At 54.1% G+C, this 57,671-nt stretch carries 41 protein-coding genes and 1 tRNA gene (2 of these 42 cut by a window edge); 23 read left to right on the top strand and 19 right to left on the bottom strand.

Annotated elements, in window-relative coordinates:
* A protein-coding gene (locus tag VKV29_RS11605; protein ID WP_324201472.1) for a DUF2961 domain-containing protein crosses the window boundary here: on the bottom strand, positions 1 to 850 show its beginning. The gene continues 1,556 nt to the left of window position 1, outside the view; only the first 850 of its 2,406 coding nucleotides appear in the window; its start codon is at positions 848 to 850; the stop codon falls past the left edge of the window.
* A 127-nt stretch (positions 851 to 977) separates the two neighbouring features.
* Between VKV29_RS11605 and VKV29_RS11600 the strand changes: the two genes are divergently transcribed.
* From VKV29_RS11600 to VKV29_RS15390, 17 genes are all read left to right on the top strand, one after another.
* Positions 978 to 1,829, top strand: coding sequence for a lysophospholipid acyltransferase family protein (locus VKV29_RS11600; RefSeq protein WP_324201471.1), 852 nt, complete (start codon positions 978 to 980; stop codon positions 1,827 to 1,829).
* A gap of 64 nt (positions 1,830 to 1,893) precedes the next feature.
* Entirely contained in the window at positions 1,894 to 3,132 is a 1,239-nt protein-coding gene (locus VKV29_RS11595) for a DegT/DnrJ/EryC1/StrS family aminotransferase (RefSeq protein ID WP_324201470.1), read from the top strand.
* A gap of 18 nt (positions 3,133 to 3,150) precedes the next feature.
* Entirely contained in the window at positions 3,151 to 4,338 is a 1,188-nt protein-coding gene (locus tag VKV29_RS11590; protein WP_324201469.1) for a hypothetical protein, read from the top strand.
* 138 nt (positions 4,339 to 4,476) lie between these two features.
* Positions 4,477 to 7,356, top strand: a complete 2,880-nt coding sequence (locus tag VKV29_RS11585; protein WP_324201468.1) for a hypothetical protein — start codon at positions 4,477 to 4,479, stop codon at positions 7,354 to 7,356.
* A gap of 282 nt (positions 7,357 to 7,638) precedes the next feature.
* Positions 7,639 to 8,790 (top strand): Gfo/Idh/MocA family oxidoreductase, encoded by a 1,152-nt coding sequence (locus VKV29_RS11580; RefSeq protein ID WP_324201467.1) that lies wholly within the window; start codon positions 7,639 to 7,641, stop codon positions 8,788 to 8,790.
* Complete coding sequence (locus VKV29_RS11575) at positions 8,787 to 9,986, top strand: 2'-deoxycytidine 5'-triphosphate deaminase (protein WP_324201466.1); 1,200 nt, start codon at positions 8,787 to 8,789, stop codon at positions 9,984 to 9,986. Before VKV29_RS11580 ends, VKV29_RS11575 begins: the two co-directional genes overlap by 4 nt.
* Positions 9,940 to 11,340, top strand: coding sequence for a TlpA disulfide reductase family protein (locus tag VKV29_RS11570; RefSeq protein WP_324201465.1), 1,401 nt, complete (start codon positions 9,940 to 9,942; stop codon positions 11,338 to 11,340). The genes VKV29_RS11575 and VKV29_RS11570 overlap by 47 nt, the downstream gene beginning before the upstream one ends.
* A gap of 17 nt (positions 11,341 to 11,357) precedes the next feature.
* Complete coding sequence (locus VKV29_RS11565) at positions 11,358 to 12,863, top strand: carboxypeptidase M32 (RefSeq protein ID WP_324201464.1); 1,506 nt, start codon at positions 11,358 to 11,360, stop codon at positions 12,861 to 12,863.
* Between the two features lie 19 nt (positions 12,864 to 12,882).
* Complete coding sequence (gene dnaG / locus VKV29_RS11560; RefSeq protein ID WP_324201463.1) at positions 12,883 to 14,934, top strand: DNA primase; 2,052 nt, start codon at positions 12,883 to 12,885, stop codon at positions 14,932 to 14,934.
* Between the two features lie 41 nt (positions 14,935 to 14,975).
* Positions 14,976 to 16,187 (top strand): RNA polymerase sigma factor RpoD, encoded by a 1,212-nt coding sequence (gene rpoD, locus VKV29_RS11555; protein WP_324201462.1) that lies wholly within the window; start codon positions 14,976 to 14,978, stop codon positions 16,185 to 16,187.
* A gap of 42 nt (positions 16,188 to 16,229) precedes the next feature.
* Positions 16,230 to 16,661: a DUF6941 family protein gene (locus tag VKV29_RS11550; protein ID WP_324201461.1), complete on the top strand. Its 432-nt coding sequence runs from the start codon at positions 16,230 to 16,232 to the stop codon at positions 16,659 to 16,661.
* A 78-nt stretch (positions 16,662 to 16,739) separates the two neighbouring features.
* On the top strand, positions 16,740 to 20,621 hold the full coding sequence (locus tag VKV29_RS11545) for a DUF4175 family protein (protein ID WP_324201460.1): 3,882 nt from the start codon (positions 16,740 to 16,742) through the stop codon (positions 20,619 to 20,621).
* Positions 20,618 to 21,727, top strand: coding sequence for a prenyltransferase/squalene oxidase repeat-containing protein (locus tag VKV29_RS11540; protein ID WP_324201459.1), 1,110 nt, complete (start codon positions 20,618 to 20,620; stop codon positions 21,725 to 21,727). The genes VKV29_RS11545 and VKV29_RS11540 overlap by 4 nt, the downstream gene beginning before the upstream one ends.
* Positions 21,728 to 21,738: 11 nt before the next feature.
* Positions 21,739 to 22,485 carry a YdjY domain-containing protein gene (locus tag VKV29_RS11535; RefSeq protein WP_324201458.1) on the top strand — a complete coding sequence of 249 codons (747 nt, stop codon included), beginning with the start codon at positions 21,739 to 21,741 and terminating at the stop codon, positions 22,483 to 22,485.
* Positions 22,448 to 23,359, top strand: a complete 912-nt coding sequence (locus tag VKV29_RS11530) for a hypothetical protein (RefSeq protein ID WP_324201457.1) — start codon at positions 22,448 to 22,450, stop codon at positions 23,357 to 23,359. The genes VKV29_RS11535 and VKV29_RS11530 overlap by 38 nt, the downstream gene beginning before the upstream one ends.
* A 176-nt stretch (positions 23,360 to 23,535) precedes the next feature.
* Positions 23,536 to 24,525 (top strand): TIGR02710 family CRISPR-associated CARF protein, encoded by a 990-nt coding sequence (locus VKV29_RS11525; RefSeq protein WP_324201456.1) that lies wholly within the window; start codon positions 23,536 to 23,538, stop codon positions 24,523 to 24,525.
* A gap of 17 nt (positions 24,526 to 24,542) precedes the next feature.
* On the top strand, positions 24,543 to 24,833 hold the full coding sequence (locus tag VKV29_RS15390; protein WP_414647353.1) for a hypothetical protein: 291 nt from the start codon (positions 24,543 to 24,545) through the stop codon (positions 24,831 to 24,833).
* 81 nt (positions 24,834 to 24,914) lie between these two features.
* Here the strand turns inward: VKV29_RS15390 and VKV29_RS11520 are convergent, their stop codons facing one another.
* The 12 genes from VKV29_RS11520 to VKV29_RS11465 form a co-directional block, all read right to left on the bottom strand.
* Positions 24,915 to 26,822 carry a serine/threonine-protein kinase gene (locus VKV29_RS11520; RefSeq protein WP_324201455.1) on the bottom strand — a complete coding sequence of 636 codons (1,908 nt, stop codon included), beginning with the start codon at positions 26,820 to 26,822 and terminating at the stop codon, positions 24,915 to 24,917.
* A gap of 61 nt (positions 26,823 to 26,883) precedes the next feature.
* The gene (locus VKV29_RS11515; protein ID WP_324201454.1) at positions 26,884 to 28,161 is read right to left on the bottom strand and encodes a hypothetical protein; all 1,278 of its coding nucleotides are present in this window, start codon (positions 28,159 to 28,161) and stop codon (positions 26,884 to 26,886) included.
* Between the two features lie 329 nt (positions 28,162 to 28,490).
* The gene (locus VKV29_RS11510; protein ID WP_324201453.1) at positions 28,491 to 29,228 is read right to left on the bottom strand and encodes an LON peptidase substrate-binding domain-containing protein; all 738 of its coding nucleotides are present in this window, start codon (positions 29,226 to 29,228) and stop codon (positions 28,491 to 28,493) included.
* A gap of 11 nt (positions 29,229 to 29,239) precedes the next feature.
* A complete protein-coding gene (locus VKV29_RS11505) occupies positions 29,240 to 30,040 on the bottom strand; it encodes a hypothetical protein (RefSeq protein ID WP_324201452.1) in 801 nt (266 codons plus the stop codon).
* Positions 30,031 to 31,368: an RsmB/NOP family class I SAM-dependent RNA methyltransferase gene (locus VKV29_RS11500; protein ID WP_324201451.1), complete on the bottom strand. Its 1,338-nt coding sequence runs from the start codon at positions 31,366 to 31,368 to the stop codon at positions 30,031 to 30,033. The genes VKV29_RS11505 and VKV29_RS11500 overlap by 10 nt, the downstream gene beginning before the upstream one ends.
* 83 nt (positions 31,369 to 31,451) lie before the next feature.
* Entirely contained in the window at positions 31,452 to 32,603 is a 1,152-nt protein-coding gene (gene sucC / locus VKV29_RS11495; RefSeq protein WP_324201450.1) for an ADP-forming succinate--CoA ligase subunit beta, read from the bottom strand.
* Positions 32,604 to 32,631: 28 nt separating this feature from the next.
* On the bottom strand, positions 32,632 to 33,534 hold the full coding sequence (locus VKV29_RS11490) for a hypothetical protein (RefSeq protein WP_324201449.1): 903 nt from the start codon (positions 33,532 to 33,534) through the stop codon (positions 32,632 to 32,634).
* Positions 33,491 to 33,910: a ribosome silencing factor gene (rsfS, locus tag VKV29_RS11485; RefSeq protein ID WP_324201448.1), complete on the bottom strand. Its 420-nt coding sequence runs from the start codon at positions 33,908 to 33,910 to the stop codon at positions 33,491 to 33,493. Before rsfS ends, VKV29_RS11490 begins: the two co-directional genes overlap by 44 nt.
* A 52-nt stretch (positions 33,911 to 33,962) precedes the next feature.
* Complete coding sequence (gene nadD, locus VKV29_RS11480; protein ID WP_324201447.1) at positions 33,963 to 34,553, bottom strand: nicotinate-nucleotide adenylyltransferase; 591 nt, start codon at positions 34,551 to 34,553, stop codon at positions 33,963 to 33,965.
* 6 nt (positions 34,554 to 34,559) lie between these two features.
* Positions 34,560 to 36,089: a PIG-L family deacetylase gene (locus VKV29_RS11475; protein WP_324201446.1), complete on the bottom strand. Its 1,530-nt coding sequence runs from the start codon at positions 36,087 to 36,089 to the stop codon at positions 34,560 to 34,562.
* 116 nt (positions 36,090 to 36,205) lie between these two features.
* Positions 36,206 to 36,295 (bottom strand) — tRNA-Ser (locus VKV29_RS11470).
* A gap of 104 nt (positions 36,296 to 36,399) precedes the next feature.
* Complete coding sequence (locus VKV29_RS11465; RefSeq protein WP_324201445.1) at positions 36,400 to 38,118, bottom strand: hypothetical protein; 1,719 nt, start codon at positions 38,116 to 38,118, stop codon at positions 36,400 to 36,402.
* Positions 38,119 to 39,008: 890 nt separating this feature from the next.
* On the opposite strand from VKV29_RS11465, the gene VKV29_RS11460 reads away from it, so the two are divergent.
* Genes VKV29_RS11460 through priA form a run of 3 tightly spaced genes read left to right on the top strand, consistent with a single transcriptional unit; the run spans position 39,009 to position 45,212 of the window.
* Entirely contained in the window at positions 39,009 to 42,047 is a 3,039-nt protein-coding gene (locus VKV29_RS11460; protein WP_324201444.1) for a hypothetical protein, read from the top strand.
* Positions 42,037 to 42,705, top strand: coding sequence for a glycerol-3-phosphate 1-O-acyltransferase PlsY (plsY, locus tag VKV29_RS11455; RefSeq protein WP_324201443.1), 669 nt, complete (start codon positions 42,037 to 42,039; stop codon positions 42,703 to 42,705). The genes VKV29_RS11460 and plsY overlap by 11 nt, the downstream gene beginning before the upstream one ends.
* The gene (priA, locus tag VKV29_RS11450; protein WP_324201442.1) at positions 42,702 to 45,212 is read left to right on the top strand and encodes a primosomal protein N'; all 2,511 of its coding nucleotides are present in this window, start codon (positions 42,702 to 42,704) and stop codon (positions 45,210 to 45,212) included. The genes plsY and priA overlap by 4 nt, the downstream gene beginning before the upstream one ends.
* A 4-nt stretch (positions 45,213 to 45,216) precedes the next feature.
* Here the strand turns inward: priA and VKV29_RS11445 are convergent, their stop codons facing one another.
* Positions 45,217 to 46,599 (bottom strand): clostripain-related cysteine peptidase, encoded by a 1,383-nt coding sequence (locus VKV29_RS11445; RefSeq protein ID WP_324201441.1) that lies wholly within the window; start codon positions 46,597 to 46,599, stop codon positions 45,217 to 45,219.
* Between the two features lie 434 nt (positions 46,600 to 47,033).
* Positions 47,034 to 47,894 carry a phytanoyl-CoA dioxygenase family protein gene (locus VKV29_RS11440; protein WP_324201440.1) on the bottom strand — a complete coding sequence of 287 codons (861 nt, stop codon included), beginning with the start codon at positions 47,892 to 47,894 and terminating at the stop codon, positions 47,034 to 47,036.
* Positions 47,895 to 48,135: 241 nt separating this feature from the next.
* On the opposite strand from VKV29_RS11440, the gene VKV29_RS11435 reads away from it, so the two are divergent.
* From VKV29_RS11435 to VKV29_RS11425, 3 genes are read left to right on the top strand one after another with little or no spacing between them, the layout of a single operon-like run.
* Entirely contained in the window at positions 48,136 to 50,334 is a 2,199-nt protein-coding gene (locus VKV29_RS11435) for an ATP-binding protein (protein ID WP_324201439.1), read from the top strand.
* A gap of 37 nt (positions 50,335 to 50,371) precedes the next feature.
* Positions 50,372 to 52,681 (top strand): right-handed parallel beta-helix repeat-containing protein, encoded by a 2,310-nt coding sequence (locus VKV29_RS11430; protein ID WP_324201438.1) that lies wholly within the window; start codon positions 50,372 to 50,374, stop codon positions 52,679 to 52,681.
* A gap of 17 nt (positions 52,682 to 52,698) precedes the next feature.
* Entirely contained in the window at positions 52,699 to 53,070 is a 372-nt protein-coding gene (locus VKV29_RS11425; RefSeq protein WP_324201437.1) for a 2Fe-2S iron-sulfur cluster-binding protein, read from the top strand.
* Here VKV29_RS11425 and mnmG read toward each other — a convergent pair.
* The 4 genes in view from mnmG to VKV29_RS11405 are tightly spaced (at most 42 nt apart) and all read right to left on the bottom strand, a layout consistent with a single transcriptional unit that may run on beyond the window.
* On the bottom strand, positions 53,067 to 55,007 hold the full coding sequence (gene mnmG, locus VKV29_RS11420; RefSeq protein ID WP_324201436.1) for a tRNA uridine-5-carboxymethylaminomethyl(34) synthesis enzyme MnmG: 1,941 nt from the start codon (positions 55,005 to 55,007) through the stop codon (positions 53,067 to 53,069). The two genes, VKV29_RS11425 and mnmG, sit on opposite strands and share 4 nt — an antisense overlap.
* A 32-nt stretch (positions 55,008 to 55,039) precedes the next feature.
* Positions 55,040 to 56,155 carry a hypothetical protein gene (locus VKV29_RS11415; protein WP_324201435.1) on the bottom strand — a complete coding sequence of 372 codons (1,116 nt, stop codon included), beginning with the start codon at positions 56,153 to 56,155 and terminating at the stop codon, positions 55,040 to 55,042.
* A gap of 42 nt (positions 56,156 to 56,197) precedes the next feature.
* Complete coding sequence (locus VKV29_RS11410) at positions 56,198 to 56,842, bottom strand: hypothetical protein (protein ID WP_324201434.1); 645 nt, start codon at positions 56,840 to 56,842, stop codon at positions 56,198 to 56,200.
* A protein-coding gene (locus tag VKV29_RS11405; RefSeq protein WP_324201433.1) for an aminotransferase class I/II-fold pyridoxal phosphate-dependent enzyme crosses the window boundary here: on the bottom strand, positions 56,839 to 57,671 show its 3' portion. It continues 361 nt past the right edge of the window; the window shows 833 of its 1,194 coding nt (coding positions 362-1,194); its start codon lies off the right edge, out of view; it ends in the stop codon at positions 56,839 to 56,841. Before VKV29_RS11405 ends, VKV29_RS11410 begins: the two co-directional genes overlap by 4 nt.

The raw sequence follows: 57,671 nt of genomic DNA, 5'->3' as shown, positions 1-57,671 counted from the left end.
GGAGCACGGTCTGACGCAGAGTGTAGATGTTTGCCGGGTCAAGGCGAATATGCAGCGCGTCTATCTCGCCCGCCCCATTAACGGTGTTCAACGTTAGTGGCTGACCGGGCATACACGCAGTCTGCACATCCACCTCTTGTTCCCCTAGCGCTGTCGGCTTAGGATCAAGCCCCAAATGTTCCCACTGCTCCAAAGTCTCCCCTAAAGCGGCAAGCTCTTTTGTAGAGAGTTGCGGGGAAAAAGTTTTTATTTTTGTATCGTCCGGATAGAGCTGATACTCCACATGGTAGTACATTGGCCCTGGATCGGTCACGGTAATCAGACAGTGTTTCTGGAAAGGCATTGGGAAGTAGCAGTACCACCCGCCGCTTCTATGTCCCACCAAGGGTTGAAGAAAGGGCGGTACCTTACCGAGAAAGAGATCCTGCATGGCGCAATCTATAGTGGGTGTGGTCGCTCCATCAAAGTAGATGCGCAAACGCCCGGCCGCATTGGCCGACCAGAACCGATAGATGCACCCCGGCCCACGGATATCGGCGAGCACGGCCGTATTACCCTCCATGCGCAGAAAGTGGCCAAAATCTCCATTATAGAAATTGCGATCATAGCTTGAATCCTGCACACAGCGACTGTCGCGCAGATAGGGCAGCAGATCGAAACGCGAGAGTAACTCTAAACCGTAGGGTAACTTCGGCGAGTGAGGGTGTGCTGCCCGTGGCGCCAGCGACAAGGTGGATCCCGGCCCGTTAATGGGGTTTGGTAAGGCAACCGGTGACTGTTGAGCATACAGTAGTTGCGAGCTTAATAGGAGCATGGCCGGTAAAAGCGCATGACGAAACGTTTGGTACATCCTTTTCTCCACAGGGAAATAGCACTCGCGTGTAGATAGGGGATTTCGACAGGGAAATAAGGTATTCCTGCAAGCGGCAACACAGATGTCTTGTCAATCCCAGAAGACTTTCGGATAAAATAACACCATGCGGCCACGAAGCGAGCGCCAAAGAGACATCAAAATCCCTTGGCTAAAAGAGGGGTTTATGCAGTACTATGTGCCGCGCTATCTCAAACGCCACTTTCATACTCTCTACCTCTATGGCGATGCCCCTCGCATTGCTCTCAACGATTCGACCCCCCTTATCGTCTGTCTCAACCACAGCAGTTGGTGGGACCTCTTTGTGCCCGCTTTCGTCGAACATTGTCTGTTCCATCACGATGTCTATGCTGTAATGGATGCCGAACAACTTCAGCGCTACGCTATCTTCTCCAAAATGGGTGTTCTCGGCGTGGATCGCACCAACCTTCAAGGCATCAAGGCCTTTTTGGATACTGTAGAACACCTTTTCAAAAATCAACCGCGCTCGCTCTGGCTTACCCCCCAAGGCGAAATGGTAAGCAACTATCAACGTCCGGTTCATTTTCAGCCGGGGCTGGCCCACATCGCCATGAGACTAAAACGGTTCCATCTGCTGCACATGGCCGTACACTACGAGTTCTGGACAGAACGCTTGCCGGAGGCGTTTATCCACTTCTCGGAACCAACCTTCGTAGATACATCAGACGCCACGTGGAACCCCCAAACGTTCCTGCGGCAGCAGGAGACACGACTGCAAGGCCTGCTGGACTCTCTGCTGATAGCCGTTCAACGGCGCGACGCCACCTGCTTTCAGCCGCTCTTGCAGGGAGCAAGCGGCACTGCGCCCCTTTACGATGCCTTCCGTGCTTTTTTAGCTCGCCGCCAGCGTCGCCCCTTCTTCCGAGAGCACGGCGCCATCGCAACACCTCTTTGGAGGCGACGAAAAGGGAAATCAACCCACAATGAAGAATTTTAAAAAAGAGTTCCTGAAACGCTAGGGACAAGGTTTTACCTCCCTAGTGGCAGAAAGGAGGCTGCTCATGCTTATTACCGATCAAGAACCGTTGGCTATTGACGGTGGCAAGCCCGTTCGCGATAGACATCGGCACCCCTGGCCCCGGTGGCCCATCTTTGGGCATGCGGAAGAACAGGCACTGAAACGGGTACTGAACAGTGGTCAATGGTGGTATGTAGGTGGAACGGAAGGGGTTAGCTTTGAGAAGGAGTTTGCTGCCTTCCAGCACGCTCAATATGGCGTCGCCTGCACAAATGGAACGGCGGCCATCGAGATCGCCATCCGTGCCCTCGAAATCGGCTACGGCGACGAGGTCATCGTCCCCTCCTACACCTTCATCGCCTCTGCAAGCGCGCCTCTCATGGCCGGCGCTCTGCCCGTGTTCGTGGATGTAGACCCGCAAACCTACAATATAGACCCTGATCAGGTAGAAGCCGCAATAACCCCACGAACGAAAGCGATCATCGCGGTTCATCTCACCGGTCGCCCGGCTGATATGGACAGACTATTGGCAATAGCCAAGCGTCATAACCTTTATCTCATAGAGGATGCTGCGCAGGCCCACGGGGCAGAATGGCGTGGAAGGCGTGTGGGTGCTCTAGGCGATCTCGGCACCTTCAGCTTTCAAGCCTCCAAAAACCTGAATGCGGGCGAAGGCGGCATGGTTCTCTCGAATAACGAGTCCCTCGCCGATGCCGCGTGGTCTATCATGAACGTCGGACGCTCGCGAGGGGGGAAGTGGTACGAACATCCCTTCCCCGGCAGCAACTACCGTATGACGGAGTTTCAAGCCGCTCTCCTGCGCGCCCAACTGCAACGCCTCCCACAACAGATTCAACTCCGCTCACGCAATGCCGCCTACTTGCGCCAGCTGCTAGAGCAGATTCCCGGCATACAACTCCCTATCGAAGATGAACGCATCACCTGTCAATCCTATCACTTATATGCCTTTAGGTACCACTCTGACGCCTTCGGAGGCCACAGCCTTGAGGAGTTCCTACGTGCCCTAAACGCCGAGGGCATACCGAGCATGGCCACCTATCGCCCTCTCTATCAACAACCGGCCTTTGCTCATCATGCAGCACGCCTGGCCGCCCTCACAAACGGCAAAATTACCATGGACTACACAAAACTCCACCACCCCGTCTGCGAACAGCTCTGCGCGGAATGCGTCTGGCTTCCTCAATATGTGCTGCTGGGCACGCAACGAGATGTGGAAGATATCGCTACTGCCATCGCACGCATCCAAAAGGCATGGACCTAGCCCGAAAAGGATAAGCTGATGAACGCAAAAACTGTTATTCTGATCGCTCTCGTCCTCCTGTGGGCCGGCACGGTATCTCAAGCCCAGTCAACAGCTCTCTTTACCGATGCCTTCACAGAGGATACAGCTCCCTGGACGAACCTAGGAGGCGGCACTATCGCTATAACCCATCAAGCTTCCGACCTTCCACCCAACGCAAAAGGGGCACTTGTGTTCAACTACACGGTGAATCCGCAAAAGCAGGGGGCGAACAACGCACTGCCCTTTCAGGTGCTGATTCGCCCGGTAAAACAGGGCACGCTCGCCTCCCTCCAAGCTATCCGGTTTCAGGCCTATAGCGACATAGGTTCCCCTTTCATCTGTGCCCTCTCCGAACATCAGGGCGGTCGCTATCTACAGGTATTTTGGCTCCCACCGAAAACCTGGCAAGAGATCACCCTCTATCCTAAAGATTTTTGGCTCTCCGATAATAAAGGCGACCCACCAGACCCCGACGGCAAACTCGATCTCGATCAGATAGAGGCCATTGGCATCGTGCCGGTTAGCACCATTCTCAGCGCCTTCATGGGCACCGATCCCCAAATAGTGGGCATTCTACAGCCTAGTTCCGGCCAACATACGCTTCGACTTGCCGATTTCGAGGCGCTATCCAACGACACCCCTGTCCCTTCCACTCCAAGGCTCCCCGATGATGAAAAGGGGGTATGGATTGACCCGCTCAACCAAGATGCTATTCACTGGTTCCTTATCGGCTCCCAGGAGATGCAGTACGATCCCCATCCCCCCTTCCCCGATCGTGCCCTCGCGGTTCACTACCAACAAGGCCCCGATCGTCTCATCTTGCTTCTACATGACCTCCATCGTGTCGCAATGGGCAACACCGACCGCATCGTCTTCCAGGCCGCTGCGGAGAAAGGGGTGCGCCTTGCCGTTTCGCTTCAGATGAAGGATGGAGCTCGCTATTTTCAGATCGTAGACATTCCGGGCGATTCCAAACCAACAACCGTCTCGGTAAATATCGCCGCTATGCAGCCCGCTCCCGATTCGCAAGAGGCCCTGAGCCACCCCATAGATACCAATCAACTCACAACGCTCATCCTTGCCGATATCTCCTTCTTGTTCGGTCAGCCCGAGCAGCATAACACCATCTGGATCGGGCCTGTGCGCGCCGTTCAACAGACTATAGGCCCCAAAACAAGTAAGTAGGTATTACCGATGTCTTCACAACAACGACCGGACGGTTTCCCAAAACCGTCTGCTTTATCGCGTCGGGCCCTCTTAGGCAGTGCAGCCTGGAGCGGTCTCTTCTTGTTCTCAGGAAACAGCTTTGCTGAGGAGCTTACTATGAATAACACTGTGTCTAGCAATTCTCCCCTCGTCGCCTTTCCAGGCCCTTGGAGCTTTCTTCTACCGAAGTCGGCTATTATTCTGGTGAGCGATCAGGAGCTGGAAACCCTTGCACAAAATCCCGATCAACCGATCAATCTCAGCCTAGACACAACCCCACGGATGCAAAGCCTTCGTTCGGTCTGCGAAGCCGCACAAGCAGCCGGCCATCGAACCCTTATCGTCGCCTTCGACCAGTTTTTCGCCCAATACCGCCCCGGCCAAAATGCCCCGCGTAAGCTGATGCCCGATAGTGAAGAGTATATAAAGCTCATCGCCACCATCGGCCAGTTCGCTCAAAAGTACGGCCTCGCACTAGAGCTGAGCCTGCTTAGTCCCCTCGAAATCGGTCCCTCCTACGTTAAACAGACCGGCGAATCGGGCATCTGGATGCACTATCGCAAAGGCCTGCGCGACCCCGCCACCGGCGCCTACAGCGTTCAACTTTGGCGCCAACAGCGTTGGACTAACAATAAAGGCCCCATTCGTGTGGAAGATGCTGGCGTGCGCGTTTTCGCCTTCCACCAATACCCCCTCCATGGCACACCTTACCTCGTTGCAGACCCTAAAACCATTGTGGAGATCACGGATACCGCACACGTCGAGATTATGGGCCCCACCGAAGGTAGCGTCGAGGCCGTGCGCGTGCGAATCTACGGCAGAGGCAAAACCGATATCGGCCCTCTCGACCGCGTTCTAGCCGTCCAAATCTACCGTACACCGGAAATGGACTATTTCAGCGAAAAAGCTCTGCCCTACCTGAAAAACCTCGTGGATCGTTACATAGATGCCGGCGTGAAATTGAACGGCCTCTACTCTGACGAAATGCATATCCAACAAGACTGGGACTACTTCCATCATCATGATCATGGTGAATTTGCCATGCGCTATGTCAGTCCAGGCCTTGTGCGCGCCTTTGCAGCTAAATATGGTGATGAGTATCAAGACTTTGCAAAATATCTTCTCTATTTCGTTCACGGTCAGGAGGACAAGGCGCTAGACCTCACAGCCAAAGAAGGAGCGATGCATGTCTTCGGCCCAACCCCGGAGGATATTCATGCCACTGCACTTTTCCGAGCTCGTTACTATCATTTCCTCCAGGATGGCGTTGTAGCTCTCTTTGCGGAAGCCAAGCGCCATGCCGAAAAACGGATGGGACATCCACTCGAGGCGAGAGCGCATGCCACATGGGCTGAAAGCCCAACCATTGACTACTGGCGGGTGGGGCAGGAACCGGACAACCCGGCAAAATACGAGTACACCTCAAATTTCGTGTGGTCTAATACCGTACAACAGGCGGCTGCAGCCTGCTATGACTACTTCTCCTGGGGCGACTATCTTACCGGCAACGGCAACGACCATGCTGAAGGAGGCTACGCCGATCGCGACTACTTTGCGCTTGCCCTCGCCTGCTCTACCGGTATCCTCAACACCATCCCCTACTCCTACGCAGCCTACTGGGGAATGCCGGGACCCGTCGCCGAACGACGTGGCGCTTTAGTGGATGCCTACGGCGATGCCGGCTCTCCCTTCTACGGCATGGTTCAAGATATGCAACATCGTGACGTAGATGTTCTCATGCTCTACCCTATAGACCTTGTGGCCGCGGAAGAGCGCTTTGGCAGTTGGATGACGCTCTACGGCTACGCCAACTATGTGACCCAAGCTAAGCTTTTGGAAAGAGGAAGGGTCGTCAGAGGCGCCATCGAGATGGCAGGCCGGCGTTTTTCCACCCTGGTCACCCTTTTTGAACCGTTTCCCTCTCAGCAACTCCTTGCCCTCATCCGGCAGATGTTGCAGGAAGGCGGACGTGTCATTTGGGCAGGCCCGCCTCCTCTACTCTCCAATGAGGGGCAACCCATTCTTGCCACATGGAGCGGGATTTTCGGCGTCTCTTATAACCCCTCCCAAGAATGGGGCAAGATGGCGCCGGGAAGGGAGGTTCGCTTTGCCGGCCCACTGAAGAATGTCAGCCCGCAGATAATTCTTACCCATCTGCTTCCCGACCGCATCTATCCGGTCACTCCTCAGAACGGTGTCGAACCGGTCGCTACCGTCCAAAACCACATTGTAGGCACACATCGCTCGTTTCCAAACGGCGGCACCGCCGTTTTTCTTGGCTATCGCCCTCGTGACGATCAGGCGGCCTGCCTCGGCTACGAAACACGCAACTGGTTCGAGGTGCTTACAGCCCTCGGTGCCTACCCACCCACGGGTCGCTTTCCTCATGTCAACGACAACACGGAGTATCTGTCGCGCACAACTCCCTACCTCTGCTGTCGTTTCCCAAATGGCGCAATCGCCATCGCACGGCATTTTCGACACACCCCCGAGCTGTGGCAAGGCGGTTTCGCACGAGACCCAAAAGCAGACCAGGCCTATCTGCAACAACATCCCCTTCCTCCTTCACTGCTTCAGCTAAAGGATTTCCATGTTCATGGGCACAGGATTTCCTACGAGGGCGACCTGGCGGTTACTTTCCGCGTTGACGAACGCCATCGCCTCGTCGCATTTGCCGGCAGAAACACCGATCGCATCCAAGTGGATGAAAATACAACCGTTTTTGCGGATAAACCGATGCCTCTAGTCGCCTGGGCGCCGGTACCTCCTGAATGCCGCGTACCACACGGCGCCATCCTGCGCATCTTTGCCTACGGCGAAGGAACGATCCGGATCCCCCTCATCCAACCCTTGCGAGAGGTACAACTCTTTGCCGAAGGCCCTCAGCCCGGCAGCCGTGGCGACGCCTTGCCTGCCCACATCGAACAGGGCGCTCTCGTCTTTAACCTAACATCCGCCCATTCCGGCCGCTGGCTCTATGCCGTCCCACGTGAGTAGACCGATGTAGCCCTAGTAAGGCCGTCACCTTCCGGCTAACCACTACCGCCTACAGTCGGCACATTGCCCTCGCCGAGGTAAGCCGCAGGGCTTCGCAGCAAGCGCCAGACCAATTCCCCATATTGGCGACAGTCCCCCTGGTCTCAATTTTTATGGAGAGCAGGAGAGGAAGCTTTTCATCCTTCCAATTTGAGATATAGGGCCTCGCCTAAAGAAGGGAATAGGCGCCGAAATGGCGAAAAAGCAGGTAGATTCTATTTCATAACAGAAGGAGTTTCCGCTATGGCAGATGAAGTCGTTCGCTTTGGGGTGATCGGTGTAGGAGGGATGGGAGCAGGGCATTGCAACATGCTTTCCAAAATCCCCGAAGCCAAGCTCACGGCGGTCGCCGATGCGGATGAAACGGCCGTGAAGTCGGCTTCTGAAAAGTTTGGAGTGCCCGGCTTTACAAACCACCTTGCGCTACTTGAAAGCGGGCTTGTAGATGCTGTGATCATCGCAACTCCTCACTATTTTCATCCTCCTATCGCCATAGATGCATTCGAACGGGGCATTCACGTGCTTTCTGAAAAACCGCTGGCCGTCACCGTCTCGGCAGCGGACGCGATGATCGCTGCCGCTCGCCGTTCAGGCCGCAAGTTTGGCATCATGTACCAAATGCGTTCTGAGCCGCATCACCTTGCAGCAAAACAGATTGTGGAGAGCGGCGCCCTTGGCGAAATCTATCGTACAAGCCTCGTTATGGGCTGGTATCGTAGCCAAGCTTACTATAACTCCGGTGGCTGGCGGGCCACATGGGCCGGTGAAGGGGGAGGCGTGCTTATCAACCAAGCCCCTCACTACCTCGACCTATTCTGTTGGCTCGCCGGTTTACCCGCTTCGATCACCGGCACAACCCGCACGCGCCTTCACGACATCGAGGTGGAAGACGAAGCCTACGCCTTCCTTACCTATAAAAACGGGGCGCATGGCTACCTCTATGCCTCCACGATGGAGGTTCCAAATCATAATATGCTTGAGATTTGTGCCGACCGCGGCAAGATCGTCATTCATGGCAGCCGCCTCCAGTATTTCCGTGTTGAAGGCTCCATTCGTGAGTTCACCTACACCACCAAAGAGATGTGGGGTAGCCCCAAAGTCACCGAAGAACCTGTGCCCCTGCCTGAGGAAAAACCCCTGAAAGGCCACGCCGCCATCACCCAGAACTTCGCCCGCGCCATCCTCTATAACGAGCCGCTCATCGCCCCCGGAGAAGAAGGCCTAAACGCCATGGAGCTGATCAATGGCATCATTCTGTCTAGCAAAATCCAAAGCACCGTAGAGCTTCCCGTTAATCGCACAGCGTACGATCAGCTTCTCGAACAGTTGAAAGCGACATCGAAAGCAAAAAAGAATGTTGAAACGCAACGTGTTACCGACCCGAACTTCACATGAACATCTACACCGATAGCCCAAACGGCGTTCTACCGGCTCAGTGGATACGACAAGCCATCGAAAAAGGCTGGATCGAAGTAGAAGAACCTCTTCGATCCGGCCAAATCCAGCCCAATAGCCTCGATCTGCGGCTGGGCGCAGTGGGCTATCGTGTTCAATGCAGCTTCCTGCCAGGCGAAGAGGGCATGGCACAAAAACTTGCCCGCTTCGGTTGGTACCACTTTTGCCTTCCAGAAGAAGGGGTGGTTCTAGAAAAGAACCAGGTCTACATCTTTCCCCTTGTGGAACGCCTTGCCTTACCCCCAAGAGTGCGTGGCCGGGCGAACCCGAAATCTACAACGGGACGTCTCGATGTTTTTTGTCGCCTTGTTACCGAACACGGAGTCGCCTTTGACGAAACCCCAGAAGGATACCGAGGGCCTCTCTACCTCGAAGTGGTACCACGCTCTTTCGCCATTCGGGTACGTGCAGGCGATGCCCTAGCCCAGATTCGCTTCCAAACCGGAGACCCACGCCTCTCTGTCGAAGAAACCCGTGCTCTCCTCGATGAACTTCCTATTATCCTCAGTTCCGAACTGCTGCCGCTTCGCTCCCGCGATCTAGCCATCTCCAATGGAATTCTGCTCTCCATCTACCTCCCGCGTTACAGCGGCCAAGGCAGGCAGGCTACCATCGGCTATCAAGCCCGCAAGAATACCCCACCCATCGATCTCCGCGCCATCGGTCAAGCGCGCAAACGGCACTACTGGGATCGTCTCTATGCCGACGGAAAACCCATCATCCTCGAGCCGGACGAGTTCTATATTTTTCGCTCTCGCGAACTTGTCTGTCTTCCCCCAACAATCTGTGCAGAGATGGTAGCCTTCGACGCCGGTAGTGGCGAACTGCGCACCCATTACGCCGGCTTTTTCGACAGTGGCTTTGGATACGCCCCCGATCTCCCCGCCACCGATACCGCTGCTGCCGTGGTGCTTGAAGTGCGCAGCCGGGATGTTCCCTTCCTCATTGAGGATGGGCAACCTCTCTTCCGCATCCATCTCCTGCGCTGTACGGAGGCACCGGAATTCCTCTACGGCTCCCAAGCAGGCTCAAGCTACCAATCCCAACGCGATGTACGCCTCAGCAAACAGTTTACAGGAGCCCAAGAAGATGAGGACGATGATACACCTCAGCAACGTCTTAACCTACTTTCTTAATCGCCACCAAACAGCAAGCACCAGGACGTCGCCTTTGATACCGCGCCGATACTTTCTAAGCAAGCTAACGTCCTCTCTTGCCGCTTTGGCAGGAATCTGGCCGGTTATAACCCCACTGCCCTGCCATGCCGATACCTTTCATTTCGATCTCGTTACCGGCCCCGAAGTCTATACGGTCGCACCGCCCACTACCCCCAGGCGCGCCCCACTTTTTGCCAAACGCCCGCCTCAGGTCACAAAGCTCCCCCCAAACCTGGTTAACCCCTATTTTGCCTTCATACCCCTTTGGCCCAATGGCAAAGAAATAGACTATGTAGCCCTCGTGCAGTTTCCTCCCAACAAGCCGCCCATCCTCATCGTGGACGGCGATCTCGATGGCGACCTTACGAACGATCCCCCCGTCCAATGGAAAACGTTTCCTTATAAGGCGGCAAACGGTCAACAACTCACCCGCTACGAGGGCGATGCGGTGCTTCATGTTCACTACAGCCCCGATCACGTCGTAGACCTGCCCATGCATTTTATCTTGCCCGACCCCAACGATCCCAATGCCGCAGCCTACGGTCAATATCTGCTCTACCTTCCCGACTACATTCGTAAAGGAGAACTCATCCTCAACAACGTCAAATACACTGCCTACCTTTATGACCTTCTTGCCAGAGGCGATTTCAAATGTGACGTTAGCGCCTCCTTCCCGGGCAGCATCCTGCTGATTGATGTGAACCATAACGGAAAAATTGACGCCCGTGGAGAGATATATCGTGCCGACCGACCGTTCAACATTGGCGGCACCACCTATCAACTAACCATTCCCGACTACGATGGCAGCACGGTAATTGTGGAGCGCTCGCCAAAATCGGTTCCGGAGATTCCACCCCCGCCCGATCTAAATGTCGGTCAAATAGCTCCCTCGTTTACCGCTACAACACTTAAAGGAAACATCGTCCACTTTCCACAAGACTACCACAGCAAACGCGTGCTGCTCTACTTCTGGGGCTCTTGGTGTCCCCATTGTCGGGCACAGCTTCCCTATGTAACCGCTGCCTACAAAAAATATCATAGCAAAGGCCTAGAGATTCTAGGTATCTGCATCGAGCCGGCCAACTACCGAGATCAGCTTATGGCCTTCCTCAAAGCACATCACATGACATGGCCGCAGGTCTACGATGGCAAATATTGGGAAACTGCAGAAGCACAGCTCTATTTCATCCATATCGTGCCTTACCCCATTCTCATTGATGGAGATAGCGGGCGTATTTTGGCCGGTAGAGAGCAACTGCTCGGCCCGGAACTTGATAAGACGCTTTCCCATTTTCTAAGCACTCAACCCTCTGCGGTATCATCAACACGTTAAAAAGGAGAAAACAAACCTTGTCCGATGCCCTTGACCAATTAAAACGACACCTTGCACCCATCATACGTCTTCAACAGATTGACGGTCTGCTGTCGTGGGATCAACAGACCATGATGCCCCCTAAGGCAACAACCGCTCGCGCCGAACAGATGGCAGCCCTTGAATCCATTATCCATGAACTATTTACTTCTACCAAAACTGCCGAGCTGCTCGCCAAATGCGAATCGGCACTCGCCGATACCGACCCGAATAGCGACGAAGCGCGTCTTGTACGCGTCACCCGCCGCGATTATGATAAAGAGACGAAAATACCGGCGACCCTCGTCGAGGAGTTAGCCAGGCACCAAGCTATTTCTCATGAAGTGTGGGTGGAGGCTAGGCGCGAGAACAACTTCTCGCTTTTCGCCCCTGCTCTCGAAAAGATGTTTGCGCTCACCCGTCAAAAAGCCGAATGCCTCGGCTATCAGCACCATCCCTACGATGCCCTTATAGACCTGTATGAGCCGGGCACGACCTATGCCGATGTGGTGGCTTTGTTCAATTCCCTCAAACCTGCCCTTATCGCGCTTGTGAAAAATATCTCCGAGGCGGAACGCCAGTTCGATGATTCCTGCCTACAAGGCGATTTTGCAGTTGAAAAACAACACACCTTTACCCAAGAGGTAGTGCAGGCACTCGGCTATGATCTCACCAGGGGACGCCAAGACCCCGCTCCTCACCCCTTCTGTTCCGGTTTCTCTCGTGATGACGTGCGCATCACTACCCGATTCGATCCCCATCTGCTGATGAAAGCGCTCTTTGCCTCGCTTCATGAAGCCGGGCATGCCATGTACGAACAAGGAACGCCGGAGGCCTACGAGGCCACCCCTCTCGCCGGAGGCACGAGTCTAGGCGTTCACGAGAGTCAATCCCGTTTTTGGGAAAACATGGTGGGCCGCAGCTATGCCTTCTGTAAATGGATTCTTCCGCACCTTCAAAAAGCCTTTCCCGATCCCTTCGCGCACTTAAACGCTTTAGAACTCTACCAGGCGATTAACCGTGTTCAGCCCTCCTTTATCCGGGTAGAGGCCGATGAGGTTACCTATAACCTCCATATCCTCCTCCGATTCGAGTTGGAAACCCAACTGCTCGATGGCACACTGTCGGTTACGGATTTACCCGATGCCTGGAACGTAAAGATGCAGGAGTATCTCGGCATCACACCTCCCAACGATGCCCTAGGCTGTCTCCAGGATATTCACTGGGCCGGCGGGCTTATCGGCTATTTCCCAACCTATACCATCGGCAATCTGCTCTCGGCACAACTGCGAGAGACGATGCTACACGACATCCCAAACCTGGAAACGCTGATCGAACAGGGAGAGTTTGCGCCTATCCTTCAATGGCTGCACCAGCATATCCACGTCTATGGCCGTAAATTCCTACCACAAGAACTCGTTATTCTGGCAACCGGCAAACCGCTCTCTGCAGGCCCCTACCTCGCTTACCTGCAAACTAAATTCAAAGAGCTTTATGCCCTTTGAAAACAAAAAGTAGGAACTTATGCTCCGTGATCTGCAAGCTTTAAAAGAGGAGATACGCGCCCATAACGACATTGTAGATGTCATCGGCACCTACGTGCGTCTTCAACGGGCAGGAAAAGACTATAAGGGGCTTTGCCCTTTTCACGATGATAAACGCCCCTCCTTCCATGTCAGCCCTACCTTGCAGATATATAAATGCTACGCCTGTGGTGAAGGAGGAGATGTTTTTAAATTCATCCAGAAAATGGAGAATCTGGAGTTCCTCGAGGCCATGGAGTGGTTGGCCAAAAGAGCAGGCATTCCTTTCGACCGGCATCACCTAAGCGGGGAAGGGATGAGCCGACGGGAGCAGATGCTGGCGATTAATCGGCTTGCCTTAGAGTTCTTCTGCGAACAACTGCAGCGGTATGAGGAGGCCAAAGCCTATCTGCTTCATCGCGGGGTGCTCTATGAAACGCAAAAGCTTTGGGAGTTGGGCTACGCCCCGGCCGGTTGGGATGCCCTACTTAATTATTTGAAAAAAAAGGGTGCCGATCTTGCTCTGGCCGCCTCTTTGGGGCTGATCAAGGCGCGCAAACTGGAGGGGAGCGGCTTTTACGATACCTTCCGACATCGCATTATCTTTCCTATCTACGACATTGGCGGCAATATCATCGGCTTTGGAGGGCGCACATTAGACCCGGCAGAGCCGGCCAAATATATCAACTCCGACGCCTCTCTCCTTTTCGATAAATCGCGCGTTATCTACGGGCTTCATTTCGCCCGCCGCAAACTAGCACGCGATGTGCCACCGGTTTTCGTGGAGGGCTATCTCGATGTGATCGTCGCCCATCAAGCCGGTTTTACCCAATGTGTAGCCACGTTGGGCACAGCGCTCACCGAACATCATGCTCGCATCCTCTCGCGCTATAGCCCCAAAGTCATTGTTTGCTATGATAGTGATGAGGCCGGCCTCCGCGCCACCCTACGCGCAGCTATTATTTGGGAAAGTCTCGGTATTGAGGGCGCCGAAGTGCGTGTTGCACGATTGCCCTTAGGCGAAGACCCCGCCTCGCTTCTCCAACATCCGAACGGGATCGAAGAGTTTCAGCGTGCCCTCGACCAAGCCGTTCCGCGCATAGATTTTCTTCTAGAACGTATTTTGGAAAGACACAATGTGCAAATGGAAACGGGCAGAAGCGATGCCCTTGCCGAAGCAATAGCTCTCCTCGCTACCGTTGAGAAACTATCGGTGCGTGCACGCTATGCCGACCGCATCGCCTTCCTTCATCCGCTCTTTGGAAAAACCGGCGTCGAGCGGGTCATCGAACAGATATTGGCCGATATCGAGACGGCAGCCGCCCATCTCCGAGGAGGCCAAGCCCCAAGGGCACTTGGCTACCCACTTACCGAGGAGGCAAACAGAGGCCCTCTTCGCGAGCAGCCCCCTTTGCCCGCATTTCGGCCAACATTGTCGGTAAAGGCGTCAAAACCCCCTCAGCGTAACGTCCCCACAGGGCAAACCGCAAAACGTGGCTTGTCTGGCACATCCCAGAGCCTCTCAAACATTCAGGAGCCGTTGCCTCAACAACAACTTAGTCGTGCCGAAAAAGCGGAGCGACAGCTGTTACGTGCCCTCTTCAGTGCCGAGTGGCGGCTGCGCCTACTTGAACACCTGCGCCCCGAACTGATGGTGACCCCCTACGGCGTCAAGCTTTTGGACTGGATCGCCCACACCACCCCCCAAGCCGACGGCACCATAGACCCTCGCCCTCTCCTCGATCGGGCACTAGCAGAAGAAGCACAAAGCGGTGAGAAAGCAAACACGCAAAATTCTTTTTCATTTTCCCGATTTCTGCTAGAAATCTTGGAGGATTCTGCCTATCTCGTGTCGAATGAACAGTTACGAATAGAGGTTGTAGACGGATGCCTTAAGCAACTGCAAAGTTACCTGTTGGAAAGAGAGAAGCGTGAGCTTGCCCAGCGGCTACAACAAGCAGTGAGTGAGGCAGAGCGTCGCGACCTCCTCGAACAGTATCACCAGAAGGTGCGCCTCATTCGAGGCTCTCTTGATAAAGCGCCGAACCTTTAGGTGCAGAGCCTCGTGCGCCCCCTCTGAAGGAGAGTGTGAGCATGACCGGCGCCGCCGCAGAGACAACCTATACGTCGGACGAGACGACCAAAACACGTAAACAACGCCGTCGTTCGTTTTCCCTAAACGGCCAGCAAGCTCGTCTGGCCTCCGAGAGAAAGGCTAAGCCCACCAAAACGGAAACCGAAATGGTTTCCCTGCCCCTTCAAGAGGATATCCACGCCCTTCCTTGCCTCCAAACAGGAGACCTTCTGCCCGCGGTCGAAAATGCAACGCCTTGGCCCGATCCTGATGAAGTGGATGACAGCCTTTTTGTCTGCGACGAGGAGATGGCTTCTCTGCCCTATACCGAAATGCAGTTCTCCGACGATGTCGAAACCTTTACCCTTGACGATGCTGTGCACGCCTGGCTGCGCGAAATAGGGAAATTTCCTCTCCTCACCGTGGAAGAGGAGATACGTCTCGCCCAGTGCATCCTACGCGCCCGCGAAAACAAAGACGACCCCGAACTTAAACGGGCCGCCCAACAGGCTCGCGATACCCTCACCCGCGCAAACCTGCGCCTCGTGGTCTCTATTGCCAAACGCTACCATGGTCGGGGTATGGCCCTCTCCGACCTTATCCAAGAGGGAAATATCGGCCTTCTTCGTGCCATCGAAAAATTTGACTATCGCCGCGGCTATAAGTTCAGCACCTATGCAACATGGTGGATTCGTCAAGCCATTACACGTGCCATCGCCGATAAAGGCCGCACCATCCGCATCCCCGTCCACATGGTAGAAACGATCAACAAGCTCGTCCGCATCTCGTCTCAACTGCTTCAAGAGTACGGCCGTGAGCCAACTGTTGAAGAGATCGCACGTGCCATGAACCTGTCGCCTGAAAAGGTAACCGAAATCATTCGTATCGCCCCGGAGCCGCTTTCCCTTGAAACACCAATCGGTGAGGGTGAGGAGAACTGCTTGGCCGACTTCGTTGAGGATAAAGAAAATAGCTCCCTGCCCGAAATCGCCTCTCAAAACATTCTGCGTGAGAAACTTGCCGATGCCCTCAATATGCTCGAAGAACGCGAACGTGAGGTGCTTATTATGCGCTATGGCCTTGAAGATGGTGACCCCAAAACCCTTGAGGAGGTAGGCCGACACTTCTGCCTGACGCGAGAGCGCATCCGACAGATCGAATTGAAAGCCCTCCAAAAGCTACGCAGTCCCCGCTATAGCCGTCATATTCGAACCTATCTCGAATGGCAATAGATTTTTCTCAAAAACGATGTCCTTGAAGAAATGGAAAACCCTATGTCGGAAGAAGACGAAGTACAGGTTAGCTACTTTGTTATTTGCGACCTCGTCATTACCGAAGAACATACGCGCAAACAGTCGCTCATTGGTATCTACTCGGCGCTCACAACATCTCAGCTGCCACTCCATGCCAACATGGCCGTGGCCTTTAGCCTCCGCCTGCAGTCGGCTACGCCGCGTCGCCTACGGGTACGGCTGCTCGACCCCGATGGCGGCACGGTCCTAGAAACCCCCGATCTCCCCTTCGAGTGGCAAACCGTGCTGCATAGCCTGGAACGCTCGGCGTTTGCAACCATCCAAATCGGCCTTAATCTACGTATGGTGCCCATTACCAAGGCGGGCGTCCACGTGGCAGGCCTACTTTGCGATGATCGCCTCATTGCCTCCTATCCCCTTCAAGTTTTTCTGCAACAGCCCATCGGCAGCTAGACAGAAGCACATTCTTCAATGGTAACCTAAAGAAAACCTAAGCGTCTAACGTATATAAGAACTAACGAGGCTATCGCCATGGAAACACCGAATAACTTATTGATTGCCAAACTTCAGGCCGCACGCACACGCTATCGCCTGCTTACCGCATTGTCAGGCCTTTTCTGGACGCTGAGCCTATCTATCCTCTTTATCATCATTGGGTTCTATGTGGATCGCTATATCACCCTCTCCTATACCGGCCGAGTCGTTTGGCATGATCTCCTTATTGCGCTCGCCCTGCTTTCCCTAGCCATAACGCTTGCCGCTGCCTTGCTTCGCAGGCTGCCCGATAAACAATTGGCCATTAGGGTGGAACGCCGATTCCCGGTGTTTGCAGAACGACTTCTCACCAGCCTTAGCCTTATGCCTGCCTTGGCTTCCGACGCCGCCGGCTTCTCTCCTACCCTCGCACAATCCCTGCTTCGCGAAACCCACCAGATCGCTGCCGACCTCGACTTTCGCAAAGCTGTTAATACCACACCACTTCAACGTGCTACCCTTGTCGCTTTTGCTTGTCTCCTTCTTCTACTGCTGCACATTCTGCTTGCCGGTCAAGCTTTCGGTGTCTGGATACTGCGTCTTTCCTACCCAAAACAAGATATCGCCCCCTTCGCCGCAACTCGCCTGCAGGTTCTTCCCGAACAAACTCTCCTGCCCGAAGGGGCTTCGACATGGATCACCATTAAAACTTGGGGCAAACCGGCCACACAGTGCACGCTCCGTATCCATCGGCAGACCGACCCTCCCGACATTTGGCAAACGATAGCGCTCGATCGGCCTACTACCATTCAAACCGCCGGCTCTCTCAAAAGCTCTCTCTTTCGCTACCGCCTTGCACATCTCACACAAAGCGTATCGCTTGTTGCCCTCGCCAACGATGGGCGCTCCAATACACGAGATATTACGGTTGTGCCGCTTCCTACTATCGTGAATGTCCGGCTGCGCATCCAGTTCCCGGCCTATACCCATCGTCCACCCCAGATCATCAATGCGCCCACAGGCAGCTTTACCGCCCTCAAAGGGTCGTATATTCAAGTGAGCGCTACCACCAATACCCCGTTACGCTCCGCCCTCTGTTACCTCAACGGGGTACCATCTGCTTGGCATATCGCCGGCAAAACACTCTCAGGTGCTTTCAATGTGATGCAAAACGGCACCTATCGCTTCATTCTAACCGACCAGCATGGCTTCACGAACCCCAATAGCCCCACCTATACCATTCGTATGGAGCGCGATCAGCCTCCCTCGGTTCAAATCCAGCGACCGGCCACCGACCTTGATCTCGTGCCCAATGGCTCGCTGCCGCTGGTGGCCCATGCCTCCGATGACTTTGGTATAGACCGCATGGACTTGAACTACCAAAAAGCGCATCAAGACCCAACGCAACTCTCATCCGCTCTACCAAAGGGAGCACCCATTCATCAACTCCCACTGCCAGGACCTACCGGTGCTCCCTCTGCCGACATTCGACTCCGCTGGCATCTGGCAAGCATTCAGCCTCACGTGGGCGATGTCATCACCTATAATGTAAGCGCCACCGATAACGATGCGGTAGATGGCCCCCACACGACCACCTCGCTCTCCTATCATATCCATATTGTTAGTGTGCCCGAAATGCAACAGAGGCTGAAGGAGGCACTCGACGAAGAGCAGCATGCGCTAGAGGAGCTGCGGCGCACTCAGAACGAGGCCCAGCAACAGACCCAGCAAGCCCGCCTTCATCCGGCCCCCGATCGCATCTCACAGGCAGCTCAAACACAGATGGCCGCCTCCGAACAGGCCCGGTCTTTAGCCCAAGAAGTTCAGAACCTCACCCAGCAGCTTCAAAATAACGAGTTGGCTACGCCCTCTGAACTCAACCGACGCCAACAGGCGGCAGACGCCCTGCAAGCTCAGGCCAACCAGAAAATGCCCGCCACAGCACAAACGCTTCAGCAAGCGGAATCGGCCAAAGCACCACAGCGCCTCGACAATCTCAACCAAGCCGGTCGGCAACAAAATAGCATTCAAAAAGAACTCGATCGCATCCAGCAACTTCTCTCGCGCACCCCTTCGGCCGATCAGTTAGCCCAAAAAGCGGCCTCCCTTGCACAACAACAACAGCAACTTGCCGATAGCTCTCGGGCCATTGCAGAAGACCTTCGCTCAAATAACAAAACGATGGCACCCGAAGATAAGATGGGCCTGCAGGTTGAACGCCAACAGCAGGCGCAGGTCAACAAAGAGACCCAACAACTGGAGCAGCAACTGCGACGCGCGGCGCAATCCGCCCAAGAACGCGGTGATCAACAGACCGCCCAGGCGCTTAAACAGGCCGAAGAAGCGCTTAAACAGGGCCAAGTGCACTCCAACCAACAACAGGCTCAGCAAAATCTTCAACAAAACAACCCGCAAAACGCGGCCCCGCACCAAGATCGCGCAGCCCAAGCGCTTCAAAAGGCTGCCGAGGCCGCACAACAGGCTGCAGGACAACAAAACCAAATGACTTCTGCCGAGCAGCTCGAGCAGGAGGCCCAACGCCTCCAAGAGCTAGCCCAGCAACAACGGCGTGTGGCTAACCAGATTCAGCAGCATCCCGATTCCTCTCAAAGCCATGCTTTGAGCCGCCAAGAACAACAGATACAACGCCAGGCTCAACAAGCACAAAACGCTCTGCAAGGCGTGCCCCAAGCCCAACAAAACCTACAAAATGCTCAACAGAACCTTCAGCAATCAGGACAACAGCTTCAGCAGAACCGCCCACAACAAGCCCAGTCTCCTGCTAATCAGGCGGCACAAGACCTTCAAAAAGCAGCCCAGAACGCCCAAAGAGCCGCTCAACAACTCCGACAAATCCAAGCGGCTCAACAACTTGCCGAGAAGGTGCAGGAGCTTGCACAACTGCAACATGGCCTGCTCGATACCACCCGCCGCCTCGATAAGGCCGCCCAACAAGGGAACCTCGATAGCAACGATATGCGTGAGCGGCGCCAAGTTGGTGCCCGTCAAGAGGACGCAGAAAACCAAGCCAACGAACTTGCCGGTAAATTTCCCTCGCCCGCGTTCCAACGCGCCATGCGCATGGCAGCAGGCCAAATGGATAAGGCAAGCAAAAATCTTAATCAGGATGAACCAAACACCGGAACTTCAACTCAGCAGGCCCAAGAAAACGCGGCGCGTACTCTCGATGCTATCGCGAAAGCTCTGCAAATGCAGGCCCAAAATAGCAGCGGTCAGCAACAGGCCGATCAACAAAACGGCCAAGAGGGAGCGAACGCAGCCCAGCAGGATGAGATGGCCGAAACCCTCGGTGAACTTATGTTAGGCCGCTCGCTCCAGAACCAACTGCGCCAAGAAACAGGCCAGCTCGACCGAGAGCGCGAACAACGGCCCGACCACTCCTTATCCCCTCAACAACAGCAACAGGCGGAGCATCTTGACCGAGGGCAGCAGATGACCGAAGAGATTACCAACGGGGCTGCACAACACCTTCAGCAGATGCCCGATGCGCAAAGAGCTGCACAGCAGGCAGGGCAACATATGCAACGTGCCGAACAACAGTTGAGCCAAAAACAGACGGGTCGCCCCACCCAAGAGCAGCAAGACCAAGCCTTGCATAACCTCGACCAAGCTATACAACAGGTGCAGCAAGCCCTGCAACAACAGCAGCAACAGCAACAAGCCATGCAGCAGGCCATGCAGGGCGCCCCACGCCCCATGCAGCGCCCGGGTAGCCAACCACAAATGCAACCCTTTACCCGCCTCGAAGGCGTTCAGCGTGGAGCCCTCTTCAGCCCCAACATGCTTGCGGGCAAGCCCTCTCTCGATCCACGCGCCCAACGAGCCCTCCAACAAGGCCGACGCGAGAAAATCCCACCCGAATTCCAAGATTTTGTCTACCGATACTACGAGAGCCTTGCGGAGAAAAAAGGAAAATGAAGCGCCACTTATGGAGTGCGCTCTTAGTTGCCGTACCGCTCTTGCTAACAACGGCGCCTGCATTCGCCGGCCAACAACGAACAAGACGTCCGGTATCGCCTTGGGATGTCGAAGCGCGTCTCTACCTTGGCACGCCGCAATCGGAGCGCGCCGTGGAACGTGGCCTTAAATACTTGGCTGCCCAGCAGATGCCCGACGGCCATTGGGCGAGTGGAGGCTACCCTGAGGATGTGGCCATTACCGGCCTTTGCCTTCTTGCCTTCCTTTCCGCAGGTTATCAACCCGGCCGCGGCCCCTACGGCACCAATCTCGATCTAGCCGTGGATTGGCTTGCCAAACAGGTTCAAATGAGCGGACAGTTCGCCCCACCCGGCCTCATTCGTAGCGCCAATGGGGGACCTCCCATGTATGGACACGGATTTGCTCTACTTGCTCTCGCCGAAGTCTATGGTATGACCCGCCTGCGCGGCCTTAAACCGAAACTGGAAGCTGCCATTCGCCTCCTGGAAGATACGCAAAACCAAAACGGCCAACCCTGGCTCGATGGAGGCTGGCGCTATATGCCTCGTCCAGGCGATGCCGACCTGTCTGTCACGATCGTCGAGTTTATGGCTCTTAAGGCCTGCCAAAATGCCGGCCTCGCCGTCTCCCAAGAGACCCTCAATCGCGCTATCGGCTATATTCGCCGTGCCGCCAACCCAGATGGTGGCTTCAGCTACCAAATCGGTCAAAATCAATCGAACGTTGCTCGAACCGGTGCCGGTGTGCTTGCCCTCTATCTCTCTCATCTCAGCAACACTCCAGAATGTCAAAATGGCCTTCGTTATCTGGCCGAACATCCCCTCGATGCACGCAACTTCTGGCTCTATCGAGAACACTTCCACTATGCCATCTACTATGTCACCCAAGCGGCCTACCAAGAGGGCGGAACGCTTTGGCGCACCTGGTACCCCGCCATTCGCGATGAACTCGTCCGCACCCAAAACGCAAACGGAAGCTGGGAAGATACCCCCTTTGGCTCCGATGCAGGCGGTGTTTATGCCACCGCAATGTCCATTCTTGTACTTCAGGTACCGGCCGGCTTATTGCCGATATACCAAAAGTAGGTCGAACGGTGATGAGGTTCTTCAAGCTATTCAACATTGGTCTGATCGCTGCAACCCTCTCTAGCCCTTCAGCCTGTCTTAGGGCCGTTCTAGACTCACCTCCACCACCGAATCCGTCGCCAGCGAAGGTCTCCTCTACCAAAGCATCTCCTATTGAAAAGATCACGGATAACCTCTACCGCCTTGGCACCCTGCTTATTGATATGAAAGCACACACCTTAACGTGCCCCGGTGAGATCAACATGGATTCGGGCGATGTGGAATATCTCGCCGTCACCCCTATGGGAAAGACATACGAAAGCCTCCTTCGGCTCGACGTCAGACCACTCTACCTTCAAGTGGGGCTTCTACTGCTAGGTCTCGAACCGAAAAACGTGCTGCAATATCAAGGCGACCCCACATCACCCCAGGGTGATCCGGTGGATATCCTTGTGCGTTGGGAAGACCGCAATGGCAAAGAACATGAAGCCCGTGCGGAAGACTTCCTCATGAAAGGTTCTAACAACAGCCCGATGCCGCATCATCCTTGGGTCTTCACAGGGTCGCGCATTTTGCCTGAGGGCTTTGAGGCCGATCTCTGTGGTTCGCTCGTAGCAGTTTGGCACGACCCTGCCGCTATTTTAGATAACCCCATGCACGAGATCCAAAACGACTGGATGGTCAATCCTGCCAAAACCCCACGCAGAGGCACTTCCGTGCGAGTCATTTTCAAAGCGATCCATGTCCCTGACCAGACCCATCCGGATAAGAAGCCTTAGACCTCCTCGCCTCCAGGCTCTCATAGCCGTTGCAAGGCGTCAATGGCGCGGCCGTGCCTGGTGGTGGGAAGCAGGCACGGCCGTGCTGATCTTTGGTCTGTTTCTTCTCATCGCGTTAGGACTTCAAAAAATATGGCTAGAAACTCCGTGGCAGCATACTAGCAGCACAGGAGATCGTTGGGGACGTTGGTTACAACAATGGGCTTCTGCGGCCTTTGTCGCCGCGGCCGTGCTTCTTCCCTTATCCGGGGCCACTTTAGGCGCTTATGCTCAACCAGCCGCCGTCGAGACCTCCGATTTTAAAGCTGCGCTGCTCACCGGTCTTACCCCGTTTGAACTTCTTACAGGTCGTCTCTTCGCCCGCCTTCGTGTTCCTATCCTCTGCTGGCTTTGCAGCCTCCTGTTCTGGAGCTATCTTCAGAATGCACTCCATCCGCTACCCGATGTTCACATGCTTAGCCTCCTCAAGGCCCACCTGGTGCTCCTTTCTACCCTGCTCCTATTCGCCGCCATTGGGTGTCTTGGGTCAGGAAAATCATCGCCGGGGCGTTCCACAACCCGCGGCCTCATTATAGGCTATGTGCTCTTTTTTCTTCTCATCATCGATCTTTTTCTGTTCAATCCCATCCTAAACACTATGCAAAACCCCACATCTTCCATCGTCGCATTGCTCTTCATAAACCCCGTGGTGGCGGTTACTACCCCCATCAAATTCGATCTCCTGCGTACCCAATGGGTTTACGACCATACCATCGCACCGGACTATCCGTTTCAATACCCTCACTGGCCCTACCAGATGCTCGTTTTTCTTGGCCTAACCCTCCTTTTGCTACTCATCGCCCAAAAACGCTGTGCGAAAGCCTATCTTTCTTGAATCCCGGCTTCAAACCCGGACGGTGATACAAGCCTACATAACCCCCTTGCTTAACATGCCAATATTCATCTATTTGGTAACTGTACTTATACCATTATGGTAGCCGTTCATAATGGCATCTTTCCATGCTAAAATAAATCAGAATAGATAAATAGCGCAAATGCAGGTGGATTCCTATGGCAGGCCATCCCAATGAAACATCAAGCGATACCGTGGGCAAATATAATCTTCTTATCTGCACTATTGGAGGCAGCCCCGAGCCGATTGTCGCCTCGCTAAAGCACTGGAAACCAGAAAAAGTAGTGTTCGTTCCGTCCGCTGAGACAGAGAAATACATTAGCGGAATCATATCCCTCGCTGAGCAGAATGATTTGAGGATCAGTCCAGGACAATACGATACTATAGTACTTACCGATGGGCAAGATTTCGCCAGCTGCGTAAAAGAACTCCGCGATCTTACCCCACTAGTCAAAGGCTGGCTGGAGCGTGGTGGTCGGTATCAGGTCGTCGTAGACTTCACAGGAGGCACGAAATGCATGGCAGCCGCACTAGCTCTACAAGCTCGCGACTGGCGTTGTATCTTCTCCTATGTGGGCGGGCAAGAACGGACAAGCGATGGTGTTGGCCTTGTTGTATCCGGCAAGGAACAAGTGCTTCACACCAGCAATCCATGGGATGCTCTCGGGTTTCAGACAATAGAACGCTTCGCTGTGCTCTTTGATCAACAAGCATTTGCTGCTGCGGCAGAAGTAGCTGAAGTCGCGCGGAAGAACACATCTTCTCCATCTCTAAAACGAGAGTTGAATGCCCTCTGTCAATTAGCCGAGGTATACGACGCATGGGATCGCTTCGACCATAAGCAAGCCTTCGACAAGCTTCAAGAGGCCATGAAGGCCATAAACGATCTGGCAGCCGCACTACCCACCCTGAGATCAAATACCCTAGAGCGTCTATTCGATTCACATAACCAAATACTTCAACAGTTGACACGTGATCCTGTACCAAGTCAACAGCACATCAAAGACCTCCTAGCGAATGCCCAACGCCGAAAAGAGGAAGGCAGGCTTGATGACGCCGTCGCTCGACTCTATCGCGCCGTCGAAGCCCTTGCCCAACTAGCACTGAAAGAGCGCCACCAAATCCCTAATACAAAAGCCGTCCCCTGAGCAGCATTCCAGAACCCTTGCGCTCAGAATGGGCCAATCGAGCCAGGGATGGCAAAGTCATGCTTGGTCTCCAAGATATATATGCCCTTCTAGATGTCCTTGAGGACGAGTTGGGAGCAAAGTTCAAAAGACTAAATCTCGACGGAGTCGAATCGCCATTAACAGCTCGCAACGAGTCTATCTTAGCTCACGGCTTTACACGGATTTCAGAAAACGTCTACTGTCAACTTTGGACTGCAACGCTTCAGCTAGCAGAACTGGATGAGGAAGCACTCATCACATTCCCAAAGCTACAACCAACGCACTAGGCTCACATACACTGTCAGAGGAGTAGACTAAAAGCTCGTCCTGGACTTCCTTTGAAGGATGAACTGTACCGTGGTACCGCTCTAAAGTCTATTCAATCGCCACATTAGGCGCCGGCCTCGGCGATCCCGCTCCCAACCCTGCATCGTCTTGCCTGAGAAGTCAATATATCCCTCCACCTGACGCGCAGGCCCGCTACCGGATGGAGGAACGATCTTCAATATCACGACACTGCCGTTCAATCGTCCCTCCACCCGAGCCATACCTTGCCCAGAAAGCCCCTCTAACCGCCCCACAAAACGGTTCGCGCTCAATGCATCAAGTCTCATCTTTACCCGTTGCCCGCCGATAACTCCCTGCCAACGGCCAGCCAATGTTACCGAAACTCCCGATCCTTCCTTCGTCCACACCCATCTCTGCACAAAAGTTGGGTTGGAAAAAACTGTTTTCTGAGCCATTAATGCTACTAAGGCAATTAAGGCTAAAATACCTGCCGTCCCAATACGCCACCAACGCCGCAACTCTCCCATCTCCGGCAAAACGCCTTTGCGAAATCCGCCCACTATAGCCCCCCCAATCGCCCCGATCACCCCCCATGCCAAAGCAGGCACATCTAGGCCAAGAAAGCAGAACGCGCTCGCCACCGTATCGCCAAGAGAAACAAAAAGTAGCGCCGAGAACGCCGCCCCAAGCGCTAAATAGCGCAAACCTAATAGAGTGGCCTGCTGAACCAACACAATCCATGATACGGAACCATACGGGTTAATCAGCGGCACATGAAATAGAAAACTTAACCCGCCGATGCATAGCAAAATGCAGATCAGCGACACCAACATGGAGATGGGAAATAGCAACCATTGGGCTTTCCCAAACATCCCTAAAATCCGGTAGATAATCAAAAGAATCCCTACATCCAAAATCACCCCCAATACAGTGTAAGGAGCTACGAACGGATAGAAGTAGGAAGGCGACCAGTTGCTTATTACCGGATCGTACCAGAGCGAAGCTCGCTCCGGCACGAGAAATAACGGGCTCCAGCGTGCCCCACCCGGCAGCCAAAACGAGAGGAGGCCCCGCAACAAAAACAGGCTTCCGCCTCCGAAGGCAGCTGCTTTTATCAGGGTGCGCCAACGCACTTCCATTTGAGGCGGCTTTGGCGGTGCATCAAGCAACGCCAATATGCCTCGAGGAGTTAAACGATCGCGCGGGTTCTTCTCCAAACAGCCCTCCGCAATCGTCTGAAACGGCTCCGGTAACCGATGCAGATGAGAGGGCGGTAAGTGCAAAACCGCATGGATTTTCTCCTCAATGCTTTTCCCTTCAAAAGGCAGATGCCCCGTGAGCGCCTCCACCAACACCACGCCCAACGACCAAATGTCCCACGCCGGGGTTACATAGTTACGGAATGCCTCCGGCGGTGCATAGGCCGGGGTGCCCATCACGGTAGTCGCCGTGGTCATATCCCTCCGTGGCCCTAGCTCGCGCATCAAACCTAAATCGGCAAGTTTCCACCTTCCCTCACACCATAAAATATTGGCCGGTTTTACATCCCGATGCACCCAGTGTTCTGGACGTTCGTGCAGGTAGAGCAGAACATCGCACATCTGTCGTAGCAGCGTCTCAGCCTCCTCAGGCGTCAGCAAACCACGCTTCAGCCGTTGCTCTAGGCTTTCATCGGCGCGCTCCATCACCAAATAGAGCATGGAGATCGTCTTATCTTGAAAAGAGTACGTGAACTGCCCGGGGGCGAAATAGCGAATGAGATTGGGATGATGAAGCGTTGTGGAGGTCTGCAACTCGCGTAGCTGTTGTTCTCTCTGCTCCTCCGCAACCCGAAAGAGCTTCACCACAACCTCGCGCAGAGCACGGCCCGCCACCACCTCATCTGCTAAGAAAACGGCGCCATATCCCCCAACGCCTATTCGTTGGCGAAGATGGTACTTCCCGTCTAAAACCTGCCCTTCGAATAAGTCCCAAAAAAGATCGCTCATCTCGCTGTAAAGAGGCCTGCTTCTCCCTCTTTGCACATAATAACACCAATCGGGGAATTTTTCAAATGCTTTCCAGAAGACAGCGCCGCCAAAGCGCCCTATACCACACTACGCAAAATCCCCAAAGCGGTAGCATCAACAAGGCGGTGCCGAAGTGCGCATGCACCGAAAGGTAGTTGTGATAGTACGAAAGAGTATGCTGATGACTCAAAAAGTCGAAATGCTCGCCGTTGAACGGCCAGAGATAGTAGTATAGCAATAAAGTCACCCCAGCCAAAACGGTATAGAAACGCAGCCAGCCGATGTCGGCTAGTGCGGCAACGGGCACGATCCATTCAAAATGTTGTTGCCCTGCATGCGGGGTAAAAACATAGTAGTTCGCAATTGCCAAACAGGCCAATTTTCCCATATCCGCCCGCCTGCGCCAAAAGACGAGATAGATCAGCAGCCACCCTAAATAGAGCAACTTACGGATAATCCAGCCATTAAATGCGCGCCACCACGGCCAACCGGGAAATAGATTCGCCGTGCTTGCCAACCCCCAATCTCCAATATCCCCCCGATAGTGCACGACATCGTGCAGAATAACATTCGGTACCTGCAGATACAGTATCCAGAGGCTAAGAGCCGATGGCAGCAGCACAATTATAAGAAACGAAATTCGTCGCGACCACCCCCGTAACCTCGGCAAAAAAAGCGGCGCTAGCACCCCTGGCCACGTACGTGCAAGCACCCCTAAAGAGAGCCATAGGGAAGCAACGGTCGGAAAGCGCCCTTCAGAAGAACTGCGCTCAAATGCAATAACGGCCAGCAAGGTGAACAAAGCGGGAATGCAATCAAATTGTCCATGTACCGCACAGGTAAAGATGGCCACAGGGTTAAGAATGTACCATAGCGCTCGCCGAAAAGCCGAATGGGGCTGTTCGGGATTTTTGAAAAAGAAGTAGAAGTAGAGAGCAAACCCAACGGCTACATCACAGATAATAGCCGGCAGCTTAACGGCGAAGTAGTCGGGCAGGTGGTACACCGTCTCTAATCGGCCAGCCCACAATAGCAGGGTAGGCCATAAGGGCGGCCAATTCAGCTTGTGGGTAAGGTAGGGGTTCTTGCCCATACCCTGATACATCACTACCGTACGCCATGCGCCCACATCGTAAGAGCCATAAATGAGGTAGGCCGGCACAAGCCGAATGGTGAACCCCAGCATGAGAAGCAGCAAAACATAGAGCCCACTTTTTCCCTCTAGAGCAGTTCGCCACCAAGTCTCATCCTGACGTGTGCTCTCGCCTTCATGATCTATCGTGCAGGTACGAAGGGCTGTATTTTCACATCGTGCCATGTTCTCTACGATGATTGCGGTGTGAGACCCCAAGCCTTTAGGCAGGAGAGATAAACCGCCGCCTCCTTCCTATAAACTCAGTTGCCGTATATCGGTGGACTAGGCCCTCTGCTTCTTGAGCATTCTGGCCTCGGTATAATCCTCTTGAGTAACAGAAACCGCTCAAAACCCTATAGGCAAGTCCACGCATATACCTTGCTCCTCCAACTGCAGACCAACGACGTAACGAAAAGCTGTTCAGCCGAAGCTCCTGCGCCTGTTCACCACCTGTTTCAACACCGTGTACGGCCGGGACAGCAGGCAACCCTTTGGAGAAGTTATCTGCTTCGCTAGTTCAGGCTATCCTTAAGAAAATCTTGCCAGTCTGTGTCGGTGGGGTTGATGGGCTTTAAGAGTTCTTTTTTCTCTTCGGAACCCTGCTCTACGTTAAGCTTCTCTATATCTTCTAAGAGGGTCATCTGCCCTTTCAACCATAAAATCTCATGCTCGATTCGCTGGGCAGTATCGGTTAGCTCCAGAAGAATCTGTTTCTCCGCGGCATCTTGCAACAGCACCGAGGCGGCGCAAAAGGAGAGCGTCACCGGATCGCCAGGCAGTTGTACCGGTGGTAGAACCTCACCGGAACGTGTGGCCAGCATCTCTAGATAGCGCACGAAAAGGGCTGCGAGCTTTCCCGTCAGTGGTGCTATCCGCCGTGAGTCGTAAGGCCTATCTTCAAGCAACTCGGCCTTGCCGACTAAATAAGGCAGATCGGCTTCCGTGTACTCAAGTAGTCGAAACCGATATCGTCCGGCCACCACCAGATTCATTCTGCCATCCTCAAAGCGCTCCGCGCCGAGAATTTGGGCGGTACACCCCACATCAAAAGGAACGGCAGGCGCCCCTACCTCATCTCCCTCCCGAATAAGCACCACGCCGAACGGACTTCCCTGCTGCAGGCAGCGTTCGATCATCACCTTATAACGTGTCTCAAACACATGCAACTGCAGCGGCATATGGGGAAACAACACCGTATGCAGAGGAAACAACGGGATTTCAAAAACCTGCTTGTTCTTATCAATCTCCATCTATGTGCCCCTTAGTGATGCTTTTCGTATCTTATAAGCAGGTCGGCAAGGGTCTTTTGACATGAGCTTATCACCGCCTTCTCTCTTTCCCCTCCTAGTTCACTGGTATGATAGAGAGCCAGTGCCAGCCGGTAGTGGAACAGCGCTCGCTCTAGATTCTCGAGAGCCTCTGCATGAAGCTTCCCTAGTGCTTGGTGGCACTCCCCCATAGCGAAGAGATGGGTTGGTGTGGCGGGCGCAGCCGCATAAAGCTCTATTGCCCTCTCATAGCGGGGCAATGCCTCAAGTGCGTAGCCACGTCGAAATAGGGTGGTCGCGATTCGCATACAGAGATAAGCCTGCTCCGCCTCCGTATCGCTTCTCAAAGCGAGCAAGTCCAGCTGATGCTCATAGTGCACGAGCAAAAGGGCCAATCTCCCGAACGGATGCCCCTCCAAAGTGCGGCAGCAGGCCACGGCACGATGCGCACACTGCTTCATACGTTCTTGCGAATCAGGCTGATCTGCCAACAATCCCCACACGTCGGTGGCCTCTTGGTAGGTACGCGCGGCCTCAGCCGGCCTATCTTCTCGTTCAAGCCACTCGGCACAAAGTGTGCACGCCTCCGCCCTGGCACGACGCCACAGTTCATTAGGCTCCAACCCCTCACATTCAGCCAACCGCTCTGCTTCGGCATAGCGTAACAAGGCGAGTTGAAGCAGCCGCACACTCTCACGGTTGCCCCCAAGCGCCCGAATGGCGCGTGCCTCTTCGGTTAGGCGAAGAGCCTCTTGGTGCTGTTGTTCAGCAGTCTCCATTGCGGTTACTCGCATCGGCGTAAAAGCGCCACGAAAAAGGCATCGAGATCGTGCCGATGAGGCCATGTACGTACAAAATCGCCCGCACATAGCGCCTCAAGAGGCGGCATATCCTCTGTATTCTTCCGGTCGTTCCGTTGCCTATCAGGCGATTCTTTCTCGACCAAAGCCGCCGCGTGCTTCCAAGCGCGCCTAAGCGCCTCTAAAACCGGCTCCTTACGAAAACCCCGGCCTGCCGGAGAACTTAGGAACCACTCTACCACCTCTTCGTTCTGTTGTGGCTCGAAAGCACAGGTAACGTAAACGATCCGACCTCCCGGAGCCACCAGCGGGGCCGCCTCCAACAACAGATTTCGCTGAATCTGTGAAAATTCCTCTATGCACACCTCGCGCCAACGGGCGTCGGGACTGCGGCGAAGAACACCACTCCCACTACAGGGCGCATCGAGGAGTACACATTGCGCCTGGGTGTGTATTTTTTCTATTCTACGCCAACTCCTCCCCCGGTGTTGCCACCTACCTGTTTCATCTGCCTCCACCAAGAGGGGTTTAACACAGTGAATCTGGGCATGCTGTGCACGCTTCATCAACTCCTTAAGTCGCCCCTCATGCACATCTATCGCCAGGATACGCCCCCTGTTCCTCATCAATGCGCCTAAAACAAGCGTTTTTCCCCCACCTCCGGCCCCAATCTCGACCACGGTATCGCCCGGCCTCACACCGCTCAGGAATGCGCTCAGTTGGCTCGCCTCCTCCTGAATTTCAAACCATCCCTCTCGATAACCCGCCAATGTGTAAACGTTGACCCCAGCAGGCGCATAGACCCCCCAAGGAGACCAGGGGGTTGGCCTAAGATCAGAGTGTATCCTCAGAAACTCCGCTCGCGACACCAGCAGAGGATTTACCCGAAGGATCGTTGGTGCCCGCCGATTGAACGCCTGGGCAGCGCGAATGGCCTCATCGGGCGGAAACAACCGAAGAAGCGAACGGGCAAGCTGGTCGGAAAAAGAGAGTACAAAACGAATGTAGTCCTCCGGAGCATCCGGTGTTGGCATGGCCGCAACGGCTGCCTGTAGGCGCTCCTCCCCGGCAATGACCTGGAAATGAGGAGGTCGGGTTGCAATTGGAGCCAAACTTAGGTGGAGCTGCAAAAGAGTGTCGGGGTTTTCTGCCAATGCCAACCGGCTCAATAGCCACTGATACTTGCGTCGGAAACGAATGGCATCGAAAAAATGCCCGGCACACCAACGGCGTTCATGCGCATTCAAATAACGCCGAGCGCGAAATTCGCTGTTGGCAAGCCTATCCGCCGGGGTATGGGCTTTGCTGTTCTCCCAAGCCAAGTAAATCTCTTTTAAGGCTTGCCACGCTCTGTCTGTGGCACCGCGCTCACGCCGTTCCTCACTAAAGGCCGTCATGCACGCTGTCAGCGGGTCAGCGCCACGATCTTTTCCGCCGCTTCGGGCATCGTCGCCGCAGGTGTAATGCCCTCCTGTGCAAGAATGGCAGCTCCCTCTTCGGCTCGTGTGCCGGCCAAACGCACAACCAAAGGAACCTTCACCTCCAGCGAATTCTTGGCCATTACGATGCCCTTGGCGACCTCATCGCAACGCGTGATCCCACCAAAAATGTTGATCAAAACACCGCGAACCTGCGGGTCGGAAAGCACGAGGCCCAAACAGGTCTTCACCCGCTCCGACTGCGCCCCGCCACCAACATCCAAAAAATTGGCCGGACGCCCGCCGGCTCTTTGAACCGCGTCCATGGTCGCCATCGTTAGCCCTGCGCCATTACAGATAATTCCCACCTCCCCTTTAAGTCGTACATAAGCGATACCAAGACGATGAGCCTGTGCCTCTAAGGGGTCTTCCTCGCTCTCTTCGGCAAACGCGGCCAGATCGGGATGCCTAAAGAGAGCGCTGTCGTCTAACTCGATCTTGGCATCGGCCGCCACTACCTGCCCATCCTCGGTTACCGCCAAGGGATTAATCTCTGCTAGGGACGCATCTACCCCCACAAAAGCATTCAAAAGTCCACGTAGTGGGCTAACTAAACGATTCACCAAAACAGGGTCTAACCCCGCCTTATAACAGGCCTGCCTAATCTCAAAATCGTGAGGTCCCTCCAAGGGGTCAATGGGAAGGCGCACCACCGCTTCCGGCTCCTCTGCCGCCACCGCCTCGATATCCATTCCACCTCTAGCACTCACAATAAGCACATTGCGTTTGCTAACCCGATCGGGCACAACCCCCGCATATATCTCCTGCTTAATGCTTATCGGCTCCTCGATAAGAAGCTTTTCTACCTTCAACCCATCCGGCGCCTGGTGGGTCTTTAAGAGCATGCCCAACATCTGTCGGGCCAGCGTCTCCCCCTCCTCCGGTGAGGAGGCAATACGGATTCCACCGGCCTTTCCACGGCCCCCCGTATGCACTTGGGCCTTCAATACCCCCTTGCCACCCAGCTGTGCGACCTTATCGCGCACCTCCTTCGGCTTAGACGCCACGCCGGCGTTTCGCGGAATAGGAACCCCGTACCGGGCCAAAACCTCTTTCGCTTGATATTCGTGTATCTTCACGTCGCTACTTCCCTTCTATTGAAAAGACTTAGGCGCTGCTCGCCCTGCGTGTAACCAAACGCATGTCTACTAACACGAAACAGTAGTAGAGCAGCGCCAACAGCGCCACTCCCATCACCCCGACTGTTACCCCATGGGAACGAGGCACCATCCACAGCAGAATGGAAATCAGAATGGCATCTATAACGAAATAGATAAGCCCCTTCACGGTCTCCCCATAATACCAATGCCCAAGTCCGGGGAGAAGCGCCGAGAGCAATAGCCCCACAAAAGGGTGCTTCTCCACATCCTCGGTGATCACCGCGCCCCAATCCTGCTGCTTCACCAGCAGATCGCCGAACTTTTTCTCTGCCGAGGCACGCTTTGGGTCTGCTAATGTGGCACGGTAGTAGGCTGCCATCGCCTCATCCACGCGCCCGAGTCCCTGTAGAATATCTCCTAGCAGTTCCAAACCCAAAGCGTCCTTTGGGTTTTTAGTTAGAGCCTCTCGACATTTGGCCTCAGCCTCTCGATAACGCTCCCTTCGACGCAAAAGCTCGGCCTCGCGCTGAAGGCGTTCCGCTTCATACTTCTCTTGCAAGGTCGCCTCACGAAAGTCGGGCAAGCCCAAATCTATCTTCTTAACCGCCTCCGCTTGAGCCTCAATCTTCCTCGAAATAAGCTCGCTTAGAGAGACTTCAGTTCCGACGCCCCTCGTGATGTCGGCCCCAGTAGGAGATGCTCCGCTCGTGCTAGGCCCGGCCATTTCTAAAAGTTTTTTGGCCTGCTCTGGCGTAATACCCTGCTGTATCATCTCCTGGGCAACCTCCAAAACCCGCTCGTCAACGGACGGCGATGGCTTTATCTCGGTACCCGGCAATGGCGGCATCGCTTGGGTGCGCTCGGCATTATTCGACGGGGTCTGGGTGTTGTGTTCTTCGTTGGGACTCATGTTGCCCCTCCAATAGCCTCTCTACGGAGATGCGCGGCGCCGCCGACCAGAACGACTCGATGTCGTAAAAAGCCCTCTGCTCAGCAGCCATGATGTGCGCCACAACATCTCCATAATCCAACAATATCCATGTGGCCTCCTGATACCCCTCAACTCTTAACTTCCGCAGACCACGCTCTTCCATCTTCTCTTCCACCTTGTCGGCAATAGCTCGAATCTGAATAGAAGACTTTCCGGTGCAGATGAAAAAATAGTCTGCAATAATCGTGAGGTCGCGCAGATCAAGGGCCACCATCTCCTCCGCCTTCACGGAATCGGCGGCGTTGGCAATGACCCTTAACTTTTCTTCGGCTGTAACGACATCTGTTTTTTTCATAAAAGCCTTTCCGCTCTGCTAATATAGACGCCCCTCGTGCTTCACTCGTTCCTCATCTATAAAGCCGATGTTTGCGGATATACTCTACCACACCGTCCGGTGTTAGGTAGCGAATGGGCAGGTTATGGCGAACCCGATAACGCAGTTCGGTGGAGGAGATATCGAGCATGGTGGAACCAAGCAACAGAATGTTTTCTAGATACTCCAGCGGCAAGCGGTCTCGAAGACGATTGAGCGAATATCCCGGACGGGCTGCCGCGATGAATCGTGCCATTCGCATCACATCCTGATGCCGATGCCATGTTAACAGATCGCAAACAGCGTCAATGCCGGTAATGTAAAAAAACTCGTCCTGCGGGTATTGCTCGCGTAAACTGATAAGGGTATCTATCGTATAGGAGACCCCGCCCCTATCAATCTCTATCGAGGAGCATTCAAAGGCCGGATTCCCATGGATGCCGATGACCGTCATGGCATAACGATGCTTTGGTGGCGTGATCTCTTCATTTTTCTTGTGCGGAGGAATGCCTGCCGGCACGAAGAGCACTTTATCTAATCGAAAGCGCACACGCGACTCTTCGGCCACAAAGAGGTGTCCATAATGAATCGGGTCAAAGGTGCCTCCGATAATTCCAAGCCGCATTACCTCTTACCCACGCTCCAATACTGCGATGGCATGGTCTTTGCTTGCAGGTTTCACAGAAAGCAGACACATGCCGCTTTGATCGATGAGAACCCGCGCTAGATAGGTTTTAATGCCAAAACTAATATTTGTTACAGGGCAGTTCCCCGCCTCTTGCTCCAATAATCGCCAAGGTAACACCACCTCCAAGTGTCGCCCATCCACACTCACCCATCCGCCTCCGGGCAACGCTTGGTTGGCTACAGGAAGCTTTAGACGGAGAGCGGTTGCAGTCGAGCGTCCACCTTCACCAAAGGCACGCAGCTGCAGTATGTAGCGATAGCGGGCGCTAACCGGTTGACAGAACTCCAAATCGAGGCAAAGCGTTTTGCCTCTCCGACATGCACAAACCGACCGCAGATCGGCCCCTCCCTCTAGCGTTCGCAGAAGATTATCCCCCACCGCATCGAGAAAAACAGGTGGCGTTCTCTGCCACCACCCCTCCTCATCACCCACCGACGTGAGCTGCGCATGCCCTGCTAACTGTGGCAAAGCCTCCGTGGGCAAAACACCGAAAAGCTCGGTCCGACGCGCGAAGGAGGTGAGGAATCGCGCCATCATCATCGTTTGACTGCGGTAAGCCTCGATCCCCTCCAGTTTTCGCCGCTCCTGCACCTCGGTGAGCGGCAAAGACATCCATAGGGTACCGATATGCAGCATGCCACGTGGCGGAATAAGCGGAAACGTTAATCCGATGCCCTGAGGCTGCGGCCAATCGCCACGGTGTACCAGATAGTGTACCAAGAGCGCCCGACCAGCCCAATTGGCCGTACTTTGCTGACAACTTAACTCCTCAAGCGCCAGGGACACGAAATAGGAGGCTGCCCGATGGTCGAGATGATCCTCCTGCGGATCGGTAACCGCGATAAGATTGGGCCGAAAATCGCACATGACCTGCTCTACAATCTGCAAAAGCTTACTGCCGCAGTAGGGTGCGTGGGGATCGAACGCCTTGGAGTAGGGAACCCTATCTGCCCGTGTGTACGGGGAGGTGTAGAGTTGTTCTGGCGTCCAGAAATCGAGCCAAAGGCGCTCTAGGCCTTGATCGGGATACCCAAGAAAGAGAACATTTTTTGGCGAAAGCCCAAGCTTGGCGAGCGCCGCCAACGATTCCTGCTGACGATGGGAGGCAAACCGAAGGAAATCTGCCGGTCCCACGCGCATCTTGTGTGTGTCGCACTCCACCGCGGTACGAAATCCATCCCCATTGGTCAGAATGACGACCTCTACCTTTCCCCCAGCCGCCAGAGTCTGCTGTATAAGCCCGGCACACCCTAGTGTCTCATCATCTGGATGAGGCGCAAACACCAGGAGGCGTGTTTGAGCGGTCGGTGCCGACATGCGAGGTAGATGCAACTCCGTAAAATCCGCATTGGCCTCATGTTCATGCCAAAGAAGAGCTAAACAGACCCCACCCATATAAACACAGGGTAAGGCGATAAGCATAAGTAGGTAGCGCACGTAGGGGCGCATACGCAGTATGGGGTTCCAAGTCACGCGGGAGGGTTCCTCCAGTTCAACCCATCGGTGTTTCGGGCCGTTAGGCGGTGTTTCACTTTTACGCCATGCCCAGAAACAACTAAAGCGCTCAACTAGCAAAGACGATAGCGAAGCGGAGTGAGAGGGATTCGAACCCTCGAATGGTCTTTCGACCATTACACGATTTCCAGTCGTGCTCCTTAGGCCAGCTCGGACATCACTCCGTACCGCGTTATTTTATTATACAATACCGCAAGCAGCCTGTCAAACGAACCGAAAAGTAGAACGCAAGCCGGATGCTTCCGCAGGAGGCGTTGCCGATACGTTTCTAAGGCTGCGCGTTCGGTGCGTGTAACGTGAGAGTCAAATCAAATACGGGTACCGATGAGAGCATCTCCGGCTTCAGCCCTATTGTGACGTTCTCCACCGATGAAGTCGAGGGGCCGATCCCTAACATCACGGTGCTAGCCTGTGGCCGATCTACAAAGAACAATATCCGCGGCGCGATCGCCGTAGCCAATTGCATCTGATCTGCCGTTAGTGCAGAAAGCGGTAACTTTCCTTCCACTAGCGACTGCCTTTGCGCCGGTTGTAAAGATTGGTAGAAACTTAGCAGTGGAAGCTCATGCATAGTCTCTTCCCCTATTTTTAGGAAGGGGAAGTCAGTTGTTTTCTGTGGGTCGTCATAAAAACGAGCCGCATTTTCTAACCCGTTGGCTATCTGCCAGAACGTTAATTTGTTAAGGAAGAGCAGCTCCCAATCTAGCTGCTGCCGAACCCATCTAGGGTCCACACGCCCTGGTTGGATTGTGGGTTGTACCTGTATCTGGACCTGTCCATTCCTACTTGTCGTAGCTTGCGTCGCTAACGAATTTTGGGCATCGCGCGGGCGAGCAGATTCCAATTTTCCCCAGTCCGTAAGCCACCGGTTTAACAACAATTCTGGAATCTCAAGCGCATCATCTCGATACCAGCGGTTGTCCCGAAAGAGATAAATTCCTCCCGGCCCCTGCTTCCAGCTGCTATCCTCATCCCGGGCAAAGAGGTTTAGCAGTTGCGTAATCTCCTCCTTCTTGATCGGAGTAGCCTTTTGAGACGGCGACAGTGGTATACCGTAGATGGAATAGTAGTCAGAGATAAAGTCAATATCTCCTTTCTCTCCAATCCAGCGTAAGACATCTGCCCGCAAAAAAGGAATCGCATTCTGTGGCTGTGTAGGTTCACGCGGCGGCAGTGTGTTCGGCCAAACACGACTCAAGCGGTAATCTGTCAAGACCTTCCAAGAGGCCGGGGCGGCATCCCCCTTCTCTTTCGTCAAAACGACCAAAATGGTTTGATCGAGCTGAGCCGGCTGTATGAGATCGATAAGTTCCCCGCCGGTGACTCCTATACCGAGCGATGTGCTCTTACCATCTCGGAAGAAAGCGTAACTTTGTATAGAGATACCAAAGTTACCAAATGCTAGCACTACATCTTCCTTGCTTGCCGGAGTTAGCTGAGGAGGAATGGTCTCCAGCACGGCCTGCTGGGCCGCTTCAGGCAACGCTGTTAACCGCACAGCCGTATATGCGGGCGCGTTTCCTCCTTCTACCTCAACAGAACGTGCGGAATAAAAGCCCGACATATCCATCCTGCTGACGATCTCCTGCTGTAGCGGTACAGGCATCAACTGTAAAAGCCTTCTGGTAGCCGCCAGGCGGTTTTGCAGGGTCTCAGCCGCGGCCGGATTACCCAAAACGATAGGTGGCGTGGTCACCGGTCGCTGTATCGCTTGCAGCAAGGCATTGCGCAAGTTGGCAAAATCGCCGGTACGCTCCTCGTTAAAGACCTCCCACCAACGCCTCCGCCGCTGCACAGCTTTGGGGGCCATCCGCAGCATATAGCTTCCCTTTGTTCCGGTGCTTACCCATTCGCCAGGCAATAGTTCTGCCAGCGCCTCCATCACCTGATAGAGCGGACGTTGGTGAATCCTTAACTGCAGCTTTTGTTGGGCGCATTCGGCATCACACGCTAGATGAACTCCATCCTTACTCAATCCTTGCAACACGTATTCGAGGCTAACTCCTATCCCCTCATAAGAGATAGACCTTTTTAGCATCGTATCAGCTGACAACGAATCGGTTGATACCGTAGCGTGGACGCTTGCAGGGCATAGAGTAAACCCATAGAGCAGTATGGATGTCATTAGGCATAATTTAAGTTTAGGAAGCTTTTCAGGTAGATTTAGCACAGTCTCACTACCTCCTTCATAGACTTTAGCTCACGCGATCATTTGCGCCAGGAGTTAAAGACCTAGCTCGAACTTGGACAGAATTCAGCTTCCATGCCTAGGGTATTTGATTATACACTCTAACAGGAAAAGGGCCAAACAGATCCGTCCACAATAGTCCGATAGGATAAGTTCCAGAATTGCCAACATCTATAACATAGGTACCGGAGGTATCGAGAGTAGAACTTAAATCTGTCGTAATAGTATTTGGACCGACTGCGTTTTGCAGCGTAATAACAAAGTTAGTCTGGGAGCCGTCAGGATTCGTTAGTGTGACAATTTCTTTATCCCAGGTCTGCAAGGGGATAAGAGTAACGGAGTCCCCTACATCAACAGTTAGAGGTGCAATACCGGCGTTAGGTGTAACCGTTACCGAGTCGGCAGCAACCGGGGGGGGAACCATAAATAAGCATACCTGTGAATAAGACGGATAGAATCGTTGACGTAAGTACTTTCATAGCACAACCTCCTAGCTATACTAATCTATCATCGAATTTTTATAGGACATTCACATTATATCACATCTGTTTAGAAAACATAACAAAGTTACCTATAAACTATGCCACTTATTTTCAGTCAAACAGAATATGTCAAATCATTGACAAGCACCTTCACACTTAGGTCTCCGTTGCGCAGTCTGCACAATAAGTAGGTAGAATCCCTGTGCTATGGAAACCCTAGACACGCAGATCGCAGCGCTTCAATCACTTGGCATCGAAGACCCCAAGCGTGCACTCCAACGCCTTGCTCATCTCGCCGGACGGGGTGTTACCGACGATGATCTGGAGCGCCTCTACCCGCTTCTGTTTCGTGCGCTCCAAGAAAGCCCCGACCCCAATCGCTCCCTTCTCGCCTTCTGCCGCTGGTTCGAGGCCACCGGCAATCCTCTTGTCTATCTAAACCTCCTTTGTACCCATCCCGTCGCCCTCGAAATCTTCTGCATCGTTACCGGCAGCAGCCAAATTTTCGCCGATCTGCTCGCGCGTCAGCCCGAATGCTTTGAACTGATCGCCGATCCAGGCCAACGAGGCGAGAGACGCCCTGTCGCAACTCTTACCCGAGAGATCCGCAACCTTGTAGAGGCGTGCCGCTACCCCGAACTGAAACGGGAAGCCCTTCGACGCTGGAAGGCGCGTGAAATGCTGCGGATCGGCGTGCGTGACCTAGCAGGCATTGCCAGCCTCGCAGAGACGGCTCGTGCTTTCTCCGATCTCGCCGATGCCTGCCTACAAGCAGCCCTCGACATCGCTTACACCATCTTACCAAAACCAGCTCAGAACCCACCGGCCTTCGCCGTCATCGCTATGGGCAAGTTGGGTGGACGCGAACTGAACTACAGCAGCGACATAGACCTGATGTTCGTTCATGCCGACGATCTGCCCGAAACCCTTCTTCTAGAGGATGGAACCTCAATCAATACCCTTGCTTGGCTTAACCGTCTCGCCGAAACTCTTATCAAAACCCTTGCCGAAGAGGGCGCGCATGGTTACGTGTTTCGAGTGGATATGCGCCTGCGGCCTGAAGGACGCTTCGGCCCTCTCGTTCGCTCGCTCTCAGCCTATCGCTTCTACTACGAAAACTGGGCAGAGCCTTGGGAGCTACAGGCACTTATCAAGGCCCGCTTTGTTGCAGGCCATCGCGCACTTGGTGAAGCCTTTCACCGCCTTATCACCCCCTTTGTCTATAACCCATTCCCGCCTCCCGAGTTTATCGCCTCGATCATCGAAAATAAACGGCGCATCGAACGCAAATGCGCCCTCGAAGGGCAAACGGAAAGCAATATTAAAGTAGGACGCGGTGGCATTCGCGACATCGAGTTTATCGTGCAGCGCCTTCAGCTTCTCCATGGCGGCAAACTACCCTCCCTGCGCACCCAAAACACCCTCCAAGCTCTCCAACGTCTCTATCAGGCGGGTGTTCTTCCAAAAGAGACTCATCGCCACCTAATCGAAGACTATGTCTTTTTAAGAACGCTAGAGCACCGTCTTCAACTGCTCCACGGCCACCAAACGCAAACACTTCCCCCACCTCGCTCACTAGAACGCCTGCGTTTGGCGCGTCGGATGGGTTTCGACTCTTTGGAAGCTTTTGAAACTGAACTGTCTCAACGACGAGATCGCGTGCACACCTATCTTCAAAATCTCTTCTATGGAGAAATGCCACCTCCAAGTCTTTCGGCCACGACAGGCGCCGATCTGGCAACCCTCCTCGATACCATTGATAGCACGGCCTCTCAAGAACAGCTCATCCGTCTTCTTCACGATCACGGATTCCACTACCCGGAGAAGCTTATTCCTCTACTTCAGATGCCGATGCGAGGAAACGAATATGGCGGTATGCCCCCGGATACCCCCATCGAGTTTAAGAACATCGCATCGCGCCTTCTCGAAATGGCCGCTCGTACCCCCAACCCCGATGCCGCTCTCTTCGGCTTTGAAGCTCTCGCCATCGCCGTGCCCAACCGTGCCCAACTCTATGCTGCCTGCGATGACAGCCCTCAGATGCTAGATAAACTTCTGCGACTAGCCGGAGGTTCCCCTCCGTTGTTTCAACGCCTGGTACGACATCAAGAATGGCTGGAAACCCTTATCAATCCTGAAGAGGAATCGAGCGATTGGTGGCTCCCTCTGCGAAAAACAAAAGACTACAGTGCCCAAATAGATGCACTAGCTACCAATCTCGAGCGAAAATGGCTCGAGATCGGCGCACGCGATATTTGGGGTGAAATAGACGTCCTAGAGGTGCAACAACACTTAACACAACTCGCCGAACAGACGCTTCAGATACTTCTGGAACTCTGCGCCCAGGAACTCGCAACGAAAGGCTGGACAGAAGCTCCACAGGCACTCGATTCGTTGACCGTATTTGGTCTAGGCAAGCTGGGTGGAGAAGAGCTGGGCTACGCAAGCGATTGGGATGTCATTTTTCTCTGTGACGAATCCTGCCTTCACGATACGGCTCGATCTCATATCCTACAGCGTATTATCGAGCTTCTCGAAGAGGCTATAACCCATCTCGCCACACATAATCTGCCGATCGCACTTGATCTGCGACTTCGCCCCTGGGGGAAAGATGGGGCGCTTTTCACGAGCCACAAGGCGCTGTATCATTATCATAAAACGAGTGGGGAAATTTGGGAGAAGCAGGCGCTCCTAAAAGCGCGTTTCGTCGCCGGCAACCCCAAACAAGCAACCTATGCTACCCAAGTGCTACAGGCTATTAGCTACCCTAATCCCTTTCCCAAAACCTATACCGTGGCTATGCGTGCAATGAAGCGCCGTATCGAAACAGAGCGCCTTGAACCGCACCTACGTGCCAGTGACCTAAAGCTAGGCCACGGCGGTTTGCTCGACATCGAATGGCTTACCCAATGGCTCCAAATGCAGCACGGGCGGCGTATCTCCGGTCTGCGATGTCAGAATACGGTTCAAACACTCGGCTCGCTTGCCGATGCGCATCTTCTGGATAACTCCGAAGCCGATGTGCTCATTGCTACCTACTTGCTGCTTACACGCGCTCGAAACGCCCTCTGGCTCCATACCGGCCGATCGCAAGATCGGCTTCCAGAAGATAAAATATCTGTACGCGCCTTTGCCCGGCTTCTTGGCTATGTGGACGACCAAGAAGGCTTGCAAGCGCTGAACGATATCCGCAGAGCGATGAACGAGGCACGCCGCATCTTTGAAAGCCGATTCTATGCCGACTAACCTGTTACCTGTACTTCTACTGGTTGGTAGCTACCTAATGGGTTCTATTCCCTTTGGCTACATCGTCGTACGGTTGCTGAAGGGTGTGGACATCCGCACCCTCGGCAGCGGCAATATTGGCATGACAAACGTATGGCGCATTTGCGGCAAGGGGCCTGGCCTCGCGGTATTCCTGCTCGACGTTCTTAAAGGCGCCGTCCCCCCCCTGTTAGCTTCGCAACTGCAGCTTTCCTCGCTCTACCAAGTGCTCGCTGGGCTGTTTGCCATTATCGGGCATAACTACTGCATCTGGCTGGGCTTTCGAGGAGGCAAGGGCATCGCCACCAGCGCCGGTGCCCTCATCGGCATTGCCCCCAAAGTGATTCTTCCAGAATTCGCCGTCTTTTTTGCCGTTCTTCTGGCCTTCCGCTATGTCTCTTTAGCCTCCATTAGCATCGCCATCGCACTGCCTATCTGGACATTCCTCTTCTACCCACACGATTCGCCGCGCCTCTTTTTCAGCTTAGCCGCCGGCTTGCTCGCTCTCTATCGCCATAAACCGAACATGCAGCGGCTACGTGCCGGTACCGAGCCACGGGTACCTCTTCGGCTTCCGAAACGCTCTCCCGCATCCGGCTCAGACGATACGGCCTCATCCGATTCACCGCAAAGCCCATGACCCGTCCCGATGTCATTAGCCATACCGGAAGCCTCTGGGAAGAGTACGCTGCCTACGACATCGCCGAAGTCGCCGTGGATGTGGAGGCTCCAGACCTCTCGCCCACCTACAGCTACCTCATTCCAGAACCGCTGCGAAACCAACTGAAGGTCGGGCACTGTGTACGCGTCTCGTTTGCCGGCAGAGAGGTGTTGGGCTATGTGCTGGAACGTAAAACGTTGTCCCAAGACGATCCGCTTTGCGCCAAACTGAAGCCGATTCTGGGCATTGTGCACGAAGCCATCTCTATTACTCCGGAGCAGATCGCACTGGCACGCTGGATGGAAGAACATTACGTTTGCGATCTACAGGAAGCACTGCGCTGTGTGGCCCCAAATGCATTGGGGGCGCGGCTTACGATAAAAGTTCGGCTCAGCGATCCTAACCTGCGCGGTAAAGACCTCGGCAAAGCGGTAAAGCAAGCGCATCTCATAGAGACTCTCCACGCCCTCGGTGGAGAGGCCGAACTTGAGGAGTTGCGCAAAGCGGCTGCCCTCGATGACTTTCGCACGGTCTACAAAACCCTTCTATCGAAGCAACTTCTGATAGAGACGCGCGAGATCGAGCGAAGCGGCACTGACCTTCAGAAAATCAAGCTCTACTCCCTCGGCCCGGCGGCTGAGGTCATCGGGCTGGCCGGAGTAGGACGCAGAAGTCCTCAACAACAGCAGATTTTGCACGTGTTGCAGGAACGCACGCGCGCCGGCCAGCCCGAGATGACGGCAACCGAGCTTATCGAAAGCAGCGGAGCCTCTTATGCCTCCCTGCGGGCCTTGGTAAAACAGGGCATCCTCTCGGTTCGTGAAACCACCCGCTATCGCCTGCCCTATAAAGCCACCGCCAAGCGCACTACGCCCCCTTCTCTTACTCAAGCCCAACAGCAGGCCATCCAACGGATACGTTCCTTCCTACAAGCCCGCTCGCAAAAAACGCTCCTCCTTTTCGGCGTCACCGCCAGCGGAAAAACCGAGGTCTATCTCGATGCCATAGCCTACACACTCGCTCAAGGCTATAATGCCATCGTCCTTCTGCCCGAGATCGCCCTTACCGCACAGGTAGCCGATACGTTCATCGGTCGCTTCGGCGAACAGGTGGCTCTCCTGCATTCACGACTATCAGAGGGCGAACGCTATGATGAATGGCGTCGTGTGCAAAGCAGAGAAGCACGCATTGTAATCGGTGCCCGCTCCGCCGTCTTTGCCCCTCTTCAAAACATCGGACTCATCATCATGGATGAGGAGCATGAACCCTCCTACAAACAGGAGAAAATTCCGCGCTACAATACCCGTGCCCTAGCCGAAGAGCGAGCTAAACATAACAATGCGGTTCTGCTGTTGGGGAGTGCTACCCCGGCTTTAGAGAGTTTCTATGCTTCAGAGCGCGGCATCATAGAGCGCATCGAAATGCTGGAACGGGTAGATAACCGGCCCTTGCCTCACGTCCATATTGTTGATATGCGTCGGGAGTTCCAAAAAAAGCCGACGCTTTTTGCTCAACCCCTTGTGGAAGCCATCGCCGACCGACTCGCCAAGCAGGAACAGGTTATCCTGTTTTTAAATCGTCGCGGTTACTCTCAGTTTGTCCTCTGTAGAGATTGTGGCTGGACGGCACGTTGCCCAAACTGTGCTATCTCATTGGCATTTCATCTGTCCGACCGTTCTCTTAAATGCCATCACTGCAACCATCTTTCGTCAGCTCCTCTGCTCTGTCCGCAATGCGGCGGCAATCGGGTAAAAGGGTTTGGCCTAGGAACCGAACGTGTTGAAGAGGAGGCCTTACTGCTTTTTCCCCAAGCACGTATCGCGCGACTCGATCGCGACACCACCGTACGCAAGGAGGCTCATGCGCGCATCGTGCGCGATTTTCGACAGGGCGAGGCCGATATTCTTATCGGGACCCAAATGGTTGCTAAAGGCCTTGATTTCCCGAAAGTTACCTTAGTTGGGGTCATCAATGCAGATACGGCCATCAATATGCCGGACTTTCGTGCAGCCGAACGCACCTTTCAACTTTTGACTCAAGTAGCGGGTAGAGCCGGTCGCGGGGAGGTAGCAGGCGAGGTTATCGTCCAAACCTTTTGTCCCGAACACTATGCCATCCAAGCGGCGAGCCGGCATGACTATGGCGCCTTTTATCGTCAGGAACTGATCTATCGCAAAGAGCTTTGTTATCCACCGTTCAGTCGTTTCGCAAACCTGATCTGCGCTTCCCAAAACGAGGAGGCCGCAGCGGCAGGCGCAGAACGGTTAGCAGCCGTACTCACCCGCCTCCGCCCCAACTCTGTGGAGATCATCGGGCCGGCTCCGGCCTCCATCCCCAAACTCAAAACGCAATTTCGCCATCATGTCGTTCTCCGAGCGCCTGTCGAGTTCCCACTGCATCAGCTCATTCGGCAGGCGCTCAACACCCTGCCCTCTTCGCTGCGCTCTCTTATCGCCGTAGACATAGACCCCATCAGCATGGCATGAAGCCTCACTTCACTTGCGCCAATAAAAAGCGCGGCCAATGAGGAGCTGCGCGGGTGATGGCAAGATTATAGTAGGAGTTAATAAATCCACTGGGCGCCGGCACATAGATTGCCAACCCATGAGAGCCATCTTGCCCTGTTGGGCCGTGCATCGCCTCAAGAATAGCCCCATTCGGCCCGGTAAGCGCATTCTCTATGGCAATGGCCGCCTGTTGCATATCCGTGTCCGATGTTCCCGTCCTCACCAACTCGGCGTAGTCCCATAAATCCTTGTTGTCTCGATAGCTTGTCGTGTAGTGCTGCGCACCTCCTAGCTGACGGTTTTGGAAATTGGGGTCTTGGCGAAGACGATAAAAAAGATTCTGTTGATCGTTCACATGGATGCCAAGCACAGCCCCAAAGTTGTCAAGCGCGCTGACCACATTATCCATCTGGCTTAGGTCAATCATGGACTGCGTCAGCTCAGAGGCATAACCTCCCGTATCGTTCACATAGAGTGGATCGTTGATAAACTCATGGATGATGGCGTTTCCCAAATCGCAGTCGGTAAAGGTGCCTCCGCTCGCCTTCAGATCGCCAAGCCATTTGTCATACGGATAGCCGGGCGCGGGTGGGCTTTCTTCCGACCCAACCATGATCCGGGCTGAATGTCGCACCTCGTAGGCCACCTCTGTCATCTGTTCCAGAGAGCAGTCGAGAATCAGCATATCTATGGGTTGAGCCGCAGCGGCCAAGGCCTGCGGCAACTCCCATGTCTCGATCTCATCGGTATATTCGTCATCTTCCGCCACGGCCCGTGTTCCGGTGTTGGACGGTACAGTTCTGTTTGCTGCCGAGCGATAGACATTTAGCCAGCCCGAACCGTGATCCCATATCAGCAGCGCCACGTTATCGGCCGGGAAGGTCTGGGTTCCCCATCGCACAAAGTCGGCCAACGTCTGGTAGTTTCCCATATCCTCGGTGCCATTGGGGCGGCCATTGGGGTCGGGCAGGGTATCCTTGAAGCCGCTGGTATTGACCGGAGTATTCCCGGGCGGGTCTGGCAACCGGTCGCTGTTTAGCGGGCGCGTATCGCCGTTGGCTATCGCGTTGATGTCGGCCTGGCTGTGTTGATGAATGAGGTATCGTCTAACCCCATAAAAAGAGGGGTTACAGTTCGGGCAGTTATTGGTTTTGCTGGCCGGTATCTGCTTCCACTGCAGCACAATGTTGATGTTGCTATCGGAGCCGACCGAGGCCATCTGCGCTACATTTTCCAAGCTGTAGGGCTGCAGGTTGTTAGCGGCCTGCATATAGATGAGAATCGTCCAGCGCGCTCGTCCGTTCTGGTGCGGATTGGCACTGCAAGCGGCCCGCCCTGTGTATGGGCCAGGAGTCGGTGGAGGCAAGTTTGCTCCGCCCGTGCTACCTCCTAGGCTGCCTGTTCCCCCTCCACATCCTGAAAGAGATGCCGCCCAAATACCAAACGCACCAAGGCAGACTCCCACCCTCTGCCAGCCGCATTTCAATCGCTTGATCATTTCACTTACCCGTTGAAATCTTTACATCCGCTTTAGTATTCCATACCTCCTTTCTCCGATGCAAGAGCACATGTTACAAGCCGTTGCCTGCGTGCAAACATGCCCCTATAGAACCCGTTGCAAGTTGCGGTGCGGTGGCATCGTCGGGTTGGAAGGGCAAATCAAGACGGTTCGGCTCGTCGGCACAGCGGGTCAGTGGTAAGTCTGTTTTGTGTGGGAGACCCCATCCATGTAGGGGCGGGTTTCAAACCCGCCCCTACTAAAGCCGTATCGTTTTAACGGCTACGGAGTGTCCCCTGTGCTTACATATATCCGGCAACGCCTAGCAACTCGCGAATCTCCTCGTCGGTATTGGGATCGGCAAGAAGTTGTGCGGTCAATCCGTTGGTGGGTTTAACCCCGTAAATGCTGGGCTTCTGCCAGGTTGGCCCATAGCTCCACAGAAGCAGGCGCCGCATAGAGCAGCCCGGCAAAGTGGGCATGGCCCGATGCCATAGAGAACCATGCATAATCACCGCACTCCCTGCCGGTACCTTCAGAACGACCTGGCCGGGCTTGTCATCGAAATCGTCCTTGTCGAGATCGCGCTCCAACCAGCGGTGCGACCCTGGCAGGATACACAAGGGACCACTCTTCTCGTTAATATCGTCCAAATAAAGCAACACTTCGAGCGTTTCAGGACGCGCAAAAAACGGCGGCAGGGGATCGGGCACCACGCGCTGATGGAAATGCCACTCCGTCTCCTTATTGGGATCGTCCGGGAAACAGACGCGACCGGTAAGCCCACGCCACTGCACCGAGGGGCCGAGAAGCGCTCTGGCAACCGATAGCGTCGGTTGAAAGGTTAGCAGTTCCAAAAACGTCGGATGCTTATCTAAAAGGTGACGGATAAATATCCCTCCAAAAGCACGACCGCCCCCTGTTTCCAAATTTGTATCCGCCGCGATCGCCTCATCCAACGCACAACGGAGGCGCTCTACCTGATCCATCGGGATCAAGCGCTCGCGTACCAAATAGCCGTCTTGCACAAACGCGGCGATCTCCTCGGGGGTGGCAAGCACTTCGACCTCCCGAATAGGATATCCACGATGCGCATCCCGCACTCTGTAAGTAATCCGGTACCTGCCCGGAATGGCCTCTGAATTGAACGGAATCGTCTTCATTGCCTAAGTTCTCCTCTCGCACGATTTGATCTTCAATATGATACGAAATATTACCCCATGATCGGCCCCGTTACTAGAAAGGATATTCTTCCCCAAGCGATAGGATTGCTTTAACCCAAACTCCTTAACGGGAACTTATCCGGCCGTTTACATTCATTGTCTCGCCATAGAGAAACCGAAGTATGTAGGATTCTTTACTTCCTTGCGTGAATAAGTAGATAAACAATGGAAAGGTAGCTATATGTCGTACACACTACCTGATACACATATCTTTCGCCGTCGCTTTTTCTCTTCTCTTGCCGTCCCTCTCGGTATCGAAGCCATTCTCATCGGCGTGCTCTTCTGGAATGTGCTCGCTCTTAGAAACGCCATCTCCTGGGTAAATCATACCTACCAGGTTATTTCGAACGCGGAAAACATCCAACGCAACTTTAACGAGGCCGAGTCGGCCTATCTTCATTTTCTCCTCTTTCGCTCTTCTCATGCCCTTACTGCCTACCAAACCGTTACAGTGTCGCTCTTTCTCTCCCTCTCCTCCCTACAAAAAGAGGTTGCCGACAACCCTATCCAGGTGCACCGGCTCGATACCGCCAAAACTTTGCTTGCCGAATGGCATCAGGCCACCCTGAAAAGCATCGCTGCCCCTAAGCTAAGCACGGCTCTCAGGGATGCTGACCTACATGTATTTCGTTCTCATCAGGCCCTAGATGCCCTCCTAGTCGCATTTATAGGGGAAGAGCAAAGGTTGCTAGCGCTGCGGCTTCACACATACTATAGCCATCTCTCCCTTATGTTTGCTCTTGTGGCTCTACTGCTGCTCTTCGGCATTGCTTTCGTCTTTTGGGGGTTCAATAATCTGAAGAAACTATCGAGCAACTACGAGCATTCCTTAACCCTGACTCGCTCCCAGTTCGATCAACTCCAAAAAGAGAAAGAGTTCCGTGATAAGGTGCTCGAAAATAGCCTTCTCTCCATCGTGGTCATAGACAGAGAGGGGCGCTTCTCCTATGTCAACCCTAAAGCATCTCAGGACCTAGGTTATAGTCCCGAAGAGCTTATCGGTCTATCGTTTCTTGTCGTGTTACCGCCTGATGAAGCAGAAAGATTGCAAGCGATGTTTGCTCACACTCTGCATGAGAAAAATCCTGTAATGGATGTCGAAGTACGCGCTCTACGCAAGGACGGTTCCATTCGGAACGTGGTGTTTGGCTGGGTTCCCCTCCTCTCAGAAAACGAAGTTGTCGGCCTAATCGCCTGCGGAATGGACATTACAGAGAAGAAACGCCTCGAACAGGAGCTACTGGCGGCTCAAAAACTGGAGAGTCTTGGACGCCTCGCCGGCGGCATCGCACACGACTTCAACAACATTCTCACCGCCATCTTCGGCTATATGGAGCTTGCTTCTGAAGAGCTTCCCCCCGACCACCCGATTCAAGCGCGACTTCGCGACACCGAGCGCGCCGCGGAAAGTGCCGCCACCCTCACTCAGCACCTGCTGGCCTTCGCGCGTCGCCAGATCATACAGCCTCGTCTCATCCGTCTCGATGAACTCGTCCAAAACCTTCATCCCATGTTGCAAAGGCTTATCGGTGAAAACATCGAACTGCATGTTGAAGTGAAACAGGTACATCCCGTAAAGGTTGACCCCGGCCAAATGGAGCAGATACTGGTGAATCTGGCGGTCAACTCACGTGATGCAATGCCTCAGGGTGGCACTCTCACGATCGCTGTGGAAGACGCCGTCATTGATGAGACCTATGCCCAGCGCCATGAGGGGGTGCACCCCGGCAATTACGTTATGCTTACGGTAAGCGATACCGGTATAGGTATGGATGAAAGTATTCAACAACATATCTTTGAACCTTTCTTCACCACAAAACAGCAAGGCCGCGGCACCGGACTTGGTCTGGCAACCTGCTACGGCATTGTAAAGCAAGCGGGAGGGCACATCTGGCTCTACAGCGAGCCGGGGCATGGTACCACATTTAAAATCTTCCTTCCTCACGCCGAAGGCGCCCCTGAAGAGCTTCAACCGCATGAACCTACCCTTCCCCCTATCCCCAAAGGCACAGAAACCATCCTTCTGGCCGAAGATGAACCGATCGTGCGCGAAGTTGCCGCCTCCGCACTTCGGGCACAGGGCTACACCGTGCTCGAAGCCGGTACCGGAGAAGAGGCCATGCGGCTTGCTGAGCACCATCCCACCCCCATTCATCTTCTCATCACCGATGCCATCATGCCCGGTATGAGCGGACGCGATCTCGCCGAACACCTCCTGCAAACCGGTAAGGTCGAGAAAGTTCTCTATGTCTCAGGCTACACCGAGAACGCCATTGTGCATCAAGGTGTGCTCGAACCGGGTATCTTTTTCTTACCCAAACCTTTTACACCGGGCAGCCTCCTGCGAAAAGTTCGTGAGGTGCTCGATACGCACGCTTAAATTCCGAATTCTAAAATTTATCTAACGAAGGTCGCTCATGTCCATCCGCTTAGTCCATCTGCATCACAACGCTGCGCTCACGGCTTATAGAGGAATGTTCTTCACAATCCTCTTGCTCTGCCCGCCATCTCTCAAAGCACAACAGGTTGTGCTAAAGCCGAACTCTGTCATCTCAAAAACGACCCACTTTCTCCCTGGTACCTATACCCTTCAAGACCACGATCTCTCTATGTTGGTTGTACGCGGTCATGACTTTACGCTTGACCTGCGTAACATCCGCATCCGCGGTGCCTACCATAACCACGGCATCGGCATCCATATCGTTCATGCCCGCAACATCACTATTCGCCATGCTAATGTGGCGGGTTGTCTCTATGGCATTCTCATCGAGAACAGTCGGTCCATCCGTATATTAGATAGCACACTCTCTCATAACGGCTGTCCTAGGGTCGGCACCGTCATTGACGAAAGCGGCAACAAGCCCCAAGATCAGTGGGGTGCCGGAATTCTGGTGCGCAACAGCGAATATTGTTCTATTTCCAACAGCCAGGCCCAATATGCGTGGGACGGCATTGATCTCGTAAGTGCTCAAAACTGTACCATCACAAATTGCGATCTCTCCTACAATAACAATTGGGGAATCCATCTATGGAATGCCGGTCATAACATCATTCTCAAGAACCATGCCATCTGGTGCACAACAGGAGCCGGGCAACTCTATCAAGCGCTTGGAGGATGGTCAACGCTCGATTCGGCAGGCATCTGTTTGGAACATGCCAGCAATAATAACCTGGTAGAAGATAATGACTTCCGCTTTGGCGGCGATGGCATCTTCGTTCGTGCGAATGAGGGTCCCCTTGTCCCTGGGCGCACTGTTCCACCCCGATTTAGTTCCGACAACAACTGCTTTCGCAACAACGACTGCTCCTTCAGCCCAAATAATGCGATTGAGGTAGACCTAGTGGCCAATACGATTATCGAGGAGAATAACTGCTCCAACTCCAACTATGGATTATGGCTTGGCTACTCTCGTAACACAAAGGTGCTGGGCAACGAGTGCATCAACGACACCACGCGTGCCGTTGAAATAGAAAACGGGCAAAATATTCTGTTTAGAAACAACGTTTTCGGTTTCGATGCACCAAGGCAAGATACGCCTCTGGTCTATCTGCGACAAAATGGGCGTGATTCTATTCCATCCGGGCCTTATTATCTAACCGATAACCTCTTTTACGGCGCCAAAACACCCCTAAAACTTCTGAATACACAAGCAGATCTCTCCCATAACTTCTTCTGTCTCCCATCTCAATTCTCAGCCGCATCCCCTACAAGCTGCATCGAAACCGATACGCTCTCTCACTACACCAATCGCGATCCCTCCGTCTATGCTGAAGACAACCGAGCCACCCTTCCTACCCTACCGCGTACCCTGCAGGTTGGAAGACCGCTAGTTCTCTCGCATCTTCATTTGCGCCTTCCCCTAGTCGCGCCCGTTGTGGAACTAAACGGTATCCCATTATGGATTACAGCCCACGACAAGGATCACTTAAAGCTGGAAATACCTACCGATTTTTGGAGTCGACCACATGCCACTACGGCCGATCTGCGTCTTTTCGATGGGTATGGTTGGAGCCATACCGTTCAAATTGCCGTACATTATCCTGCAGGCACTTCTACCATCCAAAAGGTGATGCCGAACCAAATCCATCCGGGAGATATAGTTACGCTACAAGGTAGACATCTTGACCGTGGACGATTACAAATAAACGGGAAAACCATGCTGCCGGTGGCCCGTTCGGAGGCGTTTATTCGATTTCGACTGCCCTACACTATCCTAACCTCTCGCGGGCTTAACCTCCTTCTAGAGCACCAGGGCGAATACCTTACACCCCCCTTGTCGCTCTTTGTTGAGGTTCTTCCTCAAAATGTTCCCCACCTTTTGGAGGTTCGCTTTGAACCGCAGACTCTCCATGTGGGCGAGCTGTTAAAAGTTACCTTCGTCCTTAAAAACAATCTCCCTGTAGATGTCCCGCTCATGAAGACGCCCAAACCCGGCTTCGTCTACAACGAAAAACAGTCATGGCAGCAGGCAGGTTACAAGGAGGAGTTAGGCACGCTCGAACTTGCCGTTACCTCCGATCATCCCGGCGACTTTCCGCCAGGCCTATGGCCCTATCGGTTTGGCTTTGGGCAAGCCACTTTGCCGGCTCATCAAACCCTGGAAGTTAGTGGTTACATTCGCGTACAGACTCCCGGCACGCATCTTTACCGCGCCGGCCTCGTCGTGGGCGGAGAACGCTTTATAGACGACGGAGTCTTTCCAACCAGAATCACCGTTCTGCCCTAGAGCCAATGAAAGCAAAAATGGAAATCTTCTTAGCGAGAGAGGGCGGCGGCCATGAGGGGGAGCAGACCGTGCACAACACCGCTGGCCCCGAAATGAATGACATCCGTATTTCAGCCGAGGAAGGCTACACGCTGCTAGACGCGCTCTTAGAGGCTGGTGTCGCCCTGCCGCACGAATGCGGAGGTAACTGCGCCTGCACCACCTGCCGAGTCCATGTAGAGGTGGGCATGGAACTGTTATCCCCGATGGAGGAGGCAGAACGCGATAGGCTGATCCTGGAAAATGTTTATCAGCCCTGTGTTCGACTTGCCTGCCAAGCCCTACTGAGAAGGCCTAACGGCAACCTTCCCTCGCATCTTTGCATCAGGCTACCCTCTCCGACCGATTAGCTTCCCTCAACAGCAGATGCCATGATAACCCCAGCCTCACGGCGACGTCTTCGCAACTCCAAATGAATGTACAGCGCCTGGATATCGCCCGGCCGCAACCCCGGTATTCTTCCGGCCTGACCTAGCGTGCGAGGCCTAACTCGCTCCAACTTCTCTCTGCCTTCATACGACAAAGCACGCACGGCGGCATAATCCATGTCCTCCGGAATCTCGATGGCCTCTAGCCGCTTCGCCCGTTCAACCTGCTGCTCCTGACGCGAAATATATCCCTCATACTTCACCTCGACCTCAAACAACTCGGCCATATCGGGGGGAAGCGGCTCCGGGTGAACGAGGTAGGGATAAAGTGCTCTTGCCAGTGTGTCTAAATGGGCATAGCGCAGCTCAGGGCGACGTAACAACTCATAGAAACTAATCCGGCTCCTACCAACCGGAGCCGTTCCCAAAGCTTCCAACGCCTCCGACTGATGTGACAGCACATAAAGGTTCTCAAAACGTTCGCGCTCTTTTGCCAGGCGGTTCTGTTTTTCAAGAAGACGCCGATATCGCTCCTCCGTCACAAGTCCGAGACGCCAGCCCAACGGCGTAAGTCGCATATCGGCGTTATCATGGCGGAGCGCCAAACGGTGCTCCGCCCGAGCGGTAAGCATGCGATAGGGATCGGTTACCCCTTTCGTCACCAAATCATCAATCAACACACCGATATAGCTCTCTTGACGAGCAAGCACGAGCGGTTGCCTTCCCTGCACCCAAAGCGCTGCATTGATGCCGGCTACTAGGCCCTGGGCTGCAGCCTCCTCGTAGCCACTTGTGCCGTTGATCTGCCCGGCCAAAAAAAGCCCTTTCACAAGCTTCGTTTCTAGCGTTGGCAAAAGCTGATCGGGGAAAACCATATCGTACTCAACGGCATAGCCCGGTCGAATCATCTCCACATGCTCCAGGCCCGGCAGGGTTTTTAGAAACTTTAACTGGACGTCTGCCGGTAGGCTTGTAGACATGCCTTGTACATAGAGAGAGGGACCTTCCCAAGTCTCCTGCTCAAGAAAAACAGGATGGGCTTCCTTATCTGCAAAGCGTACCACCTTATCCTCAATACTTGGACAATAGCGCGGGCCTATGCCCTCGATCCTCCCCCCATACATAGCGGAGCGATGCAGGTTTTCTCGAATGATCGCATGGGTGCGGGTGTTCGTATGTGTTTGCCAACAAGGCAAAAGCGGGCGCTCGACGACAAGCCGATCGTTCAGAAAAGAGAAGGGCGGGCAATCTTCGGAAGGATGTTCTTCTAAAGCCCCAAAGTCCACACTATCCTTGTGAATCCGTGGGGTCGTGCCCGTTTTAAAACGCCCCATACGAAAGCCTAACTGCCGTAACGCCAACGACAGGCCAACGCTTCGGTCCTCACCCAAACGCCCCCCAACGGTCTGCTGCTCTCCACAATGCATAAGCCCATTGAGAAAGGTACCGGTGGTGACGATCACGGTCTGCGCCTCGATCTCCCTTCCATCGCCTAACCGAACCCCCATCACCTTCTTTACGGCGTCTCCACGATACCCCTCGACGATCAACTCTTCGACGGAGGCCTCTAGGAGTTCCAAATTCGCGGTCGCCTCTAGCACGCGGCGCATTGTAAGCGGATAGTGCGTCTTATCTACATGAGCACGCAACGTTCGTACCGCAGGCCCTTTGCCGGTGCCCACAAATCGAACGTGCGTTAGCGTGCGATCGGTGTTTAGCCCCATCTCGCCACCAAGCGCATCTACCTCGCGGGCCAAATGCCCCTTGGCCGGCCCGCCAATGGAGCAGTTGCAGGGGAGGTGGGCGATCTTTTCTAGATTAAGGGTGACGACAACCGTTTGGCAGCTAAGCCGGGCAGCCGCCAAAGCCGCCTCACATCCGGCATGGCCGGCACCAACCACCAATACATCACACTTCATTTTTTGCTCTCCCAAAGGCTAGTCAATACAATTCATACGTTATTCACATGACCGGGGTTATTCGTAAGCGGGGAGATAATTCCGAGTCGCTTTAGTTCATCCACTAACTTCTCAGCGTCGGCCAAAATAACACGTGCGATCCGCTGGGTCTCTGGGTCGCTTTTCCGCCGCAGCAGCAGAGCAGCAGAACAGAGAGAGGAGATAGGCCCCATCAACACCTCCTCGTTCACCAATTCACCAGGCAAGCTTACCTGCACCTCTTTGGTGGGTGCTGGTACCCCAGAATCTAAACTCGGCACGACAACCGGCTGCACTTCCTCTTCGGGAGCAACTCGCAACCGCTCCTCGATGGCGAGTAGCTCCCGCCGGATGGCCATATAGAGCGGGGTGGTATCCATCTCCTTTTCGGAAGATACCCCATAATCGCCTCGATTAATGCCGTAAAAAATCGGCTCGGTTGTGGCATAGTTTACAAACATAACCGTCAAGAACTTTTGGAAGACGTTTCGGTCGAAACGGTATTGGTTCTGATAGTTTGCATCGTTCAATACACTTTCGAGCACGTCGTCAAAAAGACGAACAATAAACGCCTCCGGTGACAACTCTTGGAACACATCAATGCTTGTGCTAGGGTTAGGCTCGTAAAAGTAGGGCAACTCGTTCGGATCGGTGTAGCCTTCGGCTTCCGCTACACTGCAGAAGACGTTAAGCTTCATCATGCCATCCAGCATACGACGCTGATAGCCATGCTGCATCACCCGCAGAGCATGCTGCTTGAACTCGTTGTAATCGGTACCCAAAAAGAAAGCCTTCCGTGCCGATAGCTTATCCCTAAGCTCCTGCAGCCGCCTCACCAAATTGTCCCGTGCCTCTTTTACGATCTCCATCATCTCAGCACGAAGCGGGTCGTTCTCAGGAAACAGATCGATAGTCTCAAATGTGGTGCGTATCACGGCAAAATCGTTCAGACCATCCTCCAGACACGGATACGCAATACCCAAAATGAGATCGTCTGGAATGTCCTCCACCGTGTCGGCATTGCGTATACCGCGTTCCGGCTCTACAAGCGCGTAGAATCGGTTCTTCGTACGAAGGCTCTTGATGAGCACAACTTTTCTTCTGTCTTCTAAGGCGTTCAAGCTCTGCATCTATACCTATCCCGAAATAAAAATTTCCTTATTTTAAGAGTTCTAACGAACTATATGGACACTGAAACCATAGTAAATGGTTCCATTGATGCTTGCAACATCCGCACTCATCCCCCGAACCACAGGCAGATTCAGCCCAAAATTGGGCTGTCTGCGGTAAAGTTCCGCGGAGAGCGTAACGGAACCGAGCATTTTGGCCTGCACCCCTACGAACAGCCCATCCATCGTGCCGGTTCCCACGCCCGCCGTGAGGCGGAAGTGGTTAAGAAAGGGTTTCAGGCGCTCGGGGATAATAGGAGAATGACTCACGACCGCATACAGCGCACCATGCTCGTCCCCCGTTCCAAAAAGGTCGCGCACTCCTAAAGCGATGGCAGGAAGACCGCCAAAATCGAACGTGAGAGGATACTCCACGTCGAAAGTATAGCGCGTCTTTGGGTCTGGAAGCAGGGCTGCACGTTGTAGTTCCAACTCTATCCCTTGTGCAGAGGCGTATCGAAGCCATAGAAAGCTGTTGTCATGCCGATAGGGCGTTAATAAACCGGATAAGCCTAAACTGTTTGGGTCTGGTGTCTCCGCCATCGGTGCAAGCACAATGCGGTCGGCGCGAGCAACGCCGAGGAAACAGCATAGAAAGAGTATGCAAATCCCCAACCCCAAATATCGCCGATTAACCCTTTCTATCATCTAGTGTTCTCCAGCCGCCGCAGAAATCGTTCCATTCGTTCCAGCGCCTCCTCTATTTTCGTTAACGCCGTGGCATAAGAGCAGCGTATATGCCCTTCTCCAGCCGCACCAAAGGCGGTGCCCGGCACCACCGCGACACGCTCCTCCTGTAATAATCGCTCGGCAAACTCTTCACTCGAAAGCCCATAACGCTTGATGGAGGGAAATGTGTAAAAGGCCCCTTGTGGCATAAGGCATTCCAGGCCTACGCGGTTCAGTCCCTCCACAAAAATACGCCGCCGCTTATCATAATCGGCCACCATAGCCTCCACATCCGGGTCGCCGTTTTCAATGGCCTCAATGGCCGCAAGCTGGGAAATATGGCTTGCACAAAGCATGGTATACTGGTGTACGCGGGTCATTAATCGGAGAATAGGCTCCGGGCCGCAGGCATATCCTACACGCCACCCCGTCATCGCATGGCTCTTCGAAAAGCCGTTCAATACCACCGTTCGCTCTCGCGCTAAAGGCAACGCTCCCACACAGGTTGGCTTACCCTCGTAGGTCAGGCGTTCGTAAATCTCATCTGAAATAATATAGAGATCGTATCGGTCGGCGATCTCAACGAGTCGCATCAAATTCTCGCGCGACTGCGTTGCTCCCGTCGGGTTGGCAGGTGAAGCGATAAGAATGGCTTTCGTCCTTGATGTTATGGCGCTTTCCACACGGCTCGGGTCTAACCGGAATCCCTCCTCCATGTAGGTCGGGATCGTCACCGCAACGCCACCCGCAAATTGAATGCACGGCTCATAAGCCACATAACAGGGCGTAGGCACGATCACCTCATCGT

The organism is Chthonomonas sp. (genome assembly GCF_035294165.1).
Classification (GTDB): Bacteria; Armatimonadota; Chthonomonadetes; order Chthonomonadales; family Chthonomonadaceae; genus Chthonomonas.
Note: the sequence above shows the minus strand (reverse complement) of the source record. Positions and strands in the feature narration are given on the sequence as shown.

Coding starts and splice junctions, on each gene's coding strand:
- VKV29_RS11525 (WP_324201456.1), top strand. CDS start 23,536: ATGGCAGGCCATCCCAATGAAACATCAAGCGATACCGTGGGCAAATAT.
- VKV29_RS11585 (WP_324201468.1), top strand. CDS start 4,477: ATGAATAACACTGTGTCTAGCAATTCTCCCCTCGTCGCCTTTCCAGGC.
- rpoD (WP_324201462.1), top strand. CDS start 14,976: ATGACCGGCGCCGCCGCAGAGACAACCTATACGTCGGACGAGACGACC.
- dnaG (WP_324201463.1), top strand. CDS start 12,883: ATGCTCCGTGATCTGCAAGCTTTAAAAGAGGAGATACGCGCCCATAAC.
- nadD (WP_324201447.1), bottom strand. CDS start 34,553: ATGCGGCTTGGAATTATCGGAGGCACCTTTGACCCGATTCATTATGGA.
- VKV29_RS11590 (WP_324201469.1), top strand. CDS start 3,151: ATGAACGCAAAAACTGTTATTCTGATCGCTCTCGTCCTCCTGTGGGCC.
- VKV29_RS11535 (WP_324201458.1), top strand. CDS start 21,739: ATGAGGTTCTTCAAGCTATTCAACATTGGTCTGATCGCTGCAACCCTC.
- VKV29_RS11520 (WP_324201455.1), bottom strand. CDS start 26,822: ATGAGCGATCTTTTTTGGGACTTATTCGAAGGGCAGGTTTTAGACGGG.
- VKV29_RS11415 (WP_324201435.1), bottom strand. CDS start 56,155: ATGCAGAGCTTGAACGCCTTAGAAGACAGAAGAAAAGTTGTGCTCATC.
- VKV29_RS11505 (WP_324201452.1), bottom strand. CDS start 30,040: ATGCGAGTAACCGCAATGGAGACTGCTGAACAACAGCACCAAGAGGCT.
- VKV29_RS11430 (WP_324201438.1), top strand. CDS start 50,372: ATGTCCATCCGCTTAGTCCATCTGCATCACAACGCTGCGCTCACGGCT.
- VKV29_RS11460 (WP_324201444.1), top strand. CDS start 39,009: ATGGAAACCCTAGACACGCAGATCGCAGCGCTTCAATCACTTGGCATC.
- VKV29_RS11580 (WP_324201467.1), top strand. CDS start 7,639: ATGGCAGATGAAGTCGTTCGCTTTGGGGTGATCGGTGTAGGAGGGATG.
- VKV29_RS11595 (WP_324201470.1), top strand. CDS start 1,894: ATGCTTATTACCGATCAAGAACCGTTGGCTATTGACGGTGGCAAGCCC.
- VKV29_RS11425 (WP_324201437.1), top strand. CDS start 52,699: ATGGAAATCTTCTTAGCGAGAGAGGGCGGCGGCCATGAGGGGGAGCAG.
- VKV29_RS11515 (WP_324201454.1), bottom strand. CDS start 28,161: ATGGCACGATGTGAAAATACAGCCCTTCGTACCTGCACGATAGATCAT.
- priA (WP_324201442.1), top strand. CDS start 42,702: ATGACCCGTCCCGATGTCATTAGCCATACCGGAAGCCTCTGGGAAGAG.
- rsfS (WP_324201448.1), bottom strand. CDS start 33,910: ATGAAAAAAACAGATGTCGTTACAGCCGAAGAAAAGTTAAGGGTCATT.
- VKV29_RS11600 (WP_324201471.1), top strand. CDS start 978: ATGCGGCCACGAAGCGAGCGCCAAAGAGACATCAAAATCCCTTGGCTA.
- VKV29_RS11440 (WP_324201440.1), bottom strand. CDS start 47,894: ATGAAGACGATTCCGTTCAATTCAGAGGCCATTCCGGGCAGGTACCGG.
- VKV29_RS11510 (WP_324201453.1), bottom strand. CDS start 29,228: ATGGAGATTGATAAGAACAAGCAGGTTTTTGAAATCCCGTTGTTTCCT.
- mnmG (WP_324201436.1), bottom strand. CDS start 55,007: ATGAAGTGTGATGTATTGGTGGTTGGTGCCGGCCATGCCGGATGTGAG.
- VKV29_RS11435 (WP_324201439.1), top strand. CDS start 48,136: ATGTCGTACACACTACCTGATACACATATCTTTCGCCGTCGCTTTTTC.
- VKV29_RS11490 (WP_324201449.1), bottom strand. CDS start 33,534: ATGAGTCCCAACGAAGAACACAACACCCAGACCCCGTCGAATAATGCC.
- VKV29_RS11540 (WP_324201459.1), top strand. CDS start 20,618: ATGAAGCGCCACTTATGGAGTGCGCTCTTAGTTGCCGTACCGCTCTTG.
- plsY (WP_324201443.1), top strand. CDS start 42,037: ATGCCGACTAACCTGTTACCTGTACTTCTACTGGTTGGTAGCTACCTA.
- VKV29_RS11575 (WP_324201466.1), top strand. CDS start 8,787: ATGAACATCTACACCGATAGCCCAAACGGCGTTCTACCGGCTCAGTGG.
- VKV29_RS11530 (WP_324201457.1), top strand. CDS start 22,448: ATGTCCCTGACCAGACCCATCCGGATAAGAAGCCTTAGACCTCCTCGC.
- VKV29_RS11410 (WP_324201434.1), bottom strand. CDS start 56,842: ATGATAGAAAGGGTTAATCGGCGATATTTGGGGTTGGGGATTTGCATA.
- VKV29_RS11545 (WP_324201460.1), top strand. CDS start 16,740: ATGGAAACACCGAATAACTTATTGATTGCCAAACTTCAGGCCGCACGC.
- VKV29_RS11550 (WP_324201461.1), top strand. CDS start 16,230: ATGTCGGAAGAAGACGAAGTACAGGTTAGCTACTTTGTTATTTGCGAC.
- VKV29_RS11570 (WP_324201465.1), top strand. CDS start 9,940: ATGAGGACGATGATACACCTCAGCAACGTCTTAACCTACTTTCTTAAT.